At 53.4% G+C, this 57,671-nt stretch carries 46 protein-coding genes and 1 other annotated feature (2 of these 47 only partly in view); of the genes, 7 read left to right on the forward strand and 39 right to left on the reverse strand.

Annotation, left to right across the window (positions count from 1 at the left end; genetic code table 11):
- Positions 1 to 671, forward strand: partial view of a peroxide stress protein YaaA gene (gene yaaA, locus HVX72_RS17745; protein ID WP_181822012.1) — the 3' portion only. 103 nt of this gene lie to the left of the window's left edge; only the last 671 of its 774 coding nucleotides appear in the window; its start codon lies beyond the left edge, outside the window; it ends in the stop codon at positions 669 to 671.
- A 56-nt stretch (positions 672 to 727) separates the two neighbouring features.
- Here the strand turns inward: yaaA and thrC are convergent, their stop codons facing one another.
- The 6 genes from thrC to yjjY form a co-directional block, all read right to left on the reverse strand.
- The gene (thrC, locus tag HVX72_RS17750) at positions 728 to 2,014 is read right to left on the reverse strand and encodes a threonine synthase (RefSeq protein WP_181822013.1); all 1,287 of its coding nucleotides are present in this window, start codon (positions 2,012 to 2,014) and stop codon (positions 728 to 730) included.
- A gap of 3 nt (positions 2,015 to 2,017) precedes the next feature.
- On the reverse strand, positions 2,018 to 2,947 hold the full coding sequence (gene thrB, locus HVX72_RS17755) for a homoserine kinase (protein ID WP_181822014.1): 930 nt from the start codon (positions 2,945 to 2,947) through the stop codon (positions 2,018 to 2,020).
- 1 nt (position 2,948) lies between these two features.
- A complete protein-coding gene (gene thrA, locus HVX72_RS17760) occupies positions 2,949 to 5,411 on the reverse strand; it encodes a bifunctional aspartate kinase/homoserine dehydrogenase I (protein ID WP_042290336.1) in 2,463 nt (820 codons plus the stop codon).
- A 25-nt stretch (positions 5,412 to 5,436) separates the two neighbouring features.
- Positions 5,437 to 5,557: a sequence feature (Thr leader region), on the reverse strand.
- Positions 5,493 to 5,558 carry a thr operon leader peptide gene (thrL, locus tag HVX72_RS17765; RefSeq protein WP_001386572.1) on the reverse strand — a complete coding sequence of 22 codons (66 nt, stop codon included), beginning with the start codon at positions 5,556 to 5,558 and terminating at the stop codon, positions 5,493 to 5,495. (Overlaps the previous feature by 65 nt.)
- A 331-nt stretch (positions 5,559 to 5,889) precedes the next feature.
- Positions 5,890 to 6,576: a tRNA/rRNA methyltransferase gene (locus HVX72_RS17770; protein ID WP_181822015.1), complete on the reverse strand. Its 687-nt coding sequence runs from the start codon at positions 6,574 to 6,576 to the stop codon at positions 5,890 to 5,892.
- A 398-nt stretch (positions 6,577 to 6,974) separates the two neighbouring features.
- Positions 6,975 to 7,115: a protein YjjY gene (yjjY, locus tag HVX72_RS17775; RefSeq protein ID WP_001541509.1), complete on the reverse strand. Its 141-nt coding sequence runs from the start codon at positions 7,113 to 7,115 to the stop codon at positions 6,975 to 6,977.
- 95 nt (positions 7,116 to 7,210) lie between these two features.
- Between yjjY and arcA the strand changes: the two genes are divergently transcribed.
- Positions 7,211 to 7,927 (forward strand): two-component system response regulator ArcA, encoded by a 717-nt coding sequence (arcA, locus tag HVX72_RS17780; protein WP_001194359.1) that lies wholly within the window; start codon positions 7,211 to 7,213, stop codon positions 7,925 to 7,927.
- 68 nt (positions 7,928 to 7,995) lie between these two features.
- Here the strand turns inward: arcA and creD are convergent, their stop codons facing one another.
- Genes creD through creA form a run of 4 tightly spaced genes read right to left on the reverse strand, consistent with a single transcriptional unit; the run spans position 7,996 to position 12,010 of the window.
- Positions 7,996 to 9,351, reverse strand: a complete 1,356-nt coding sequence (gene creD / locus HVX72_RS17785; protein ID WP_181822016.1) for a cell envelope integrity protein CreD — start codon at positions 9,349 to 9,351, stop codon at positions 7,996 to 7,998.
- A 59-nt stretch (positions 9,352 to 9,410) separates the two neighbouring features.
- Positions 9,411 to 10,835 carry a two-component system sensor histidine kinase CreC gene (gene creC / locus HVX72_RS17790; protein WP_181822017.1) on the reverse strand — a complete coding sequence of 475 codons (1,425 nt, stop codon included), beginning with the start codon at positions 10,833 to 10,835 and terminating at the stop codon, positions 9,411 to 9,413.
- The gene (creB, locus tag HVX72_RS17795; protein WP_042290262.1) at positions 10,835 to 11,524 is read right to left on the reverse strand and encodes a two-component system response regulator CreB; all 690 of its coding nucleotides are present in this window, start codon (positions 11,522 to 11,524) and stop codon (positions 10,835 to 10,837) included. Before creB ends, creC begins: the two co-directional genes overlap by 1 nt.
- Positions 11,525 to 11,536: 12 nt before the next feature.
- The gene (gene creA / locus HVX72_RS17800) at positions 11,537 to 12,010 is read right to left on the reverse strand and encodes a protein CreA (RefSeq protein WP_042290339.1); all 474 of its coding nucleotides are present in this window, start codon (positions 12,008 to 12,010) and stop codon (positions 11,537 to 11,539) included.
- 211 nt (positions 12,011 to 12,221) lie between these two features.
- Between creA and robA the strand changes: the two genes are divergently transcribed.
- Complete coding sequence (gene robA, locus HVX72_RS17805) at positions 12,222 to 13,091, forward strand: MDR efflux pump AcrAB transcriptional activator RobA (protein ID WP_060570772.1); 870 nt, start codon at positions 12,222 to 12,224, stop codon at positions 13,089 to 13,091.
- On the opposite strand, the gene gpmB is transcribed toward robA, so the two are convergent.
- The gene (gpmB, locus tag HVX72_RS17810; protein WP_181822018.1) at positions 13,088 to 13,735 is read right to left on the reverse strand and encodes a 2,3-diphosphoglycerate-dependent phosphoglycerate mutase GpmB; all 648 of its coding nucleotides are present in this window, start codon (positions 13,733 to 13,735) and stop codon (positions 13,088 to 13,090) included. The two genes, robA and gpmB, sit on opposite strands and share 4 nt — an antisense overlap.
- Before the next feature lie 70 nt (positions 13,736 to 13,805).
- Here gpmB and yjjX point away from each other — a divergent pair, with 70 nt between their 5' ends.
- On the forward strand, positions 13,806 to 14,318 hold the full coding sequence (gene yjjX, locus HVX72_RS17815) for an inosine/xanthosine triphosphatase (protein WP_042290268.1): 513 nt from the start codon (positions 13,806 to 13,808) through the stop codon (positions 14,316 to 14,318).
- A 16-nt stretch (positions 14,319 to 14,334) separates the two neighbouring features.
- On the opposite strand, the gene trpR is transcribed toward yjjX, so the two are convergent.
- Both trpR and sltY read right to left on the reverse strand, forming a co-directional pair.
- On the reverse strand, positions 14,335 to 14,661 hold the full coding sequence (gene trpR, locus HVX72_RS17820) for a trp operon repressor (RefSeq protein ID WP_042290272.1): 327 nt from the start codon (positions 14,659 to 14,661) through the stop codon (positions 14,335 to 14,337).
- Positions 14,662 to 14,717: 56 nt separating this feature from the next.
- Positions 14,718 to 16,655 carry a murein transglycosylase gene (sltY, locus tag HVX72_RS17825; RefSeq protein WP_181822019.1) on the reverse strand — a complete coding sequence of 646 codons (1,938 nt, stop codon included), beginning with the start codon at positions 16,653 to 16,655 and terminating at the stop codon, positions 14,718 to 14,720.
- Between the two features lie 212 nt (positions 16,656 to 16,867).
- On the opposite strand from sltY, the gene ettA reads away from it, so the two are divergent.
- Positions 16,868 to 18,535, forward strand: a complete 1,668-nt coding sequence (gene ettA, locus HVX72_RS17830; protein ID WP_042290279.1) for an energy-dependent translational throttle protein EttA — start codon at positions 16,868 to 16,870, stop codon at positions 18,533 to 18,535.
- 51 nt (positions 18,536 to 18,586) lie between these two features.
- On the opposite strand, the gene HVX72_RS17835 is transcribed toward ettA, so the two are convergent.
- The 8 genes from HVX72_RS17835 to HVX72_RS17870 form a co-directional block, all read right to left on the reverse strand.
- The gene (locus HVX72_RS17835; protein WP_181822020.1) at positions 18,587 to 19,330 is read right to left on the reverse strand and encodes an oxidative stress defense protein; all 744 of its coding nucleotides are present in this window, start codon (positions 19,328 to 19,330) and stop codon (positions 18,587 to 18,589) included.
- A 93-nt stretch (positions 19,331 to 19,423) separates the two neighbouring features.
- Positions 19,424 to 20,059, reverse strand: coding sequence for an arginine exporter ArgO (gene argO, locus HVX72_RS17840; protein WP_060570776.1), 636 nt, complete (start codon positions 20,057 to 20,059; stop codon positions 19,424 to 19,426).
- Positions 20,060 to 20,248: 189 nt separating this feature from the next.
- A complete protein-coding gene (locus tag HVX72_RS17845) occupies positions 20,249 to 21,109 on the reverse strand; it encodes a small-conductance mechanosensitive channel MscS (RefSeq protein ID WP_042290286.1) in 861 nt (286 codons plus the stop codon).
- A gap of 121 nt (positions 21,110 to 21,230) precedes the next feature.
- Positions 21,231 to 22,169 (reverse strand): HTH-type transcriptional activator AllS, encoded by a 939-nt coding sequence (gene allS, locus HVX72_RS17850; RefSeq protein WP_181822021.1) that lies wholly within the window; start codon positions 22,167 to 22,169, stop codon positions 21,231 to 21,233.
- Positions 22,126 to 22,953 carry a DUF2877 domain-containing protein gene (locus tag HVX72_RS17855; RefSeq protein ID WP_181822022.1) on the reverse strand — a complete coding sequence of 276 codons (828 nt, stop codon included), beginning with the start codon at positions 22,951 to 22,953 and terminating at the stop codon, positions 22,126 to 22,128. The genes allS and HVX72_RS17855 overlap by 44 nt, the downstream gene beginning before the upstream one ends.
- Positions 22,954 to 23,052: 99 nt before the next feature.
- Entirely contained in the window at positions 23,053 to 24,315 is a 1,263-nt protein-coding gene (locus HVX72_RS17860) for a DUF1116 domain-containing protein (protein WP_181822023.1), read from the reverse strand.
- A 16-nt stretch (positions 24,316 to 24,331) separates the two neighbouring features.
- Positions 24,332 to 25,993: an acyl-CoA synthetase FdrA gene (locus HVX72_RS17865; RefSeq protein ID WP_181822024.1), complete on the reverse strand. Its 1,662-nt coding sequence runs from the start codon at positions 25,991 to 25,993 to the stop codon at positions 24,332 to 24,334.
- A gap of 12 nt (positions 25,994 to 26,005) precedes the next feature.
- Complete coding sequence (locus HVX72_RS17870; RefSeq protein WP_060570779.1) at positions 26,006 to 27,229, reverse strand: MFS transporter; 1,224 nt, start codon at positions 27,227 to 27,229, stop codon at positions 26,006 to 26,008.
- Between the two features lie 304 nt (positions 27,230 to 27,533).
- On the opposite strand from HVX72_RS17870, the gene HVX72_RS17875 reads away from it, so the two are divergent.
- Positions 27,534 to 28,439 (forward strand): carbamate kinase, encoded by a 906-nt coding sequence (locus tag HVX72_RS17875; RefSeq protein ID WP_181822025.1) that lies wholly within the window; start codon positions 27,534 to 27,536, stop codon positions 28,437 to 28,439.
- 122 nt (positions 28,440 to 28,561) lie between these two features.
- Here the strand turns inward: HVX72_RS17875 and fbaA are convergent, their stop codons facing one another.
- The 17 genes from fbaA to tkt form a co-directional block, all read right to left on the reverse strand.
- The gene (fbaA, locus tag HVX72_RS17880) at positions 28,562 to 29,641 is read right to left on the reverse strand and encodes a class II fructose-bisphosphate aldolase (RefSeq protein WP_042290302.1); all 1,080 of its coding nucleotides are present in this window, start codon (positions 29,639 to 29,641) and stop codon (positions 28,562 to 28,564) included.
- 96 nt (positions 29,642 to 29,737) lie between these two features.
- A complete protein-coding gene (gene pgk / locus HVX72_RS17885; protein ID WP_042290304.1) occupies positions 29,738 to 30,901 on the reverse strand; it encodes a phosphoglycerate kinase in 1,164 nt (387 codons plus the stop codon).
- 48 nt (positions 30,902 to 30,949) lie between these two features.
- Positions 30,950 to 31,969, reverse strand: a complete 1,020-nt coding sequence (epd, locus tag HVX72_RS17890; protein ID WP_042290307.1) for an erythrose-4-phosphate dehydrogenase — start codon at positions 31,967 to 31,969, stop codon at positions 30,950 to 30,952.
- Between the two features lie 303 nt (positions 31,970 to 32,272).
- Positions 32,273 to 32,983, reverse strand: a complete 711-nt coding sequence (locus tag HVX72_RS17895) for a nucleoside/nucleotide kinase family protein (RefSeq protein WP_181822026.1) — start codon at positions 32,981 to 32,983, stop codon at positions 32,273 to 32,275.
- A complete protein-coding gene (locus HVX72_RS17900; protein WP_042290313.1) occupies positions 32,980 to 33,489 on the reverse strand; it encodes an MltR family transcriptional regulator in 510 nt (169 codons plus the stop codon). The genes HVX72_RS17895 and HVX72_RS17900 overlap by 4 nt, the downstream gene beginning before the upstream one ends.
- 15 nt (positions 33,490 to 33,504) lie before the next feature.
- A complete protein-coding gene (gene glpX / locus HVX72_RS17905; protein WP_181822027.1) occupies positions 33,505 to 34,476 on the reverse strand; it encodes a class II fructose-bisphosphatase in 972 nt (323 codons plus the stop codon).
- Positions 34,473 to 35,750, reverse strand: a complete 1,278-nt coding sequence (locus HVX72_RS17910) for a zinc-binding dehydrogenase (RefSeq protein ID WP_181822028.1) — start codon at positions 35,748 to 35,750, stop codon at positions 34,473 to 34,475. Before HVX72_RS17910 ends, glpX begins: the two co-directional genes overlap by 4 nt.
- Before the next feature lie 23 nt (positions 35,751 to 35,773).
- Positions 35,774 to 37,153 carry a PTS mannitol transporter subunit IICB gene (locus tag HVX72_RS17915; protein WP_181822029.1) on the reverse strand — a complete coding sequence of 460 codons (1,380 nt, stop codon included), beginning with the start codon at positions 37,151 to 37,153 and terminating at the stop codon, positions 35,774 to 35,776.
- Between the two features lie 27 nt (positions 37,154 to 37,180).
- On the reverse strand, positions 37,181 to 37,624 hold the full coding sequence (cmtB, locus tag HVX72_RS17920) for a PTS mannitol transporter subunit IIA (RefSeq protein WP_042290323.1): 444 nt from the start codon (positions 37,622 to 37,624) through the stop codon (positions 37,181 to 37,183).
- Positions 37,625 to 38,004: 380 nt separating this feature from the next.
- Positions 38,005 to 39,408, reverse strand: a complete 1,404-nt coding sequence (locus HVX72_RS22260) for a hypothetical protein (RefSeq protein WP_233459144.1) — start codon at positions 39,406 to 39,408, stop codon at positions 38,005 to 38,007.
- A gap of 78 nt (positions 39,409 to 39,486) precedes the next feature.
- Positions 39,487 to 46,743: a hemagglutinin repeat-containing protein gene (locus tag HVX72_RS17925; protein ID WP_233459143.1), complete on the reverse strand. Its 7,257-nt coding sequence runs from the start codon at positions 46,741 to 46,743 to the stop codon at positions 39,487 to 39,489.
- A 14-nt stretch (positions 46,744 to 46,757) separates the two neighbouring features.
- Positions 46,758 to 48,494, reverse strand: coding sequence for a ShlB/FhaC/HecB family hemolysin secretion/activation protein (locus HVX72_RS17930; protein WP_181823287.1), 1,737 nt, complete (start codon positions 48,492 to 48,494; stop codon positions 46,758 to 46,760).
- 24 nt (positions 48,495 to 48,518) lie between these two features.
- Positions 48,519 to 49,523: a fimbrial protein gene (locus tag HVX72_RS17935; protein ID WP_181822030.1), complete on the reverse strand. Its 1,005-nt coding sequence runs from the start codon at positions 49,521 to 49,523 to the stop codon at positions 48,519 to 48,521.
- Positions 49,520 to 51,967 (reverse strand): fimbria/pilus outer membrane usher protein, encoded by a 2,448-nt coding sequence (locus HVX72_RS17940; RefSeq protein WP_233459142.1) that lies wholly within the window; start codon positions 51,965 to 51,967, stop codon positions 49,520 to 49,522. The genes HVX72_RS17935 and HVX72_RS17940 overlap by 4 nt, the downstream gene beginning before the upstream one ends.
- A gap of 175 nt (positions 51,968 to 52,142) precedes the next feature.
- Positions 52,143 to 52,880, reverse strand: a complete 738-nt coding sequence (locus HVX72_RS17945) for a fimbria/pilus periplasmic chaperone (protein ID WP_181822032.1) — start codon at positions 52,878 to 52,880, stop codon at positions 52,143 to 52,145.
- 78 nt (positions 52,881 to 52,958) lie between these two features.
- Positions 52,959 to 53,525 carry a fimbrial protein gene (locus HVX72_RS17950; protein ID WP_042290365.1) on the reverse strand — a complete coding sequence of 189 codons (567 nt, stop codon included), beginning with the start codon at positions 53,523 to 53,525 and terminating at the stop codon, positions 52,959 to 52,961.
- A gap of 414 nt (positions 53,526 to 53,939) precedes the next feature.
- Positions 53,940 to 55,934, reverse strand: coding sequence for a transketolase (gene tkt / locus HVX72_RS17955; RefSeq protein ID WP_060570789.1), 1,995 nt, complete (start codon positions 55,932 to 55,934; stop codon positions 53,940 to 53,942).
- Between the two features lie 279 nt (positions 55,935 to 56,213).
- Here tkt and HVX72_RS17960 point away from each other — a divergent pair, with 279 nt between their 5' ends.
- Positions 56,214 to 56,972: a M48 family metallopeptidase gene (locus tag HVX72_RS17960; protein ID WP_181822033.1), complete on the forward strand. Its 759-nt coding sequence runs from the start codon at positions 56,214 to 56,216 to the stop codon at positions 56,970 to 56,972.
- 68 nt (positions 56,973 to 57,040) lie between these two features.
- On the opposite strand, the gene speB is transcribed toward HVX72_RS17960, so the two are convergent.
- Positions 57,041 to 57,671, reverse strand: partial view of an agmatinase gene (gene speB / locus HVX72_RS17965; RefSeq protein ID WP_042290372.1) — the 3' portion only. Its footprint extends 290 nt past the window's final position; 631 of the gene's 921 nt are visible here — the last part of the coding sequence; its start codon lies off the right edge, out of view; the stop codon is at positions 57,041 to 57,043.

Consider the following 57,671-nt stretch of genomic DNA (forward strand, 5'->3'; position numbering starts at 1 on the left):
TTCATGAGGCGCGCAAGCTGTCGGCGCCGCAAATCGGCAAGCTGATGGGCATCAGCGATAAACTTGCCGATCTGAATGCCACCCGCTTTCATGACTGGCAGCCCGACTTTACGCCGGAAAACGCCCGCCAGGCTATTCTCGCCTTTAAGGGCGATGTATATACCGGTTTGCAGGCGGAAACCTTCAGCGACGCGGATTTCGAGTTCGCCCAGCAACATTTACGTATGCTGTCAGGGTTATACGGCGTCCTGCGCCCATTGGATCTGATGCAGCCGTACCGTCTGGAAATGGGGATTCGTCTGCAAAACGCCAGAGGGAAAGACCTGTATCAGTTTTGGGGCGACGTGATTACCAACAAGCTAAACGACGCGCTGGCGGCACAGGGAGACCGGGTGATTATCAATCTGGCGTCGGACGAATACTTTAAATCGGTGAAACCGCAGAAATTGAATGCTGAATTAATCAAGCCGGTGTTTCTTGATGAGAAGATCGGCAAGTTTAAGGTGATCAGCTTCTACGCCAAAAAAGCGCGCGGCCTGATGAGCCGGTACATTATTGAAAATCGTCTGACGAAACCGGAACAATTGACCGGTTTTAATCGTGAAGGCTATTTCTTTGATGAAGCCGCATCGGGGGATGGCGAATTGGTGTTTAAGCGCTACGAGCAGTAATGGGCGATGGTCTGATGGCGGCACGCCGCCATCAGACATTGCAGATACAGCCGCGATTATCCCCGGCTCATCATCAGCTTACGCAGAGCGGCGAAATCCGCCGGAAGCGAATGGGAAAGCAGCGGCAGATCGGCCCTTTCCGCCAGCGCTTTCGGCAGATCCAACGTTTCGCCCAGGATCGCTTCCACGCTCTCTTTAAATTTCGCCGGATGCGCCGTACCGAGAAACAGACCGTACTCGCCCGGATTCAGGCGATCGCGCAGGGCGCGGTACGCTACCGCCGCGTGCGGCTCCGAGGTATATCCCTTCGCTTTGAGCTCACGCAGGGTCTCTTTGGTGGTTTCATCATCCACTGCGGCATAGCCCAGCTCATTCAGACGCCAGATCTTACGACGGAACAGCTCCTCCACGCGCGGCCAGTTGTTCGGCTGGCTGACATCCATGGCGTTCGACAAAGTCGCCTGCGTCGCTTTCGGCGCCCATTTGCCCTCCTGCAGGAATCTCGGTACGGTATCATTGACGTTGGTCGCCGCGATAAAGCGCTTCACCGGCAGGCCAAGCGACTTCGCCAACAGGCCCGCCGTCAGATCGCCAAAGTTTCCGCTCGGTACAGAGATGACCAACTGATTGCGCGCGTCTTGCGGCAACTGCGCGACGGCTTCAAAGTAATAACAAATCTGCGCCAGCAGACGGCTGATATTGATCGAGTTCGCCGAGTTCAGCCCCAGCGCGACTTTCAGTTCCTCATCATCGAACGCCTGCTTCACCAGCGCCTGACAAGCATCGAAATCGCCATCAATCGCCACGGTTTCAATGTTGCCGCCGAGGGTGCAGAACAGTGTTTCCTGTAGCGGGCTGATCTTGCCGCGCGGATACAGAATAACGACGCGCACGTTCGGCAGACCGTAAAACGCATGGGCCACGGCAGCGCCAGTATCACCTGATGTCGCCGTCAGAATGGTCACCGGCTTGTCACCGCTGATTTGGGTCAGCATCTGCGCCATAAACCGGCCGCCGAAATCCTTAAACGCCAACGTTGGGCCGTGGAACAGCTCCAGACAGCCGACGTCGCCTTCAACCTGTGTGACCGGCGCCGGGAAGGCAAACGCGGCGCGCACGCGCTCTTCAAGGATCGCCTGCGGGATCTCATCGCCAATAAAAGCGGAAAGAATCTTCGCGCTCCGGCTGACGAAATCCTGGTTCAGCATGTCATCGACTTCTGTCAGGCTAAATTCCGGCAGGTCGTGCGGAAAAAACAGCCCCTGATTTTTGCCCAGCCCCTGCGTGACGGCCTGCGCGAAGTTAACCTGTTCGTTATGATCTTTAAGATTGTAGAGTTTCATTAATTATCCCAATACCCGTGCGCCTGCCGTGTCCAGCCGGCAAATATGAACAAAGCCTTCCTGATTTTGCAGATAGTTTTTCTCAAGCCAGTCTGCCACCCGCTGTGCGGTATCCGGCTTATCGCACAGCGCGAACAGCGTCGGCCCTGATCCGGAAATCCCGCTCGCCAGCGCGCCGATTTCCGCCACCGCCTGACGCGCCTGGCTGAAGCCCGGCAGTAAACGCTCGCGGTACGGTTCGGCAATCACGTCCTTCATCAGTTTTGCCGCCAGCCCTGGCTGACGGGAATAACAGGCATGAATAAATCCGGCCAGATGACGCCCGTGGGCGATGCAGTCCTGACGACGATATTGCGCAGGCAAAATCGCGCGCGCTTCCGCCGTAGAGACCTTAATGCCCGGATAAGCCAGCACCCACAGCCATTCATCAAAGCCTGGCACCTGCTGGCTGATAATGCCGTTTTCTTCAATCATCAGCTGCATGCCGCCGAGAAAACACGGCGCCACATTATCGTAATGAATACTGCCTGAGATACGGCCTTCCAGCTCGCCCATGATCGCCAGCAGCCGGGTATCGTTCAGCGGCTTTCCGCAGTGCGCGTTCATCGCCACCAGCGCCGCCACCACAGAACAGGCGCTGGACCCTAAACCGGAGCCAATCGGCATATTCTTTTCCAGGGTCATCGCCACCGGGATCGGTTTACCCAACTCCTGGCAGAAACGCTCCCAGCATTGATACACAATGTTTTCGCGTGGCTCTGTCGGCAGTTTGTCGGCGAAATGGCCGCGATTTTGCAGACTGAAGCTTTCCGCCGCGTCAACCGTTACCACGTCGCCTAACAGTGAACCATCAACCGGCGTTACGGCCGCCCCGAGCACATCGAAGCCAACGCTCATATTGGCGCTGGAAGCCGGGGCATACACTTTAACCATCTTAGACTCCTAACTTCCATGAGAGGGTGCGCAGCAGGTCGGCAAATACCCCTGCCGCCGTCACGTCGTTACCAGCGCCGTAACCACGTAGCACCAGCGGCAGCGGCTGGTAATAGTGGCTGTAGAAGGCCAGCGCGTTTTCGCCGTTTTTCACTTTATATAACGGATCGTTGCCATCCACTTCAGCAATTTTCACCCTGCACACGCCGTCTTCTTCGATATTGCCAACATAGCGTAAGACGTTGCCCGCATCACGCGCTTTTGCCACTCGTGCGGCAAAGGCGTCATCCAGTTGCGGCAGGTTCGCCATAAACGCCGCGACATCGCCGGAATCGTCAAATGTTTCCGGAAGGACTGGCTCAATTACGATGTCAGACAGCTCCAGCTCACGCCCGGTTTCACGGGCGAGGATCAGCAGCTTGCGCGCAACGTCCATCCCGGACAGATCGTCACGCGGATCCGGCTCGGTATAGCCCATTTCGCGCGCCATTTTGGTGGCGTCCGAAAGGCTCATCCCTTCGTCCAGCTTACCGAAAATAAACGACAGCGAACCAGACAGGATGCCGGAAAATTTTTGCAGTTCGTCACCCGCGTTGAGCAGGTTTTGCAGGTTCTCGATTACCGGCAAACCCGCGCCGACGTTAGTGTCGTAAAGGAATTTACGCCGTGACTTCGCCGCCGCGAAACGCAACTGGTGGTAGTAATCCATCGACGAGGTATTCGCCTTTTTGTTCGGCGTAACGACGTGGAAACCTTCACGCAGGAAGTCTGCATACTGATCCGCCACCGCCTGGCTGGAGGTGCAGTCGACAATCACCGGGTTCAGCAGATGGTAGTCTTTCACCAGCCGAATTAAGCGTCCCAGGTTAAACGGCTCTTTCGCTTCCGCCAGCGCCGCCTGCCAGTTTTCCAGGTTCAGGCCGTGTACGTTAGTCAACATTGCCCTGGAGTTCGCTACGCCGCAGACGCGCAGATCGATATGCTTGTTCTTAAGCCAGGTTTGCTGTCGCTTAAGCTGCTCCAGCAGTGCGCCGCCGACGCCGCCGACGCCGATGACAAATACTTCAATCACCTGGTCGGTATTGAACAGCATCTGATGGGTCACACGGACGCCCGTAGTGACATCGTCATTGTTCACAACAACCGAAATGGAACGTTCGGAAGACCCTTGAGCGATTGCGACAATATTGATATTGGCGCGAGCCAGCGCGGCGAAGAATTTAGCGGAGATCCCGCGCAGCGTGCGCATGCCATCTCCCACGACCGAAATGATCGCCAGACGTTCTGTGACTGCCAGCGGTTCCAGCAGCCCTTCTTTCAGTTCAAGATAGAACTCGTCCTGCAACGCGCGCTGGGCGCGGGCGCAGTCTGCCTGCGGCACACAGAAGCTGATGCTGTATTCCGATGATGACTGGGTGATCAGCACCACCGAGATCCCGGCGCGTGACATAACCGCGAAAACGCGCGCCGCCATCCCCACCATGCCTTTCATTCCAGGGCCGGAGACGTTGAACATCGCCATATTGTTGAGATTAGAAATACCTTTCACCGGCAGGTCGTCTTCGTCACGGCTTGCGCCAATGAGCGTGCCCGGCGCCTGCGGGTTACCGGTGTTTTTAATCAGGCAAGGGATCTGGAACTGGGCGATTGGTGTGATGGTACGGGGGTGAAGGACTTTCGCGCCGAAGTAGGAGAGCTCCATCGCTTCCTGATACGACATCGACTTCAGCAGCCTGGCATCCGGTACCTGCCGCGGATCGCAGGTATACACGCCGTCAACGTCAGTCCAGATCTCGCAGCAGTCGGCGCGTAAGCAGGCGGCCAGTACTGCGGCAGAGTAATCGGAACCATTGCGGCCCAGCACCACCAGCTCCCCTTTCTCGTTCCCGGCGGTGAAACCGGCCATCAGAATCATGTGATCGGCCGGAATGCGTCCGGCGGCGATACGACGCGTCGATTCGGCAATATCAACGGTAGATTCGAGGTAGTGACCGACAGCCAGCAATTTCTCGACGGGATCGATAACGGTCACGTTGTGGCCGCGAGCTTCCAGCAGGCCCGCCATGATGGCAATTGACATTTTTTCGCCACGGCAGATAAGCGCAGCGTTGATGCTGTCCGGGCACTGGCCGAGCAGGCTGATCCCATGCAGTACATGTTTAATCTGGGCAAACTCTTGCTCAACGAACGCTTTCAACTTCGCCACCGGGAAGCCCGGTTGCGCCTCAGCGAGCCCAGTCAGAAGTTCGGCAAAAATACGTTCGGCATCGCTGATATTGGGCAAAGCGTCCTGGCCGCCGATAGTCTTTTCAATCATGGCCACCAGATGGTTCGTTATTTTCGCCGGGGCAGAAAGTACGGTCGCTACCTGCCCCTGCCTGGCATTGCTCTCCAGAATATCGGCAACCCGCAGAAAACGTTCTGCATTTGCCACTGATGTACCGCCGAACTTCAACACTCGCATGGTTGTTACCTCGTTACCTTTGGTCGAAAAAAAAGCCCGCACTGTTCAGGTGCGGGCTTTTTTCTGTGTTTCCTGTACGCGTCAGCCCGCACCGTTACCTGTGGTAATGGTGATGGTGGTGGTAATGGTGGTGCTGATGCGTTTCATAGATGTTGTGTGCTCTGTCATTTTTATCTGTCTGTGCTTGTCTATACCCTGAATACGTCGAGTTGCACGAAGGCGGCAAATGAACAATGTCCGATGAGCCTGGCTAAGCGATTTCGCTGGGCGACCGCTGAGAGCACACCTGCAACGTGAAGTATGACGGGTATATATTGGTTAAAGTATCTGATGACCTAAGTCAATAAATAATTGATTTACTCACCTTACGAAACTTGTTCATGTGCTGCTGCCGTCAGGTTTACTTTTAACCGATAAACCAGGTTAGCCCCTCTTGTTTTCAGCAAAAATAACCACAATACAGATAATTAACAAACAATTATTCTGTGATATTTTTTTCGATATCATGCACCAGTCGATGCAGCATGGCGGTGTCTCGCTGACCTAAAAGTCCCAAACGCTGTTGTAACCAGTCGACCAGCTTTTGGTCATCTGCGACATCTAAGGTCATCAGCAATTGCATGAGGCGGGAACGTAACGCCTGTAACTGAAATTCATCAGATACGTCGATATTTTTAGCCGGTTGTTGCATTAAACCTGCTAATTGATAGCAATAAACCATGACGGCCTGCCCAAGATTCAGGGAGGGATAATCCGCCACCATTGGCACGCCGGTCAGCACGTCCGCCAGCGCCAGCTCCTCATTGGTTAAGCCGGAATCTTCACGGCCAAACACTAGCGCAGCATGATTCATCCAGCCTGCTTTTTCGTCCAGCAACGGCACCAGTTCTGCCGGCGTGGCGTAGTAATGGAATTTCGCCCGGCTGCGGGCGGTCGTGGCGATGGTAAAATCGACATCCTGAATCGCGTCAGCAAGCGTGGGAAAAACAGCAATATTATCAATAATATCGCCGGAACCATGCGCGACCCAGCGCGTTGCTGGCTCCAGATGCTCCTGGCTGTCCACAATACGCAACTGGCTGAATCCCATTGTTTTCATCGCGCGTGCCGCCGCGCCGATATTTTCCGCTCTCGCCGGGGCAACAAGGATAATTGTGATACGCATTTAGCTACTCTTTAGATATGCCCGCGCAGAATAACGTGACCAATGTCAACTTATTACGCAGAGCGAATTTACAAAATTTTAACGAAAAAAGCTGAAAAACCGTTTCACCGTCAATAAAAGACGCTAAACTATTTCCTGACTTTACTAACATTTTTTATGTTAACAGAAACAGTATATCCTGCTGTTTATCTAAGACAATTTGATTTAAAATGAAACGCATTCATCGGATTCATTGCGTTAATTAGTTTTCCTGTGCAACTAGTTGGATTATTGCAAATTTGTGATGAACGCTAGCATTTGGATACGATGATTTCATCAAACTGTTAACGTGCTACAATTGAACTTGATATATGTCAACGAAGCGTAGTTTTATTGGGTGTCCGGTACGTCTTAGCCTGTTATGTTGCTGTTAAAATGGTTAGGATGACAGCCGTTTTTGACACTGTCGGGTCCAGAGGGAAAGTACCCACGACCAAGCTAATGATGTTGTTGACGTTGATGGAAAGTGCATCAAGAACGCAATTACGTACTTTAGTCATGTTACGCCGATCATGTTAATTTGCGACATGCATCAGGCAGGTCAGGGACTTTTGTACTTCCTGTTTCGATTTAGTTGGCAATTTAGGTATCAAACATGCAGACCCCGCACATTCTTATCGTTGAAGACGAGTTGGTAACACGCAACACGTTGAAAAGTATTTTCGAAGCGGAAGGCTATGATGTATTCGAAGCGACAGATGGCGCGGAAATGCATCAGATCCTCTCTGAATATGACATCAACCTGGTGATCATGGATATCAACCTGCCAGGGAAAAACGGCCTTCTGCTGGCGCGTGAACTGCGCGAACAGGCGAACGTTGCGCTGATGTTCCTGACGGGCCGCGATAACGAAGTCGACAAAATCCTCGGCCTCGAAATCGGTGCGGACGATTACATCACCAAACCGTTTAACCCGCGCGAACTGACTATCCGTGCCCGTAACCTGCTGTCCCGTACCATGAACCTGGGTACTGTCAGCGAAGAACGTCGTAGCGTAGAAAGCTATAAGTTCAACGGTTGGGAACTGGACATCAACAGCCGTTCTCTGATCGGCCCTGATGGCGAGCAGTACAAACTGCCGCGCAGCGAGTTCCGCGCGATGCTGCACTTCTGTGAGAATCCAGGCAAGATCCAGTCTCGCGCAGAACTGCTGAAAAAAATGACCGGTCGCGAGCTGAAGCCGCATGATCGTACCGTTGACGTGACCATCCGCCGTATTCGTAAGCATTTCGAATCCACGCCGGATACCCCTGAAATCATCGCCACCATTCACGGTGAAGGTTACCGTTTCTGCGGCGATCTGCAGGACTAAGCGGGTTACCACCGTCATTGAAAAACGGCGCTTTGTGCGCCGTTTTTTATACCGGGAAGAAAAACACTTTATTTCCAGAGACGCAATGCGTCGTCCTGATTATCTGGCGTCACCGGCGGCACAGGCTTTGCACGGGAAAACGTATACCAGTCCAGATGGCGTGTCAGGAACATCACCCCGCCAAGCGCCAAAAGCAGTACCGCCGTCCCCAACAGCAGCGCGCTATCCTCGGAGCGCAGCAGCACCCACATCACCCCATCAAGCAACAGTAAAGCCAGCGTGAAAACGATACTGATACGCCAGCCTTTCAACACCGCCTGCAAATAGACGCCATTCATCATCGCCCCGACCAGACTCGCCGCTATCCACGCTGGCGTAAAGCCAATGTGTTCGGACAGCGCCAACAGCAGCAGGTAAAACATGACCAACGAAAGCCCCACCAGCAGATACTGCATGGGATGAAGCCGTTTTCCGGTCAGCGTTTCGAAGACAAAGAACGCCATGAACGTGAGACTGATCAGCAAAAGCGCATATTTTGTCGCTCTGTCCGTTAACTGATATTGATCGGCGGGTGTCGCAACGGCGACGCTGAACGAAGGCAAACGGTACCAACCGTCTTTTTGCGTAGCGACAAACTCTTCGCCGAGATTGTTGGCAAACCAGCTGCTTTGCCACTGGGCCTGAAACCCGGACGGGCTGATTTCACGTTTACCCGGCAGGAAATCACCGAGGAAATTCGGATGCGGCCAGTTGCTGGTGAGCGTCATTTCACTGCTGCGCCCGATGGGCACCACTGAAAAAGAGCCGGTTCCGCTTAAGTTTAGCGACATCGCCAGGTTCAGGTCGCGCGTCGCCCACTGTTCATCCGGCAGGGGAATGTGGATCCCCGCCCCGCTCCCGGTTAACCCCGTCCCCGGCTCGACGGCGAGTGGGATGCCATTGACCGTCGGCGCTTTCACTGCGCCAATCCCCCGCGCGTCGCCGACGCCCATCACAATAAACGGTTTCCCCAGGCTAATCGAGGGCTTGTTCAGCGCATTCAGGCGCGCAACATCAAACTTCGCGTTGATCGCCAGGTCGGTATGCCAGACCTGCCCCTGATAAATGCCTACCTTGCGTGCTTCGACATTCTGATTGCCTTCCACCATCAGCGACTCCGGTAGCCAGAAGTGGATAAAACTGCGGGTGCGCTCTACTTTTTTGTCATCTTCCATCACCGTGTACAGTTCGCTGACGGGTACTGCAATCAATGGCCCCACCACTTTTTGCGGGCCGCTGGTGCTCTGCCGAATGGCATCCTCCACCGTATCGCGGTAATCAGCGCGTTCAACAATAATCTGCCGGACCATCATCAGCGGGATCAGCAGTAACACGATCGCGCCACCTAAGGTGACGACTTTCCAGAACAGGGGGGATTTCAACATAGCGTTCTCCTTTTGCAATACCCGCAAGAGTAAGTCCGCTATGTGGGGAGATGTTGAAGTTATGTGAAGTGACGGTGAAGTGTGAACGAGGCCTCCACACCGCCTTGCGGACGGTTACGCAGTTCAACATTCCCTTTTAACAAACGCGCGACCTCGCTGACGAACGCCAGACCCAGGCCACTGCTTTTATGCCCGTTTTCGCGCGGCAGCGAATAAAACCGCTCGAAGATACGCGGCAGCGCAAAGTCCGGGATCCCCGTCCCGGTATCGGTAACCGTCAGCGTGACCCGATCAGCCTGCGCCCGCGCGCTCAGGGTAATGGTTCCCCCCTCGGGAGTAAAATCAATGGCGTTATCGAGCAAATTGCCCAGCGCCTGCTCCAGCAAAGCGGGCTCCGCCGCAACGGTCAATGTCGATGGCATTATCTCCAGTGCGATCTTCTTTGTGGCGAGCTGGATGGCGCGCGCCTCGCTGACGTGCGTAAACAGCGCGTCAACCGCCACCGGCGAGAGTGTAATTTCCTGACGGTTCTCCAGCCGCGCCTGGCGCAGCAGCGTTTCTACCAGCACCTGCATTCGCGCATTCTGGCTGAGAATGTTGTCGGTGAAACGCTGCACGATGTCCGGAGGCGGGCCTTCGCGCAGGATTTCCGCCGCGCCGCGGATCGCCGCCAGCGGACTTTTTAGCTCATGGGTTAACGCGTAGACATACTGTTCGATGTAATTCTTCCCTTCCAGCTTCAGACGCATACTCTCCAGCGCCTGCGCCAGCTTGCGCAACTCACTGCTTCCCAACGCCGGCAGCGGCATTGGCTGATTTTCCGTCACCGAATCCGCATAGCGTGTCAGGCGGGCGATCGAGCGGTTAATCCACCAGACCATACCCGCGCCAATCACCAACGCAATACCGAGCAGGATCGCGCTCGCCCAGAGGATCCGCCGTTCACTGCGTTTAATGACTGGCGCCATCGCCGCATTTGGCTTACCCACGCTCAGTACGCCAATGATTTTACCGCCGTCCAGCACCGGCGCCGCGACATACATAACCGAACTTTCCGGGTCCGCGGGATCCTGTGGGGTACTGCGCGCGCCGTATTGTCCGCGCAGGGTTAACCAGACGTCGTTCCAGCGCGAATAGTCTTGCCCAACGGCCTTATTCGCAGAGTCGAACACCACTTTGCCCTGCGCATCGGTCATGTAGACGTGGTACTCGTTACGCACTTTATAGATACCGCTGATATTGGCGCGAAAGGGGCGATCGTGCAGCAGCGTGAACGCCTGCGCCAGCTGGCCGCGCGCCGGATCGCCAGACAGAAGATCGTCGCGCGCCAGCGCCGCCAACAGCGTCGCGGTGTCAATCAACGTTCCCTCGGTTGCGCGTCGGACGCCCGGTTTGATTTCCTGCACGAAAATCGACAGTACAAACCAGGCGGCAACAGCGACAATCAGGAAGTAACCGAGCAGCAGACGCATGCCAATGCGCATCAGAGGCTCCTCAGGCTGTAGCCCATCCCGCGATGCGTATTGATAGGCGAAAGATCCGGATTAATCGCGCGTAATTTAGCGCGCAGGGTTTTGATATGCGTATCGACCGTGCGGTCAAAAGTATCCTGCGCATCGGCCCAAACGATATCCATCAGTTGCTGGCGCGAGTAAACCCGGCCGGGTGACTGTAGCAACGTTTTCAGCAGTAAAAACTCATAGCGCGTGAGCGTCAGCGGCGTGCCAAACCACGCAATCCCGGCGGCCAGTTCATTCAGTTCAAAATGACCAATAGTGACGACGGGAGATGGCGTGGAGAATTTTTTCACCCGGCGTAGCAGCGTTCGCACCCGGGCGCACACTTCCCGCGGCGAGAAAGGTTTCGCCACATAGTCATCCGCGCCGATTTCCAGGCCTAACAGGCGATCGACTTCATCACTGCGCGCCGTCAGAAAGAGAACCGGTAAGGCCGGATACCGTTCCAGCAGGCGTCGGCACAGTTCAAAGCCGCTGATATCCGGTAGGCCGACGTCAAGAATCGCGACATCCGGACAACGCTGCCGCGATTTTTCCAGCGCGGGCAAGCCGCGCTCAAAGGCTTCAACGCGAAAACCTTCCTGCTGGAGCATGTAAATCAGGGTATCCGCAATGCCCTGTTCATCTTCCACCAGCCAGACCGAAACCTGCTGCATAATGCTTCCTTGTTACTGTCGCCACGGCATGATCGGCACCGCGCTAATGGCGTTTTTTGGCGACCCATCGACCACCTTGTCCGAGTAGGCCAGATACGCCAACGCGTTGCGTTTGGCGTCATAAAAGCGCACAACCTGTAAAGACTTGAAGACCAGAGAAGTGCGTTTTTTAAATACCACTTCGCCCTGCGCTTTGCCGTTTTTGATTCTTTCGCCAAGCTCAATCGGCCCCACCTGCTGACAGGATATCGCCGCGTCGGAGGTATCTTCGGCCAGCCCTAACCCGCCTTTAATTCCCCCGGTTTTGGCGCGACTGACGTAGCAGGTCACATTTTTCACGTCGGGATCGTCAAAGGCCTCCACGACAATTTTATGATCCGGGCCAAATATTTTGAATACCGTATCGACAGAACCAATCTGCTCGGCCTGCGCCGTTTGCCCCAACAGCAGCAGAAGTGAGGAAAGTACTAAGCTCTTATATTTCATATTGTTACCATTATTAAACATTACGCTGCGTAATTATTCGGCATTGTAGAATAAACTGTTTGTAGATCACAGGATTACAATAATCCCGCGTTAATAAGTCCGGAAAAAGCATTTATACGCAAAAAAAACACTGAATGCTAAAACAGCAAAAAATGCTATTATCCAGGTACCTGATGTCAGGTGCTCGTAGTTGAAAGGATGAGGAAATTTTATGGATCAGGCCGGCATTATTCGCGACCTTTTAGTCTGGCTGGAAGGTCACCTGGACCAACCTCTGTCGCTTGACAATGTGGCGGCAAAAGCAGGGTATTCCAAGTGGCATCTGCAAAGAATGTTTAAGGACGTCACGGGCCACGCCATTGGCGCGTACATCCGCGCGCGGCGTTTGTCGAAATCCGCTGTGGCCCTTCGCCTGACGGCGCGACCGATCCTGGATATTGCCCTGCAATACCGCTTCGACTCTCAACAAACGTTCACCCGCGCCTTTAAAAAACAGTTTTCCCAGACGCCTGCGCTGTACCGCCGTTCGCCGGAATGGAGCGCGTTCGGTATTCGCCCGCCTTTGCGCCTGGGCGAGTTTGCCCTACCTGAGCATAAATTCGTCACTCTGGAAGACACGCAGCTGGTTGGCGTCACCCAAAGTTATTCCTGCTCGCTTGAGCAAATTTCTGACTTCCGCCATGAAATGCGCGTCCAGTTCTGGCGCGATTTCCTCGGCCACGCCCCAGCGATTCCCCCGGTGCTGTACGGCCTGAACGAAACGCGTCCGAGCCTGGAAAAAGACGACGAGCAGGAGGTGTTTTATACCACCGCGCTCACGCCTGAGCAGGCGAACGGCTACGTGCAGTCGGCACAGCCAGTGCAGTTACACGGCGGCGAGTATGTGATGTTTACCTATGAAGGTCTGGGTACTGGCGTTCAGGAATTTATTCTGACAGTTTACGGCACCTGTATGCCGATGCTGAATCTGACGCGCCGCAAAGGTCAGGATATCGAGCGGTACTACCCGGCCGAAGATGCCAAAGCCGGTGACCGCCCCATCAATCTGCGCTGCGAATTCCTGATTCCGATTCGCCGTTAACGCTGCAGTTCATCCAGCGCAGGGGCGTCCAGATGTGACACGTCCCCTGCCGTTTCCACGACCCAGCCCGGCGCCAGCCACAGGCTTTCCTGATAATCCACCCGCGAAATCGAACAGTTGCGCAGACGCAGGCGACGCTCCGCCCAGGCGGGCAGACCGAGAATGGTGCTCACCAGGCAACCCAGCGCAATACCGTGACTCACCAGCAGTGGACGGCTCCCCTGCGGCAGCTCAAGGCACGATGCGAGCGCGGCATTCACCCGGATGCCCAGTTCCTGCATCGATTCGCCATCCGGGATACGTCCATCCACCGTCCCGTTGACCAACTGGCGACGCCAGTTTTCTTCTTCTTCGGTCAGGGAATCAATATGACGTTTTTCCAGCACGCCCATGTCCAGTTCGCGCAGCCGGGCGTCAAAGCGGATATCGCAGCCACATGCCTGGGCGATAATTTCTGCGGTGCGGCGGGTGCGCCCTAAATCGCTACTGATAATGTGGGTGATGCCGAGGGTTTTCGCGCGCTCACCGACCTGCATGGCCTGCTGTTCACCTTTAGCGGTCAGTGGACTGTCTGACTGGCCTTGAATGCGTCGCTCGGCGTTCCACTGCGTTTCACCGTGGCGAACAAGGTATACCTGTAACATGCTTTTTTTCCGTTATATACTCAAAATAATTTGAGCAGACTGCGATAAATTTTTTAAACCGAGCTTAATTATGCACCATGTCGTCTCAGCAACAACCAATCCTGCCAAAATTCAGGCAATTCTAAAGGCATTTGAGGAGATCTTCGGCGAAGGATCCTGCCATATCGAGTCCGTTGCCGTCGAGAGCGGCGTGCCGGAACAACCCTTCGGAAGTGCTGAAACGCGTGCTGGCGCACGAAATCGAGTAGACAATGCGCGTCGCGCGCGGCCAGACGCCGACTTCTGGGTGGCGATTGAAGCGGGTATTGATGACGACGCCACCTTTAGCTGGGTCGTGATTGATAACGGCAGCCAGCGCGGTGAAGCGCGTTCCGCTACGCTGCCCCTGCCTGCCGCGATCCTCGAAAAAGTGCGTCAGGGAGAAGCGCTCGGTCCGGTGATGTCGCTTTATACCGGCATCGATGAAATAGGCCGAAAAGAAGGCGCAATTGGTGTGTTTACCGCCGGCAAACTGACCCGCGCCAGCGTCTATCATCAGGCGGTGATTCTGGCGCTCAGCCCGTTTCACAACGCAGTGTATTGATAGTCTCTGGGCCGGTTCAGGCGTCTTTCAGCAGCACCTGCTCCAGCCACTGGCGCAGTTCGACCGGAGCGGATTTCAGGCTGTTTGAGCCGCGGGTGATCGTCGCAATGCCCGCTCCCAGCTCGTTTTTCAGTTCACGCTGGCTCATCTCGCCGCGTAAAAGTTCTTCAATAATTCGCACGCGGGTGCCCAGCGCTTCGCGCTCGTCCGGCGTCAGCATCAGCTGCAGCAGCGGCAGATGCAAATCTTCTGTATAAGACTGGCGGAGCAACTCCACAAAACGAAGCCACTCCTGATGACGTTGTTCGGCCATCGCCGATGAATAAGGGGAATGCTGGGTCATGTTATGCCGCCATTTGTACTCTTACACGAGTACAAATCATAACATAACCCGTCTGATTAATAACGTCTCTGCCACTCAGAATCGCTCATCAGCGTCTCTTTCTGCCCCATGAAATGGCGGTAGTACGCATCGTAAGCCAGCACGTTCTTCACGTAACCGCGGGTTTCCGAAAACGGAATGCTTTCGACAAACGCCACGGCATCAATACGTCCGGCGCTGTTGCCAAGCCAGGTCCGCACGCGGCCCGGTCCGGCATTGTAAGCTGCCGAAGCGAAGATGCGGTTATTGCCAAACTGCTCGTACACATACTGGAGATAGTGCGTGCCAATATTGATATTGGTTTCCGGTTCGAGCAACTGGCTCTGGCTGTTGTAGCCGGGAATCGAGAACATCTTCACCGTATGCGTCGCCGTGCCCGGCATGATCTGCATCAGACCACTGGCGCCCACCGGCGATTTCACCTTCGGGTTCCAGGCGCTTTCCTGGCGCGCTATCGCCATCGCATAGCTCTGCGGGATGTCTTTACCACGGGTATAGCGGGAAAACAGATCGTTGTAAGCCAGCGGGAAACGTTCTTCCAGATGATCCCACAGCTTGCCGGCGATCGTCGCCTGCACGCTCAGATCCCACCAGTGATTGTTGAAGGCGTAGCGTGCCAGCTGCGCCTGTTCGGTTTTGCTCCGACTGGTTACCAGATTCGCCCACTCGCTGCGCGCCGTGTTATCCAGATTCCAGTACATCAGCTCGCGCACCCGCGCCATTTCGGGTCCACGGGTCAGGTCGTTGTCGACATTCGCCGGGGCTTTGTCGATTTTCAGAACATACTCTTCCCCCAGACGTTGGGCGGCCACCATCGGGTAGAAGCCACGCTGCTGCATCAGCGCATGGAGGATCTCTTTGGCTTCAGCTTCACGCCCACGCTCCAGCAGTAAATCCGCCTGCCAGTAGCGCCACTCATCTTTCTCTTTCGCGTCCATCGGCAGCCGCGCAAGCCAGGTATTCAGCCCGCGACGATCGCCGGTTCCCAGCGCCATCCGCACACGCCGCTCCACAAGCGTAGTGGACTGCGAGCGCATGATCGCATCGTCGCGCCATTTTGCCTGCTCGTCAGTGACGTCATTCCCCATCAGTCGCCAGGCGACGATGTCACGCAGTTCCTGGGTTTGTGCTTCATTAAGCTGCTGCGCCTGGGCCAGCGACGGGATCATCAGCCGCGCGTTCTCGGCGTCCTGGCGAGCGACGCTGGCAAAGGCGACGGCAGCCATCTGACGGGTGAAATCCGTCGCGCCGGTGGTACGGGCGAAGGTCAGTACAGTATTGGGATCGTTAGCCAGCGAGATAATGGATGAGGCGATAGTCTGGTAGTCAGCGGGCATCTGCCCCGCCAGTACCGTCACCAGCCCGGTATTGCCCGCTTTCATCGCCAGGCGGATCCGCTCCAGGTAAGCCAGCGGATCCTGGGTTCCCGATGCGCGCCAGACGCTGAACAATTTGTCGCAGGCGTTCGGCTGGCTTTTTCCCGTCAGCCAGAGTTCTTTCGCCCCCTGCCAGGCCTCTTCCGTTTGCCCGGTGCTCCACCTGGCGTAATAGTAATTACACTGAGCTTCAGTGGTTCTCGGTTTATCAGGGCTGAAGGCTAACAGCCCGCGCCAGTCTTCACGTCGCGCCAGTTCATTGACAAAGCGCGACTGCAGCGTGCGGGCCGGGGGCAGCGTTGGGTTGGCGCGCACAAAACGGGTCACCGTGATGGTCGGCTGGTTCATGAGATCGTCTGTAATCTGGCGGTATTCCAGGTAGGGGTACAGCGGATAATTCTTCAGGCCCGGCATCATCTGTTCCACCACGTCCATTTGCCGGTTATCCCAGGCCTGCTTAATCTGCGCATAACGGATACGCTGTTCGTCCAGGGAGTCGGCTCGCGCCGCCTGGCTTACCGCAAGCAGGCATACGCTGGCGGCAATAAAACGCCAGGTGAATGATTTGGCTTTGTCCACAAGCTCGTCCTCTGTTTGTCATTATTTCTGTGCAGCATCATGCCGCCTGATGGTTTTATGCTAACCAGTCATTGCCGTTTACGCCACGTCACGAACACTTTTTTACTTTTACTGAGAGTACGATCTGCTGGCTGGGCTTAGGGAGGGAAAAAGGCTACACTTCGCCTTTAACTACGATTACTCATCACGACAGAGAAAGAGGCGAGTCCAAAGTGGCCCAATTCGTTTATACCATGCATCGTGTCGGCAAAGTTGTTCCGCCGAAACGTCACATTCTTAAGAACATCTCTCTGAGCTTCTTCCCCGGAGCAAAAATCGGCGTGCTGGGTCTTAACGGCGCCGGTAAGTCCACTCTGCTACGCATCATGGCGGGCATTGATACCGACATTGAGGGTGAAGCACGCCCGCAGCCGGGCATTAAAATCGGCTATCTACCGCAGGAACCGCAGTTGAATCCTGAGCATACCGTCCGTGAATCCATCGAAGAAGCCGTGGCCGAAGTGGTCGGCGCGCTGAAACGTCTGGACGAAGTGTATGCGCTGTATGCCGATCCGGATGCCGACTTTGACAAACTGGCCGCTGAACAGGGCAAGCTGGAAGAGATTATCCAGGCGCATGACGGGCATAACCTGAACGTCCAACTGGAACGCGCCGCAGACGCCCTGCGCCTGCCGGATTGGGACGCCAAAGTCGCGAACCTTTCCGGTGGTGAACGCCGCCGCGTCGCGCTGTGCCGCCTGCTGCTGGAAAAACCAGACATGCTGCTGCTCGACGAACCGACAAACCACCTGGACGCCGAGTCCGTAGCCTGGCTGGAGCGCTTCCTGCACGACTTTGAAGGCACCGTGGTGGCGATTACCCACGACCGTTACTTCCTCGATAACGTCGCGGGCTGGATCCTTGAGCTGGACCGCGGTGAAGGTATTCCGTGGGAAGGCAACTACTCCTCCTGGCTGGAGCAGAAAGATCAGCGTCTGGCGCAGGAAGCCTCTCAGGAAGCGGCCCGTCGCAAGTCAATTGAGAAAGAGCTGGAGTGGGTGCGTCAGGGCGCGAAAGGCCGTCAGTCTAAGGGCAAAGCCCGTCTTGCGCGCTTTGAAGAGCTGAACAATACCGAATACCAGAAACGTAACGAAACCAACGAACTGTTCATTCCACCGGGACCGCGCCTGGGCGATAAGGTCGTGGAAGTGAGCAACCTGCGTAAATCCTACGGCGATCGCGTCCTGATCGACGATCTGAGCTTCTCCGTACCGAAAGGCGCTATTGTCGGGATCATCGGTCCGAACGGCGCGGGGAAATCCACCCTGTTCCGCATGATGTCCGGTCAGGAACAGCCTGACAGCGGCACCATCACGCTGGGTGAAACCGTCAAGCTGGCGTCCGTTGACCAGTTCCGTGACGCAATGGATAACAGCAAAACCGTGTGGGAAGAAGTGTCCGGCGGACTGGATATCATGCGTATCGGCAACACCGAGATGCCAAGCCGCGCCTACGTAGGTCGCTTTAACTTCAAGGGCGTCGATCAGGGCAAACGCGTGGGCGAACTGTCCGGCGGTGAGCGCGGTCGTCTGCACCTGGCGAAGCTGCTGCAGGTTGGCGGCAACATGCTGCTGCTCGATGAACCGACCAACGACCTGGACATCGAAACCCTGCGTGCATTAGAAAACGCCCTGCTGGAGTTCCCGGGCTGCGCCATGGTTATCTCGCACGACCGTTGGTTCCTGGACCGTATCGCGACCCATATTCTGGATTATCAGGATGAAGGGAAAGTGGAGTTCTTCGAAGGGAACTTCACCGAATACGAAGAGTATAAGAAACGCACGCTGGGCGCCGATGCGCTGGAGCCGAAGCGTATCAAGTACAAACGTATTGCGAAGTAATCAGTCAGTGTGCCGGATAAGACGCCGCAAGGCCTTATCCGGCTACAGGGATTAGTGCGCTTTCGCCGCCGTTGCCTGCTGTTGTCCTGCCGCAGGTTCCAGTTGGAACACCACATCAACCTGATCGTCAAACTGAATGGTCGCCTGCTCGTAGGTTTCCTGCGCGGAAGCCGGCGCCGCATCGGCTTTCATCATCCGTACCATCGGGCTTGGCTGATAGTTTGATACATGGTAACGCACGCTGTAAACCGGCCCCAGCTTGCTGTTAAAGCCTCCCGCCAGCGCCTGCGCCTGATGGATCGCATCGTCAATCGCCGCTTTACGCGCTTTATCTTTATATGCATTCGGCTGCGCCACGCCTAACGACACGGAGCGAATTTCGTTCAGTCCCGCTTTCAACGCGCCATCCAGCAGCGAGTTAAGTTTGTCTAACTGACGCAAAGTGACTTCCACGGTACGCACCGCACGGTAGCCTTTCAGAATGCTTTTGCCGTTCTGATAGTCGTAGTCGGGCTGGGTACGCAAATTGGCGGAACTGATGTCTTTTTTCGCAATCTGGTTTTGCTCCAGGAAAGAGAGATACTGCGCAACACGCTCATCGGCCTGCTTCTTCGCCGTCGCCGCGTCTTTCGCCGCCACGTTAACCTCGATGGCCAGAGTGGCGATATCAGGCACTGCATCCACGCTTGCCGTTCCGGAAGTCACGATGTGCGGTCCGTCAGGCAATTCGCTCGCCTGCGCCGACAGTGCACTTAAACCAACTAATGCCGCCAGGGCCATCACTTTGAACTTCACAGTCGTTCCTCCTTGTTACGTAGGTTGCCCTGGGTTTCAGGGCGCATGCAGGCAAGCTTAGCGCGAAACGCCCCAATGTCCATCAGACAACGCTTAGATGAACAAAGCGTGCACGTGTGCGACCCCTTCCTTTGCTAACTGGAAAGCGATAAACCACATTATCAGACCGACCAACGTGTTGATAATTCGCTGCGCTTTCGCCGTACGCAGACGCGGCGCGAGCCACGCCGCCAGCAATGCGAGACCAAAGAACCATAAGAAGGAAGCGCTAACGGTGCCAAGCGCGAACCAACGTTTTGGCTCTACCGCCAGCTGACCGCCGAGGCTGCCCAACACCACAAAGGTATCCAGATACACATGCGGATTCAGCCAGGTTACCGCCAGCATTGTGGCGATGATTTTCCAGCGCCCCTGTTTCATCACCTCCGCGCTGGCCAGCGCCAGATTGCTGCTCATGGCCGTCCTTAAGGCGCCAAAGCCATACCACAGCAGGAAGGCCACACCGCCCCAGGTCACCAGCGCCAGCAGCCATGGCGACTGCATCAGCAGCGCGCTTCCGCCGAAGATCCCGGCACAAATCAGCAGCAGATCGCTCACCGCGCACAGGAACGCAATCATGATGTGGTACTGGCGGCGAATCCCCTGATTCATGACAAAAGCATTTTGCGGGCCCAGGGGTAAGATCATGGCCGCACCCAGAGCAAGCCCTTGAAAATAATACGATATCACGTCAAATATTCCTGAAGAAAGTCGCTATGGCGAAACTATAGCGCGGGAAGATTATTAGCGATAATTGAAAATTTTAATCGGGTATAAGAAAGAGTAATAGCAAGTGGGGAAATTGCCGAATGGCGGCTAACGCCGGCGCCGGCCTGGAGACTGACAGGCCCGGTAAGCGTTAGCGCCACCGGGCACGTTTTACTCTGCCGTGTGTTCTTTTACACGTTTAAAATTAACGTCCATTTGCGGATACGGGAAGCTGATACCCGCGGCGTCAAACTCGCGCTTAATCCGCTCCAGTACGTCCCAGTAAACATTTTGCAGGTCGCCGCTTTTACTCCACACGCGCACCACAAAATTAATCGAGGACGCGCCCAGTTCGTTCAGTCGCACCGTCATTTCGCGGTCTTTCAGAATGCGCTCATCGGATTCGATAATCCCGGTCAGGATTTTCTTCACCTGATCGATATCCGAATCGTAAGCCACGCCAATAATAAATTCATTCCGGCGGACCGGCTCGCGGGAGAAGTTAATAATATTGCCCGCGATGATTTTGCCGTTCGGGATCACCACGATTTTGCCGTCGATGGTGCGCATAGTGGTAGAGAAAATCTGCACGTTCAGCACTGTCCCCGCCACGCCGCCAAGATCGACATATTCACCCGCACGGAATGGACGGAACATCACCAGCAGCACGCCTGCGGCAAGGTTTGACAACGAGCCCTGCAGCGCCAGACCGACAGCTAAACCGGCGGCGCCGAGAACGGCGATAACCGAGGCGGTTTGTACGCCAACGCGCCCCAGCGCAGCAATCAGCGTGAAGGCGATAATGCCATAACGCACCAGCGCAGAGAGGAAGTCGGCAACGGTGGCGTCAATATGGCGCGCCAGCATCAGACGGTTTACCGTGTTCGAGACGATACGCGCCACAATCATCCCGATGATGATAATGGCGATAGCCGCAACGATGTTGACGGCATAGCTCAGCAGCAACGCCTGATTACGGACCAGCCAGGTCCCCGCGCCGTTGATGCTGTCGACAACATTCAAATCTTCCATTCGATGTTCCTTGGTCATGACAAAAAAGAGCAAATGAGATCAATCTCACGAAATAACCTCTTAAAGGTAAACAAAAACAAGTCAATATTCCATTTTCGTTACGTTCTTGTTTGAGGGAAGGCTACTTCTGGCGCTCTGCGGGGCGATCGACCATACGTAAATAGCCCCCAACCAGGGGCTGACGCTGTTTAAAAATATTGGCGATTTCGCTGACCACCTTTCCACTACCCGCATTTTTCCACGCCAGAGAAAGCGGAGAGGGCTGGCGAGGATTTGCGGCGGATCGCGCCACCAGCGCTCCGGACTCCACGTACGGGCGGCATAAACGTTCAGGCAGAAAACCGACGCCCAGTCCGCTTAAATGACAGGCCAGCTTGGTGCTGAGATCCGGCACTTTGATCTCTTTTTGCCCGCTTAACAGCCAGGCCACGCGCCGGGTGAGCGTCCGCGAGGTGTCTTCAATATTGATAGCCGGGTAGCGCCGCAGCACATCATCCGATAATACCGCCGCCGGATGGCTGGCTAACGGATGTTGCTGCGCCACCACAAACTGCCAGGTGATATCCCCCAGCGGCAACAGCGAAATGTTGTTCGACAACGACTCAGAGCCAGTGACGCCAATCGCCAGTTGATAGTCGTCATACAGCAGCGAGTCCCAGACGCCCATATAGACCTGACGGGAAATCTGGAAGCGGGTAAAGGGAAAGTGTTGATGCAGCCAGGTCAGCAAATCGGCAGTGGTTTGCGGTTGATAAAGGAGATTATTGATGACGATATTGACCTGCCGCTCTACGCCCGCGTTAATTTGCTGCAACTCATCGGGCATCGCATCAAGCCAGTTAAGCCACTGGCGACAATGTTCCAGCAAATGCTGACCCGCCAGCGTCAGGCTGACAGAACGCGTGGTGCGCAAAAACAACTGTGTTCCCACCTGCTCTTCCAGCGTTTTAATGCGATAGCTGATCGCTGCTGGCGTTTTATGCAGCGAGCTGGCCGCACGGGAAAAACTCTCCGTTTCAGCAACGCGAATAAAGGTGCGAATGGTTTCCTGATCGAGCATGTTTACCCCTTAAATCAACGGCCTGTAACCAGCGCTGCGCAATGGCTATCCCTAACATCATGTCGGCGCCAGAGGTGTGTCCCGTCGCCAGCAACCGACCAATCGCACGCTGTGGCGAACGCCCGGACTGTAAACGACGCATAACCCGCAGTACGGGGGTAGAAAATTCCCCTACCCTGGCGCTGTTCAGATAGCTACAGCTTACCGAAGTTGTCAGCGAAGCGAGTTGATCGTTCGGGGGTAAAAAAAGCCGAACCGGCAGCGCGACGGCGTGAAAAACCGCCAACATGCCGGTTAACATATCATCTCCGCTGGGCGTTAACCCCGGCCCACAGCCAATCAGCCAGCGCCAGTCAGGCGCAACACCGGCCTGCCAGCGCGACAGCTGCGCGGCTATTTGCGGGAAAACAGACAGTGACGCGACGGCGCGATTAAGCGGGCCGCCAAGACCGGTTGGCGAGGTAAAAGGTGAGAGATCCGCTGGCTGTAAGCTCCCGGGCGTCAGGCGCAGCGTCAGTTGCCGCAGTGGTCGTAGGGTCAGTCTCCGTCCATAAAGCTGTGCGTCCCGCTTGATCATTGTTGCATGCTGCGCGCACCGGGAGAAGACATCATCAGCCAGCAAGACGCCCGACGGCCCCATGCCTTTACCGTAGCGATACAATGTCAGCAGTTCGCCTCCGGCATGGATGAAATTGATCGCCTGCGAAAAACGGCTATGCAGCAGCCATTCGCCGTCAGGAAGTCGATTAAGCCCGGCACTGGCCAGCGCATTGAAGGTGACCATAACTTTGCTCCGCTATGCCGGATGGCGGCTACGCCTTGTCCGGCCTCCAACAGCGTTGCCATGCAGGCCCGGTAAGCACTGCGCCACCGGGCCATGACACTACGCGGTGATGTGATGTGCTTCCGCCAGCGCTTCCAGCGCTTTTTCAAAACAGAGCAGCGGCGCACGTACAGTGCCCGCGCCGACCTGACCAATCCCCGCCTCACGGTGCGCAATCCCGGTATTGATCAGCGGCGTAATCCCCGTTTCCACCACCCGACGAATATCCAACCCCAGACACGCGCCTTTGAAATCCCAGGATGGGATCTGGAACAGCGGGTTGTGATCCAGATAAATTTCCGCCATCTCTTCAGAGATTTCCAGCGCCGCGCCCATACCGCCCGCGCCGACAAAGCGCGTCACGCCGGGGGCGGCAATCATCGCAGCGCCGCCAATGCCCAGCGTTTCGGTAATGGCGCTGTCGCCGATATCCGGATTGGCGTCAGACTGGCTGTAGCCGGTAAAAAACAAGCCCTGCGGCGTGTTCACCGGCGCAGTAAACCACCGGTCACCCGTGCCGCTAACGCGAATGCCAAATTCGCGACCATTACGCGTCATCGCCGTGACAACGGAACCGGCCTTAATCTCTGCTGCCGCGTCCATGACCGCTTTGCTGTAAGCCATCGCCAGATTAAGAAAGAACTGATCGGTGACGCTGAGGAACTGCATCACGTCGACAATCCCGGCTTTTGGTCGGTCCAGTCCGGCGATCGCCGGTGACAACGTGCGAAGCAGCAGCGAAGAAGCGGCGATATTGCGCTGATGGAATTCGTCGCCCATGGTGATCGCCTGAGCCATCAACGCGGTCAGATCAACGCCGTTTTCCATGCGTGATAACGCCTCCTGCAGCACTGGCGCCAGCGTATCGCGCATCCAGCGAAGGCGGGTCTGGACGTCATCGCCGTAAGCGCCAAAGCGCATCACTTTACCGATCCCTTCGTTCAGATTGCAGTACGACTGATTGCCGTGTACCGTGTCGCGCACCACCAGGACGGGCATATTTGCAGAGGTGATCCCTCCCATCGGCCCGACCGCGCCAACGTGATGACAGGGAATGAATGCCACTTCGCCCTTGTTTAACAGCGCCAGCGCCTCTGCTTCACTGGCCGCCCATCCTTCAAACAGCGACGCGCCAATACACGCGCCACGCATCGGGCCGGTCATCTCTTCCCAGGCGATCGGTGGCCCCGCGTGAAGCAGTTTTCGGCCTGTCGCCAGCGTCTCTATGACCTCTTTCGCCGGACGGACGGCAATCCAGTGCGGGCGAGCAGCTTTAATGCGTTCAATAATGGCGTCGTTGGCCTGAGCAATAGATGAATACATATCGGTACCTCTGAAATTAATGTAACTGCTTGAGTAAACTGGCGAGACGGGCGTTGCCACCGGCAACGGGCGCCCACTGATAATGCACAACCGGCGTGCCGCTGCTTTGCAGATCCAGTGCGAAGCTGCGTAGCCCGGCGTTAATCACCTGAATGCCGTCCAGCAGAGCGCTATGACGGGTTGCAGAACCGACGTCCTGATGGCGCGTCAGGCTAACGGCAAGCAAAACGGCTTCTTCGAGGGTTTCCACCACCGCGATACCGGCAGCGCGCAAGATGTCGGTTTGAGCACTACGTCCCTGCGGATCGCCGTCGGTACCGGTCAGGGTGGCAATGGTGACCAAAGGCGCGTCGCGTTTCGCGCGGACTTGCTCAACGGCCTCAACAACCGCGCCAGCCGGGTCAGCACAGGCGCCATAGCCCAACACCACGTCCAGTAGCAGCACGCCGACCTCCGGCATTGCGGCCAGTTTTTTGATCTCAATACTGCGGGTGGTCGGGTCGATCATGGGATGTGGCCGGCCCAGGGTGTAGCTGTCATCGCCAAGATCGACAATGCGATGCCCTTCGGCTTCCAGCATGACGCCATCGGCGTGCGTTTCGCTCACCGGGACGCCAAGCCCGGCAGACAGCAACATTGCGGCCTCTGCGGCAAGGGTGCCGCCGGCATACAGACCATAAATGGTTTTGCCCACCACCGCGGGCTGGCTGACGCGCTGTTGCGCAACGCGCATCAACAGCACCGCCAACTGCGCGGCATCTGACAGCGAATTTGCCAACCAGACGTTTCCTTCCCTGCGCCGTTCCGGCTTACTGCCGAGAAACAGCGCAACCACCGGTTTTCCAACCTTCTGCATCGCAGTAATAATGCGTGTTCTGACCTGCGGCGACGGCGGCTTGGAGACAAAAGCGATGACTCGTGTGGCGTCGTCACCAGCCAGCATCTCAAGAGCGGTTAAGGCGCTGATCCCGCCGACTTCCGCGCTGAGATCGCGCCCCCCCAGACCAATGGCGTGGCTGATCCCCTGATGGCGCAGCGCAATCTGCGACGTCACTTCCTGAATACCGGTGCCGGACGCGCCAATAACCCCGATTCCGCCTTCCGGCAGGACGTTGGCAAACGCCAGCGGACTACCGGCAATCATCGCCGTCCCGCAGTCCGGTCCCATCACGATCAGCCCACGCTCGCGCGCCAGCGTTTTCAGTTCGACCTCCTGCGCCAACGGCACGTTGTCCGAAAACAGCATAACGTTCTTACCTGCCAGCAGCCCTTCTCTGGCAACTGACGCCGCGTACTCTCCGGCAACGGAAACCAGCAGCAGATTGGCCTGCGGCAGCTTCTGGCAGGCGCTTTCCCAACGGCGCGCTTTCAGCAATTGTTGCGAACTGCCTGACGCGTTAGCGATCGCGCTGAGTTCTTTTTCCAGTTGCTCACGAACGAGGTCAAGGATCCCCGGACGCGCCTCCTGAGTTCGCACCGCCACGCAAATATCGTTTGGCGTGGCCTCGGCAAAATCGTCGTGCCAGAAACCGGTGGAGTCCAGCATGGCTTTATTGGCTGGCGTTCCCATCATGACCGATACCTGATCCACTTCCGGCCGTTCGCTCAATTTGCGGGAAATAATCATCAGGCTGACCGAGTCCTGAAAACTTCCCTTTTTAATAAAGGCGTAAATCATTACCGCTACCTCTTATGTGCGTTTTTCTTTCAAAAACAGCATGGCAATCAGACCAATGCCCAACAGAATGGCTGAAACATAAAAACTGGAGGCCAGGCTACCGGTAATATCGCGCGCGGCCCCGGCAATAATCGGTGCAAGGATCGATGAACTCATGCCGATAAAATTAAATAAGCCAAACGCGGTGCTGTAATTATTTTCATCGACGCTGTCAGCAACCAGTGCCACCAGTACCGGATCCAGCGCCAGTTTGCCGACAAGGCCGTAAACGCACAGTGCGATCACTACCCCGGTCATATTGGGCATCCAGATAATTGACAGCATGCTGATAATCGCAACCGGCACGAGGAACATAATTAACGGTTTGCGCTTACCTAATTTGTCAGACAGGCTGGAGAATAACAGCGCGCCAGGAATTGAAATCCACGCCACCAGCGACGAAATAAAACCCGTTTCGCTACCGGCGATACCACGTTCACTTTGCAGATAATACGGAAGCCAGGTCAGGATAACGAAGAATCCAAACAGGCTGCAAAACACCATAATATACGTCAACAGCAGATTACGGTTTTTCAGCAGGTCGCTGAATTTGCCTTTTTTAGCCTGTTTGCCATCGGTATCGGCGGTGCGTTTTTTCTCTTTGACCAAAAACCAGATCGCCAGGCCAACCAACACCGAGGGGATTGCCATCGCATAAAACGGCATCCGCCATGAATATCCCTGATCGTACACCAGCCAGCTCGACGTCATCAGCCCCAGCGCAATACCAAACGCCATGCCGCTGTTGATAATGGCGCTCCCCAGTGAGCGGTATTTTTTCGGGATCTGCTCGGAAGATAAGCCATACTGCGGACCATAATAGGTGCCTTCTCCGGCGCCTGTTACCACGCGGGCAAACAGCAAGGTGTACCAGCTTTTCGCCCAGCCGGTAACGGCCGTAAAAACGCCAAACAGAATAAATCCGGGCACCAGCACTTTTTTCTTGCCGATTTTGTCACCGAGAATACCGGCCGGAACCTGTAATAACGCATAAGAAAAATAGAACACCGAGTTGAGAATACCTAATTGCGTTCCGCTCAGGCCAAACTCTTTTTCCAGCTCGCCCATAACCGGATTCAATATTGTCCGGTCGGCATACATAAAAATCCATCCCAGCCAGAACAGGAAAATAGTGACCCACCAGGCCGGTATTCCTTTTTTATTTGTGACATCAGTCACTTCACATGAACCAGACATAAACTGTCTCCCGGTATTAAATTCCCCAAACGATGAGGATTGATGTTTAAACTGTCATTACCTTATCGGGCAAATCCCCCTTTTCTTTTGAACAAAGTCACACAAAACTCATTGTTATAAATTCCTGGGGACTGGCGACTTAATTATTAAAAAATATCTAATAATCATTTTTAAAGGATTTTAAATAAACACGTGACGCATTAATCAGATATTTTTTGGGGTAACAGCTTTGTCGACGCAATCACAATATCCGTTCTCAATACCGCTATTTTTGCCGCGAGATAATTTATTTATTGAGGCTAAAATGAAAAAGAAACTGGTTATTGCTCTGGGCGGCAATGCGCTTTTGCAGCGCGGAGAGGTTTTGAGCGCGGAGAATCAGCAGCGGAGCATTGAGCTTTTTGCACAAACCGTGACAAGCCTGGCGCGTGACTATCAGCTGGTGATTGTTCATGGCAACGGACCGCAGGTGGGTTTACTGGCGCTGCAAAATGCGGCGTACACCGGCTCTCCCGCCTGGCCGCTGGATATTCTGGTGGCTGAAAGCCAGGGCATGATCGGCGTCGCTATTGCCCAGGCATTAACGCAATGTGCAGGCGGAACGCCCGTGACGACGCTGATGACGCGCGTGGAAGTCGATCCTGATGACGCAGCGTTCGCCACGCCCGGCAAATACATTGGGCCGGTATATCCTCCCGAACAGCAGACCGATCTGGAGAAGCGTTATGGCTGGACGATAAAAGCCGACGGTCAGCACATTCGTCGGGTTGTACCTTCCCCAGCGCCAAAAAACATTGTCGACGGTGATGCTATTCAAACGCTGCTGGCGGCAGGCCATACGGTAATCTGCTGCGGCGGAGGCGGCGTCCCGGTTGTGGCGCAGGGGGATAGCTATCGGGGAACCGAAGCGGTGATCGACAAAGATTTAACGGCAGCGGTGCTGGCATGTACTCTCGACGCCGATCATTTGCTGATCCTCACCGATGCCGACGCGGTGTATGAGCACTGGGGCACGCCGCAAGCGCGGGCATTGCGTCACGTCACGCCAGAGGAACTGGCTCCCTTCGCTGCGCCGGACGGCGCGATGGGCCCGAAAGCCGCCGCCGTGATCCAGTTTGTCAAGCAGAGCGGGAATGCGGCCTTTATTGGCGCGCTCAAAGATGCGCCGCAGATCCTGGCTGGCGAAAAAGGAACCTGCGTGACGCGATAATGTCTGTGTGCAGGATGCACGCTATCACCTCACGGGACGGATGAGGTGATAGCCCCCTCCGGCTGACGGACAAAAAAATGGCTTCCCGAAGGAAGCCATTTCAACAATCTGCGAGGCTGAAATTACAGAACGTCTACCGCGTTCAGTTCTTTGAAAGCCTGTTCCAGACGGGTGATCATGGAAGTCTGGCCTGCACGCAGCCATACGCGCGGATCGTAGTATTTCTTGTTCGGCTGATCTTCGCCTTTCGGGTTACCCAGCTGACCCTGCAGATACGCTTCGTTATCTTTGTAGTACTTCAGAACACCTTCCCAGGTTGCCCATTGGGTATCGGTATCGATGTTCATTTTGATAACACCGTAGCTTACGGAATCTTTGATTTCCTGAGCAGTAGAACCGGAACCGCCGTGGAAAACGAAGTTCAGGCTGTTGTGCGGCAGGTTGTGTTTCTTAGAAACGTATTCCTGAGAGTCGCGCAGGATGGTCGGGGTCAGAACCACGTTACCCGGCTTGTAAACGCCGTGTACGTTACCGAAGGAAGCCGCGATGGTGAAACGCGGGCTGATTTTGCTCAGTTCGGTGTACGCGTAATCAACGTCTTCCGGCTGGGTATACAGAGCGGAAGCGTCCATGTGGCTGTTATCCACGCCGTCTTCTTCGCCGCCGGTGCAGCCCAGTTCGATTTCCAGGGTCATGCCGATTTTGGACATGCGCGCCAGGTATTTGGAGCAGATTTCGATGTTCTCTTCCAGAGACTCTTCAGACAGGTCGATCATGTGAGACGAGAACAGCGGTTTACCGGTCTCCGCGAAGTGTTTCTCACCCGCGTCCAGCAGACCGTCGATCCACGGCAGCAGTTTCTTCGCGCAGTGGTCGGTGTGCAGAATAACCGGAACACCGTAGTGTTCAGCCATCTGGTGAACGTGATGCGCACCGGAGATCGCACCCAGGATAGCAGCGCCCTGAGGAACGTCAGTTTTTACGCCTTTGCCCGCGATGAAAGAAGCGCCACCGTTGGAGAACTGAACGATAACCGGCGCTTTCACTTTTGCAGCGGTTTCCAGAACGGCGTTGATGGAGTCGGTGCCGACGCAGTTTACTGCTGGCAGAGCAAAGTTGTTTTCTTTAGCTACCTGGAAAACTTTCTGTACGTCATCGCCAGTGATAACGCCAGGTTTTACGAAATCAAAAATTTTAGACATGTTGCGAGTCCTGTTTCTGTATCTTCGACCGTTAAAACGGGGGAGCGGGCCTTTCAGCGCGCTGAAAAACAGGCGGGTTTCCCCGCCTGAACAAATTTACTGCTTCGCGCGCTCCTCGAGCATCGCTACGGCTGGCAGAACTTTGCCTTCCACGAATTCGAGGAATGCGCCGCCGCCAGTGGAGATGTAGGAGATTTTGTCTGCAATACCGAACAGATCGATAGCCGCCAGGGTGTCACCGCCGCCTGCGATAGAGAACGCTTCGCTGTCTGCAATAGCGTTAGCCACGATTTCAGTCCCTTTACGGAAGTTCGGGAATTCAAATACGCCGACCGGACCGTTCCACAGAATGGTTTTCGCATTCTTCAGGATCTCAGCCAGTTGCTGTGCAGACGCGTCGCCGATGTCCAGGATCTGCTCGTCTTCTTTCACGTCAGAGACAGATTTCAGCGTAGCCGCGGCGGTTTCGGAGAACTCGGTGGCAACGCGAACGTCAGTCGGCACCGGGATATCACAGGTGGTCAGCAGACGTTTTGCTTCGTCAACCAGGTCAGCTTCGTACAGGGATTTCCCTACGCTGTGGCCCTGAGCGGCAACGAAGGTGTTGGCGATACCGCCGCCCACGATCAGCTGGTCAGCGATTTTGGACAGGGAGTCCAGTACCGTCAGTTTGGTAGAGACTTTAGAACCGCCGACGATAGCGACCATCGGACGAGCCGGTTCTTTCAACGCTTTACCCAGCGCGTCCAGTTCAGCCGCCAGCAGCGGGCCGGCACAGGCTACGTCAGCAAATTTGCCGATACCGTGAGTAGACGCCTGCGCACGGTGAGCCGTACCAAATGCGTCCATGACGAACACGTCGCACAGCGCCGCGTATTTTTTGGACAGCGCTTCGTCGTCTTTCTTCTCGCCTTTGTTAAAGCGAACGTTTTCCAGAACCACCAGCTCACCGGCCGCCACTTCAACGCCGTCCAGGTAATCTTTAACCAGACGAACCGGGTTGGACAGTTTGTCTTTCAGGTAGTTAACAACCGGCAGCAGAGAGAATTCTTCGTTGTACTCGCCTTCGGTAGGACGACCCAGGTGGGAAGTGACCATCACTTTCGCACCCTGTTTCAGCGCCAGTTCGATAGTCGGCAGGGAAGCACGGATACGCGCGTCGCTGGTTACTTTCCCTTCTTTAACTGGCACGTTCAGATCCGCACGGATGAAAACGCGTTTACCAGCAAGATCCAGATCGGTCATCTTGATTACAGACATGGTGAATCCTCTCGTTGATTCTTAAAGTTTTGCAAGCGCTTACGCGCTTTACCTGAAACCAATAGCGGCCATGGCTAACGTGGTGTCGAGCATTCTGTTAGCAAAGCCCCATTCATTATCGCACCAGACCAGCGTCTTTATCAGGTGCCCACCACTGACTCGCGTTTGTGTGCCATCGACGATGGCGCTGTGCGGGTCATGGTTAAAATCTACTGAGACCAACGGTAATTCCGTATAGTCAACTATATCATGAAATGCACCTTGTGCCGCTTTTTGCAGCAACTGGTTGACTTCATTGGCTTTTACCGGTTTCTTCACCGTGACGCTTAAGTCGATTGCCGTGACGTTTATCGTAGGAACACGCACCGCAATGGCCTCAAAACGATCGTTAAACTGCGGAAAAATACGGGTAATGCCTGCCGCCAGTTTGGTATCGACCGGAATGATCGACTGACTCGCCGCACGCGTACGCCGCAGGTCAGGATGGTATGCATCGATAACCTGCTGATCGTGCATGGCGGAGTGTATTGTGGTCACCGTACCAGACTCGATGCCATAGGCATCATCTAATAATTTGATGACGGGAATGATGCAGTTCGTCGTGCAGGACGCGTTTGACACAATGCGGTCTTGTGCCCGCAGGCGATCCTGATTGACGCCAAACACAACGGTGGCGTCGAGATCGTGGCTGCCAGGATGTGAAAAGAGCACTTTCTTCGCGCCTGCGGCGATATGCGCTTCGCCGTGTTCGCGGCTGCCGTATACGCCCGTGCAGTCGAGGACAATATCAACGCCCAATTCACGCCAGGGCAACGCGGCAAGCGAAGGCTGATGCAGGATGCGGATCGAATCGTCGCCGACAATGAGCTGCTCGCGCTCATGGCGAACGTCCCATGCAAAACGTCCATGGCTGGTGTCATATTTCAACAAATGCGCCATGCCTGCGGCATCCGCCAGTTCGTTGATGGCCACCACGGTGATTTCCGCCCGACGTCCGGATTCGTATAAAGCACGAACCACGTTACGTCCGATGCGACCGAAGCCATTAATCGCTACGCGTACGGTCATAGATCTCCTGCAAGGCTATCCTGATTCAGATGTGGCTGACAGAGTAATCCAGCGCATCGTTCAGGGAAACCTTACCTGTCGCAAACTGCGACTGATTGATTATTTGTCGAACATTTAATCGACTGAAACGCTTCAGCTAGAATAAGCGAAACGAGGAATAAAAGGAATGATTGTCCAGTTGATTAAGCCAGCTATATGACTTACATCACATTTCACGCCCCTGGTTCGCAGAAATTATTCCACCCAGGAGTAATAGCGGTTGCCCCGGCGCCGATTCCAGGAATCGTACGCCAGGCGGTCCTCTTAGCAGAGCCGATACTCACCTGTCGGCGTCATGATTAACGTAAGGTCGGCCGGTCGACTGTTTTGCAGAACCCGACGCACGTTCGGCCCATCAGTGCGTTCATAGAATGCTTCGGCATCACCCTGAGACGATCCTCCCGCCAGTTTACGGGCGATCAGGCGCGATCGAAGCGCCTCTTCCGGTGCGCGTATAAAGATCGAATAATCGCAAAACTCCGCCAGCGCCTGCCAACGCGGTTCCTTCAGCAAAAGCCAGTTTCCTTCAACAATCACCAACGGCGCGGTTACCGGGATGGCATTTTCAACCGGCTCATGGGTTTGCCGATCGTACTGCGGCCAGGCGCCTTCCGCTTCCCTGATCTGACGCAGATTGCGCGCCAGTTTATCAACGTCAAAGGTGTCCGGCGCGCCTTTACTGGCTCGCAAGTTATGCGCCTCCAGCCACGCGTTGTAATGATGAAAGCCATCCATCGGCAGAGTCTGGATCGTTGGCAGACTGGCGTCCTGTTGACAGAGATACTCCCAAAATGTGGTTAGCGTGGATTTGCCGGTCCCGGGAGGGGCGCAGAGAAAAATAAGGGTTCGTTGTCCAGTATGCGCAGCGTTTATTTTCGCCAGCTGTCGCAACAGGGGTTTATGGACGATTTCAATTTCATCGTCGTGGTAATGCGCGGTAACGTCCAGCCCATTAACCGTCAGTCCGATTTTCACGGCGTTAATTCCTTTAAAATTGTCGTTACCGCCAGCGTCATCGCCGTCTTGATCATGCCGGTAAAGCGAACCTCGGACCAGGTGGCGAAGTCGGCAAACTTCATCGACTCAAGCGCGCCATATAAGGTTGCATTACGGGTAATACTGTTTACGTTACTGACGAAATCCCAGGTGATGTCATCCGTAAAGCCCGGGATCGTGTCCTGTTCCTTAAGGTAGCGATAAAACTGGGAAAAATGGGTGATGTCGGCATACAGCCATTTTTCCATTTTTCCCAACGCATAAATCAGGCGTAACGCAACGTCGATATCATCAAGCGGCCCACTCTGCGCGAGTAACGGCTTCACTGCATACTCCACGATCTCTTCATCATTATCGACAAACAGCGACGGCAGAAAGCGTTTAATGCCCTGAAGCAAAATGTCATGTGCCGTCGTCATAAACGAAAGTAAATTGGTCTGAGCGTCCAGTTGCTCAAGCACATCGTCTTCTGTCAGCGTCGTCATTTGTGTCCCGATAAATCACCATGAATGCAGAGAGTCTATTATATTACACGTTCGATCCGCGCCGCCGATCAGTAAAGTTTGCGTGCGCACACCCTTCGCAACCTGTTGGATCCCCTTCAGAAGGTCTCCCCCCGTCACGCCCGTTGCACTAAAGAGAATGTCATTTCCCTTTACTAACGTGTCGATCGCATAGACGCGGTTAATCTCGACGCCCATCTCCGCACAGCGTTGTCGTTCACGGACAGCGATCACGCGATTATCTGCGGTATCGCCTTTCGCTTCACAAAAGTCGATCAGCTCTGCCTGCATATCGCCCCCGAGCGCTTTTACCGCACAGGCGGAAATCACCCCTTCCGGCGCACCGCCGAGCGTATACATCAGGTCATACGGATTGTCCTGCAGACAGGTCAGAACGCTGGCCGCCACATCGCCATCGGGCAGGGCAAAAACCTTTACGCCGAGCTGTGTTGCCTCGGCAATCGCCGGATGAAGCCGGGGTTTGTCCAGCGTGACCATGCGCAAGCGATCCAGCGGTTTTCCCAGCGCCGCCGCCACATTGCGTAAATTGTCGGCTAACGGAAGCGCCAGATCGATCGCGCCTTTTGCCTGGGCATTAACAACCAACTTTTTCATATACATGTCAGGTGCGTGAAGCAAACTGCCGCGCGGGGCGAAAGCCATGACCGCCAGCGCATTGCTCTGCCCCATTGCGACCATACGGGTTCCTTCAATAGGATCGACAGCGATATCCACCTCCGGCCCGCTGCCTGTTCCGACCTCCTCACCGATCCATAACATCGGCGCACAATCGATTTCCCCCTCGCCAATGACAATTCTTCCACGGATAGCCACCTCGTTCAGAGCCTGTCGCATCGCGCTGACCGCGAGACCATCGATCCGGTTTTTGTCGCCGCATCCGGTTTGCGGCCAGGCTGCCAGCGCCGCCCGTTCCGTTGTGCGAAATAGCGGCCATGTCAGAGAGATCATGCAGCAGCCTCCCCTACGTCCACGCCAAATTGCGCCAGCAGGAATCTCTCAGCCTTTTCGTTCCAGATACCGTGCGTCTCTTCAACCAGACGCGCCAGTTCACGAAACAACGGATCGGTTTTGCCTTTTTCCGCGAAATCAGCGATCGCCGTCAGCGGCATCGTGACGCCGTTATAAATCAGCTTTTTGCCGCCCGGAATATCGGGAAGATTGAGGACCGTATCCGGCACCGCATCCAGCCCGCCGATATGGGTGACCATAAAAGACGGTTGCAGTTGTCCCGTAGCGCTTAATGCAATCGCCTCTTTCATATCGTCGGTGGAACCGCCGGATGTTCCAACCACGTGAGTACTGTTGTAATGCACGTTGTAAAAGTTGAACGGCACCCTGAAGCGACTGTCCGTCGGCCCGGCAAAAAAGTTCAGGCAACCGTCTTCCGCGAGAAGCGCATCCGCCAGTTCGACAAGGGCCGGAACAGCAGCATAGACAAATACGTCATCAAAACCGCTACCGTCCGTGAGTTCGCGAAGCATGGCTGCGGGTTCTTTTATTCCGGCGGTATTCACATAAATAAGCTCGATGCCTTTACTGGCCGCGTGCTCAACCGATAGCAAGCGGCTGGCCTGGGCCAGTCGCGTTTCATCGATATCCACCACCACGACTCGCGACGGCTGGATCCCGCCATTAATGGCATAGTCAATGGCGCCTATCCCCATCGGCCCGGCACAGGCTAATAGCGCGATGTTGCCGCCGGGTTTAATGCCCATCCGGTGCTCGTAAACGTAAGGCGTAGTGTGATAATTGGCGTTATAAGCGCCAATTATGCAGCACATCGGTTCCGCCAGCGATGCGGCGGCGAAATAAGAGCCGTGATAGGGTAAAACGCAGCCCAACTTAATCGCGATCTCCGGGATAATCATATACGTCGCATTACCGCCAAAATATTCATAGCTGTATCCGGCAGAATAACCACTCGGCAAGCCCATTGCGGGTTGTAAAACGAAGCGCTCGCCCTTTTTATATTTATCGGTTAGATTTTTCCCGACTTCGACAATGATCCCGGCACATTCATGACCGGTAATCACCGGATGATTCTCCAGATCATCTGGCACACGTTTATGTTCGCTGCCTAATGTTGCCGCTTTCCAGGTAGACAAACAGACGCTGTCAGAAATAACGCTGACTAATAATTCATTATCCGTAATGTCAGGTAGTTCAAATTCACGGATACGGACATCCCGCTTGCCATAGATGGCTGCCACTTTCGTTTTCATATTTACTCCAGAAACCAGAAATATTACTTCGTCGTAAGGTGATGAAATAAATCGTCGAGCAACGGGTCACCAATATAGTTTTTAATCAGAACGACGGGTTTGTCGCTAACCCGTTTAACGCGCCCCTCCAGGCTGGCATGCGTCACGATAATATCGGCATCCTCGGGAACATTTTCGATCGCATAATGTTTGACATCGACCGTTAATCCCGCTTTTTCCAGGCGTTTACGAAACGTCGTTGCTCCCATCGCGCTCGACCCCATTCCCGCATCGCAAACAAATGCTATTCGTTTCACATCACGGTAAGAGAATTTACCCTCCTGCTTCATTGCCTTGACGGCTTTCGTGGAATCACTAAAGGTATCTTCACTTTCGCCAGCGCTATTTTTTTCCATTTTTAATATGAAAGAGGTCACCACAAAGGTCACCAGCGTTCCCGCCGTAACACCGGCAATCGTCGCCAGGAAAGCCCCCTTCGGCGTCAGCGCCAGGTAAGCGAAAATCGACCCAGGGCTCGGCCCGGCGACCAGCCCGCCGCCTAATACATTAAAGACCCACGTTCCGCTCATCCCGCCCGCAATCATGCCGATCAGCGTCAACGGTTTCATCAGCACATACGGGAAATACAGTTCATGGATACCGCCCAGGAAATGGATGATCATGGCGCCGGGTGCAGACTTCTTCGCCATCCCTTTACCAAACAAGGTGAACGCAAGCAGTAAACCCAGACCCGGACCCGGGTTAGACGCCACCATAAAGAAAATGGATTTTCCTGTCTCCGAGGCTTGCTGCATACCCAGTGGATAATAAACGCCCTGGTCAATCGCATTGTTTAAAAAAAGGATTTTTGCTGGTTCATTAATTAACGACAGTAGCGGCAGGTAGCCCGCATGTACCAACGATTCAATACACTCCTTCACAAAGTTATTGGCAACCAGTACCGCCGGGCCAATGACCTCAAACCCCAGCAGACACAAGATCATCCCGGCGATACCCAGGGAGAAGTTATTAATCACCATTTCAAAACCGGCAGGAATGCGCCTGTCCAGCAGTCGGTCAATATATTTAATCACCAGCCCGCCTAGCGGTCCCATGATCATTGAACCGAGGAACATTGGGATATCCGCGCCAATAATGACGCCAATCGTACCAATGCCTCCCATCACCGCTCCCCGTTTGCCCCCCACCAGATGTCCACCGGTCGAACCAATCATCACCGGCAGTAAATAGGTAATCATCGGGCCGACAATTTTGGCGAAATGTTCATTCGGCAACCATCCGGTTGGAATAAATAATGCGGTTATAAAGCCCCAGGCAATAAAGGCGCCGATATTCGGGATGACCATTGCAGTCAAAAACCCGCCAAAAGCCTGGACCTTAGCACGAGCAGACTTGTGTTCCATATTAATATCCTGTCAAGGAGAGAATAATTATGCGTGAGCGATAATATCCGCTAACTGTTTTTCTGACTTTGCCGCTAACAGCGCGTTTATCGTTTGTTCTTCACATAACAGCTCGCTTAATGCCTGGATAGCTTCAATATGTGAATCGGCATTTGCTGCCGATAAACCGATTAATAACCTGATACCTTCTTCACCTTCACTGAACTGCACTTCCTGTTTGAGTAACGTTAACGACATTCCTGTTTTTAACGCTCCACACTCTGGTCGCGCATGAGGCATAGCCACGCCGGGGGCCAGAATATAATAGGGGCCGTTGCTGAGAGTCGAATCTTTAATAGCCTGAATATAATTTGAATTAATATAATGATGAGTCAGCAGGGAAGACATGCAAAAATCAATGGCCTGCTGCCAATTTTCTACCGATGACTTTATCGAGATAGATGCTTCAGGAAAATAATCAATCAACCGCATACGTAATCCTTATTTTATTTTTAGGGTACAATGTTGCGCTGAAAATAAAATACGCGCGCGATAAAATGAAAGCAACAGGGGTCAACGTCAGGGCGAAAAAGAAGCGCGTTTGATAAAAACAAATAAAAACAATGAGATAAAAACAAAAAATTAAAAAGCAACCGTAATTACGTGATATGAACTGCATTTTTTGAATATGAATTAATATTCATTTTGCAATGGTGATCACAAATATGCTATTGCCATCATTAAAAAACCATCCATTTCCCTGAAGCCGTTACGCATTAATCGCGCAAAAAAAAGGCCATCTGTAAATACAGACGGCCTAAGGGGGTAATGTGTAAATTCCCGCCAGACGATATGGCGGGGAAAGGGACGACTTAGCTCAAGAGCGAGTGATCAAATTGAATGATGACAGTTGCGTAGGCGTCGATGGTGGTTTCACGCATCAGAGGTACCCAGCGCGGCATGTCGCTCTGGCGCGTAACGCCGGACATGCTCATGTCGCCATTCCACTGCTTGTGTTCCGGCGTTTTCGGCATGTCCATACCCGTCTGACCGGTTGCAGACCCAGGAGAAAGCTTCACGTCACTGCCATCACCAGAAGACGGCGCCACGCCGTTGGTCATGTCACCGTTCGCCTGCTTGTGCTCCGGCGTTTTCGGCATGTCCATCCCGGTCTGACCGGTAGACGATCCCGGGGACAGCTTCGCGCTGTCACCGTTGCCGGAAGACGGTGCCACGCCGTTGGTCATGTCACCGTTCCACTGCTTGTGCTCCGGCGTTTTCGGCATGTCCATCCCGGTCTGACCGGTAGACGATCCCGGGGACAGCTTCGCACTGTCGCCGTTGCCGGAAGACGGCGCCACGCCGTTGGTCATGTCACCGTTCGCCTGCTTGTGCTCCGGTGTTTTCGGCATGTCCATACCGGTCTGACCGGTAGACGATCCCGGTGATAGCTTCGCGCTGTCGCCGTTGCCGGAAGACGGCGCCACGCCGTTGGTCATGTCACCGTTCCACTGCTTGTGCTCCGGTGTTTTCGGCATGTCCATACCGGTCTGACCGGTAGACGATCCCGGTGATAGCTTCGCGCTGTCGCCGTTGCCGGAAGATGGCGCCACGCCGTTGGTCATGTCACCGTTCCACTGCTTGTGCTTCGGCGTCTTCGGCGTGTCCATTCCGGTTTTGCCGGTTGCGGAACCTGGAGACAGCGTCGGGTAGTTCGTATTCGGAACAGGCCATTTCTTAGTCGGCGTCGTAGTATCAGCCGCGGCTGGCGTCGGCGTGGTGTCCGATTTCGTTTCGCTGTCTGCCGGTTTCGGCGCCGGTTTCAGATCGTCTGCCTTCTGCGGCGTGACGGCCGGAACGTCTTCACTGTGCGCGGTCTGCGACGGCGTGGTGTCCGTCTTCGTTTCGCTGTCTGCCGGTTTCGGCGCCGGTTTCAGATCCTCTGACTTCTGCGGCGTGACGGCCGGAACGTCTTCACTGTGCGCGGTCTGCGACGGCGTGGTGTCCGTCTTCGTTTCGCTGTCTGCCGGTTTCGGCGCCGGTTTCAGATCCTCTGACTTCTGCGGCGTGACGGCCGGAACGTCTTCGCTACGCGGCGGTTTGCCCGGAGTGAAATCTGTCTTTTTCTCGCCGGTGCTACCGTTGCCTTTGTTCTTAGGCGCATCTGGCGTATCAAGGTCATAGCTGCCTTTATTTTTCTTACCGATGCCCGGATCGGCCAGCGTAAAGGAGATATTGTTGCCCGCTTCCTTCTCATCACGCGTGACGACAGACATTTCGTCTTTATTGGTATTGATCTCGCCGGTCGTGCCTTTACTGGTGATATCACCAACGGAAATGGTCGATTTTTGCGTTTAATCACGATGAATTTCATCAACCGTATCAACATAAAGGTTTGCCGATGGCACGCCGCCTTTCTTGCCCGGCACGCCACCGATACCCACACCACCGCCACCGTACAGACCATCCTGTTCCACACTGTCTTCGAGGGTCCGGGCGTTAATGTCGCCAGCCACATTCACGGAGCCGGTACCCTCTTCAGAGACAATATTCGCCCCTGTCATGTTCAGGTCGCCGCCGGTTTTCACATTCACTTCGCCATTCGTGTGAATGCCGGATTGTTTTGCCGTGGTCGCTGCGTCATGCGCCTCGGAGCCACCACCCGCGTTTACCGCAGCGGTAGGCGTAACCCCTTTACCCGATACGGCGACACCCACCGACGCTCCCCAGTTCTGTCGGGCATTTTCGGTATGAACCGTATCCTGGACGGAGGTAATATCCAGATCCCCTGCCACGTCGACATCCGCGGTATTGGCCTCGATATTTGCCCCGGTCATGGACATATCGCCGCCGGTTTTGATCTTCACGTTATCGGCGGTAATAGTGCTGTTGGTGTAGGTGGTTGAATCACCGGAACCATTTTCTTTATTACCGCTGTAGTCAACGGACGCACCGCCGCTGATTCCGGTCAGATCCACACCAACGCCTGCCGTGACCCCTCCAGAATGTTCTTCGCTGGAGTTGGAATAGCTGGAAGTCGATTTCGCCGCATTCATCGACACGTCGCCACCGGCGTTAATTTCTACCTCCTCGCCCTTAATATCGACACCATTGAGGGTGGTGTCTTTTTTAGTATTGATAGAGATATTTTTCGCATTAATGTTGGTGATATTTTCCGATGTCGTTTCGGTAGTGGATGTCGATTTCTTCGAACCGCCGCCAATCGTTATGGACGCGCCCGCAATATCGTTAAGTAACAAATTCGACGCATCGCCAAGCACTTCTGCGGCTGTGGTCCCCGCATTAAGCTCCTGGCCATCCTGCGATTTCTCGACCAGGTTACCGGCTTTATCGGCAGAATCGGCAAGGGTACTGTGCGCTTCGCCAGAAATACCAAAATTCATCTCTTTATGCGTGGTGGTGGTCTTCTCTTCATCGAGGTATTTAGTGCTGGTGACATCTTCTGCATTAATACTCAGAGAGTCGCCCGCGCTCAGGTCAGCCCCACCGATATCCACGGTTTTATTGGCGTTGATCGATCCCGACTCGGCAAAACTGATTGAGGCATTCGTATTCTTTTTACTGTCAGTAACGGTAGAATCACTTTGAGAATTAAATTCGAGACTGAAACCCGCGGTATCGTTTACCGGCGCGCGTCCAGGCTTTTTACCGATAGCCGACGTATCGGATTGTGAACCGGCACTAACGTAATCGCCTGTCGTGGTTGTATTAGACCCACCCGACATCGTGCCATAATCCGTTTCCACAGTCTGACCACCACCGCTGACCCCAGCCCCCATACGGAATTCGCGGCTGGAGGTGTGCTCTTCCGAATGAGAGACATCCTCTGAGGTTTTAATCGTGACATTGTTTTCTGCCGAGATCGAGCCGGTCTGCGCAGAATAGGTGCCGCCTTCCATCACAACATCATTTTTAGCCTCAATGTTCATATTCCCGCCAGCCGACACATTACTGCCAATAGCGGTGCCCGTCGTGGTGGAGGTATCTGATAACGAGAAATTAAAGGCATTTTGCACATCGTTATCAATGGTGCGGGTCGCATCAATTTCATGCAGGTCGTTGAAGGTCACGTCCCCCTCTGTGGCCTTCATATTGACATCCTGACCCGCGGTAATATCTGACGCGTTTGAGGTGATTGATTTCGCTTCCATGCTGATGCTACCGCCAGCAGTCACGCCATCGTCGTAGGCATGAATAATCTGCTTGCCATCTTCACCCCGACCCACGCTTGCCGTCATGGTGATATCGCCATTTTCAGCGCTCATCGCAATATCACCGTCGGCACTGATAGCCGCGCCATTATTGTTGATATCGCCATTGGTGGTCGTCATGCTCATATCGCCACCCGCGGAAATACCGGAGTTCATACCGTTACTGACGTTATTAATATCGCCGTCAGAGACCAGCGTCATGTCGCCGCCAGACGAAATTGAGCCATTCATATTGTTGATTTCACTGGCATCAACGTTCATGTCATTACCAGCATGGATTGTCGCGCTGCCGCCGTTAACGTCGCCGCTTTCCATCTGACGCAGCGTTTCCGGGCAAAGATAAACAACCGGAACCAATACATCCACACCGTTTACATTTTGGTTAACAAACCAGACGATATCTTTATCCAGATTGTTACGCTGCTCCTGAGACAACGGTTCGCCAACCACCAGGCCAAGCTCGCTATCCTTCGCCGCTTCACCTGCGTTATCCATTAATGCCTGGACAAGCGCATCGCCCTCCAGGCCGTCGCGAATTGAGAAGAAGCTGCCAACCGAAGCGGAAATTTCGCGGCGAATCAGCTCAGAGGTAAAATAATTGTCGCCGATCACATTGACCGGTTGTTGCGGATCGTAACCCACCTGATCAAAGAAATAGTCCGATCCGGTATAACCGCTCTGGTCTATCATTGATGGACGGGTTTCAAAAATCGGCACGATATTATTAGCGGGTCCCGGATAATCCTCGCCATTTTTCGCCGCTTCTGTGGTTTTCTTGAAATCGGTGGAAATTTCAAACATTCCCGGGATCGAGATCATATCTTTGATGGTCGGCATGGGGCTGATACCCATGGACAGCTCATCAATAGTTTTGGTATTGACTTTAACATCATAGCCCGCAATAACGGTGTCAACGGTATAATCACCTACATCAATATCGCTGATATTGGCGTTGGCGTTAATCACCCCTGCCCCGGCAATACCATTATCCAGCACCCCACCATTCTGCGTGAAGTTGCCGCCAGCGGTAATTTCGCCTTTTTCCTGCGGCACATAATAGGTTTTATTGGCCTTCAGCCCTGCATTGTCTGATGCGGTTTGTTGCGCCCAAATATTACACAATTTGTTATAATTAGACGTTTGCCAGTTTTCGCCGAAAATTCGGATCATCATGCTGTTAAATAATGTTGATTGATTACCTAACATCACTACTGCGTTAAACCAGAGCTCTTTTTCCGCATCAGTGCCGCCCCCTTTTGAGTCAATTTTGTTTGCCGCACTGCCCCCGCCGAATTCAAAGTCAAGGAATTGATAAAGCGTATCGAATTCCCAGCTTGACTGGTGCTCTGATGCAAGCTCCCAGCGATAGGTAAGGGATCCTTGCTTGCTGAGCGGAAGTTGCAAGTAATCGTAAAGCGTGAGTTCGCCATAGCGCGGCGAGTTATAGACGTTACCTGTGATGGTGATATCTTTCGCCGCCTGTATCAGACCACCGGTATTAAACACATCGTGGGTATCGTAAATATCACGCTGGTTGATATTGATATTGCCACCTGCGCTGATCTCCGCCTGGTTTTCCAGCTGCAGGCCGGATGTGACGGTCGGCATATCTAACCCAATATGCGTAAAAGATTTCGTCAATGCATGTTCGATCGTCTCATACGATACAGTCGCAATCTGCGCACCAGTGACTGAAATTTCATCACCGCTGTAGGTGCTTTCATTGGTAATGACTTCAGCATCCAGATAAATATTTTTTTCTGACCGGATTATCCCCGCCTGGTTCCAGATTTCTTTCGCGATAATCGACAAATCACCCATGCTAAGCACGTTGCCGCCAACGGCATTGATAAACTGTCCGTTGCGCGCTTCAAGACTCAAATCGCCCATTGTCCACAGCAGACTTTGCGCGCCATTAGTCACATTCTTCGCATTAATATCTAAATCACCGCCGGTGACGATGGACATGTTATTGACGAAGTCGCCTTCGGCGTCCACGTTCATATCGCCGATGATTTCCAGCATGGCATTGTTCGTAAAATCACCCTGCGTCGAAATGTTTAGCTCACTTCCTGCCCGAATGTTTTTACTGAGATTGTCAAGGGTCAAACTGGCGTCGAGATCAAGAGACAAAATCCGCCCGGCTTCCAGAATACCAGAGGTATTATTCAGGCTGGCCAGTTTGAGCGTCAGATCGCGATCGGCAACAATAGACGAGTTGTCATCATTCGCCATAGCCCTGGCGTTGACGTTAATATCATAACCGGCGATAAGCGAATCAGCGCTGTTGTTAATATCACCGTTCGTCACGTTCAGCGTAGTGGTTCGGCCACCGACGATTACCGCCGAATTTGTGTTATTTAAAACCTGCGCAATATTCAGCGTCAGGTTATTATCAGACGAGACAATAGCGCCGCCATCATCATTCGTCAGATTATTAGCATCGATAGTCAGGTCGCCGCCCGCGACCAGAGTTGATGCGTATTCCCCCGTGCCGCCGCTGTTGGTCAAGGTATCCGCGGCGATAGTCAGCGTACCGTCAACCGCCTGAATCAAGGAACCTGACAGATTCGTCAGCAGACCGATCGCAGTGAGTACAGTATGCATACTTGCTGTAATCACGGCCTGGTCGGCGTTGGTCAGGGCATCCACATCTTCAATCGTCAGGTTACGCAAGGCCATTAACACATGGTCGCTCCCCTGGTTAATCAGGTTTCTGATATTACGGATAATCAGATCGGTTCCGGCCTGTACAACGCCTTCATTTTTAAGCGTATCGCCATTTTGCAGGGTGATCGCACTGTTGCTAAGGATGACAGCCTGGTTAGTCAGTTCCCGAACGCCGTCAAACGTCATATCGCCTGACGCCACAATGGAAGCGTCGGAAGCGTTATTCAGCGTATCAACGGAAGTTATGTTAAGCGCGCCACCTGCCTGAATCACCGCGCCACCGCTGTTGGTTAATGAATCAACATTGTTGATGGCAAGCTGCGTGCCACTGACCACCACCGCGCCATTCTGGTTTGAAATGTCGGACAGATGGCTGAGTGAAAGAGCGCCTTCGGCAATCAGCTGGGAATTATCGTTTTTAAGGGATTCAATATTCGACAATTGCAGGCTATCACCGCTGTAGATTGTCCCGGTATTGACGTTATTAAGCGTATCAATCTGATCGAGCAGGAGCGTCGTCGCCTGAATTGTCGATGCGTCATTCGTCAGCGTATTAATACCGGTAAGCGTAAGATCTTCCGTGGCTAAGATAACCCCATCCTGGGTATTCGACAGCGACGCAAGATTGGTCAACGAAACGGACTTGCCCTGGATCCAACCGGCATCGTCATTCACTACTGTCGTTACGTTTTCGCCATCCAGTGACAGTTTACCCGCCGCCAGGATTTCACCGCCGCTGGTGTTGGCGAGCTGCTTGCTCACCTTCAATTCCATATCGCCCGACGAACTGAGCGTACCGCCAGTATTGCTTAGCTTCGCGGTCTTCACCTGAACTTTCTGTTTAGCATTCACGGTGCCACGGTTTTCAAGAGTGGCATCTGCATCAGAAGTCGTTAGCGCGATACTGCGGCCTTCAATGGCGCCGGTATTTTTCAGCGACTTGCCTTTCGCAGTGACGGTAACGTCATTTTTATTGCTGATGATATTGCCGCTGTTGTCGATATCACCTTCAGCACTTACATCGATGGTTGCATCGTCGCTACTGATCGTACCGCTATTGATAAGGCTTCCGCGGCTGGCAAGCTGCATTTCCCCTTGCGTGACGCCGATTACCCCTTTGTTATTGAGGGCGCTGGCATTCATCACCAGTTTTTTATCGGCAAAGATTCGGCCGCTGTTATCCAGGTCGCCAACGGTGAGCGTCTGGGTGCCAGACGCATAGATCACGCCATTATTTTTCGCCGATCCGGAAGCGATAACGATATTGCCGCTGGCGTTAACAGCACCGCTGCTTTCAAACGCGCCAGTCAGATTAACCTGCAAAGTGCCTTTTTTCGCCAGTACAGAGCCGCCGTTATTGGTCATACTGCCAGCGGTAATCTGAATATCTCCGCTGTGGCTGATAACCTGAACATCCGATACCAGTGAGCTGAACGCGACTTCCTTGCCGTCCACCAGGACGACGAAGTCACCCTTTTTCAGCGTCACAACGCCATTGCTGATGATATTGCCATTTGCATCCAGCGCCTGGAGTTTGCCATTCAGCGTATATTGTCCGGCAACGTTGATCTGGATGGCTGGTACAGAGGTCGTCGCCGTCGCGTTGGTAATCAGCGAGGCGGCATTTTGCACCAGCGAACTGGCGTCAATACGGATCTTACCCGCAGAGGAAATCACATCGTTATTGAGGGTAACGCCAGCAAGCGCATTAAACACAATGTCATTTTGCGCTTCAACGCCCATCGCGCTATTGCTGGATTTGGTGGTCGCAATATTATTGCCGTTTAGCGTAATATTTTTATCGCTGTGCAGACTGGCCAGCGTGATATCCCCGTCGGCGCTAATCTCTAAATCACCGCTGGAAATAATACCACCTGCGTGGCGCACACCCGCGCCAGATTCGGTGCTGATTAACTGAATTTTACCGCCGTACATGGAACCCAGCGCGCTACCATCGATAGCAACAGCAGGCCCCTGCCCATCGCCCTGGCTACGAACGGTATGGCTACGGCTGGCAAGCTCATAGTCGTTCTGTCCGGCCAAAACCTTCAGGTCTGCCTTACCGGCGATTTCGCCTTCAAGCTGGGCGCTGCGGCTGACGATATCAAAATAGCTTAAGCCTTCAGTGTTAATACCCTGCCCGGTGACGGTGATGTTTCCCTTATCGACGGCAAGTTTATAAGTACCGTCCTGATTTGCCTGTACTTTACCGGTGCTGAGGGTCAGACTATTGGCGTTAATGGTCGTCGCGCCGTTGACGCTAATACCATTTTCGTTCGCAATAATAATGTCGGCTTTTTTACCGAAAACTTCCATCGTGCCATTAATATACGAGGCCTTCGCACCTGTGACTTCGCTGATAATCGCACTGGCTTCCTGCTGCAGTTGACCATTTTTAACCGCGTAACCTCCAATTTTGGTCACGCCTTCTTGCATGCTGTTATTAAAGACAACGCCTTTCTGGTCAACGTTAAATTCAGTGAATTTATTTAATGAAACGCCCTTCGCATTAGGGTTAGCGATATTAATCAACGGCGTGCCATTCGCCGTCTGGCCCATCGTGGGACCGTTTGATTGACGATTGTCCGGTGTGGTGGCTGCTTCAACGGCAGGCGATAAAATACTCGCCAATGACAGATATAATGGGCCAAGTTTTTTATGCAAGTTGCTGGCATTCAACTTCTCAGCTTTAACATTTTGTCGATTCATAATGTGTCCCTAAATTAAAAAGTAATTTCCGTTTTGTAATAGACAACTGCATCATCTACAGTCTGTTCATCCATTGAATCTGGTTTTCTGATGGGCCAACCTGCCATAACATAGGAGGAGAAATATTTACCGCTTGCTTTGATACCTACTGACGCGCCCATCATGAACTGCCCATCACACGCATCGACACCCTCGGGACAATTATCTTTAGTAAATCCGAGATCGTAGCCCATATAAGGCGTCAACTGATAAACACCAGCCACACCCACATCAAAAGGGAATTGCAGAGTATTTGCGATCCATGCTCCGCTATCGCTCATTACATTATCGTCTTTGAAGCCCCGAACCGTATATTCATCGCCAATTGTGACTTTTGCGTCACTCACCAGCACATCTGGCGAATACTGGAAGCCACTGTTTAATTCATACGTAACCCCCAGCCTTCCCACTTTATAAAGAGGGCGAGTCCAGCTGACAATGCCGTTATATTTAATATAATTGAGGTCAAAACCCTCCAGGTCCGGATCGCCTTTCCAGGCCGAACCAAACCATGGAACCCCAGCCGTTACGCCAATATCACCATAGACCCACCCCCCGCCCAGCGCGCCGACGTACGTCAGGCCAGAAGCAAGCGAGGTGTATTTTTTTGAACTGACATCGATTTGCGAATGTTCAATTCCATTGTAGTTATCACGGCGCTCAACTTTCATCCACGCGCTTGTTTTACCGGTTGCACCACGCATAAGCATACGGCTTATACGCAGTGACGCGCGTTCTGAGTTTCCATCTGATTCATAAATGTCGTACCCACCATCAATGCTTTTAGTGTATTGGGATTTATAGTAATTCGCATCAAATCCCCAGTATCCCAATGGGACACCATAGCTAAAAGACCAGGAGTCCTGTTTGTCATCCGGATTATTAAGGTTGTTCCAGGAGTAATAAGCATTAAAAATATCATTTAGCCCGGCAATATTTTTACCGGTAAAACTGCCATAGTATTGCTGCCAGCCCTCCGCCTGAGTGCCCGAGTTATTGAGACCTGCGGTGAGAGATACCGGAAATGATGGCTGATGCAGTAAATTGAGATCGGAATAGCCATTTATCACCGAGGGCTGAACATGAATATTGTCAGCATCCGATACGCGTAATAAATTTTCCACACTCTGGTCAATATCCTGCATATTGAGGACCTTCCCTTTGGCAAAGGGATAGGCGGTAAATAAACGCGTGTGTTCACGAAATGAAGGTTCTTGACCGTTCACTTTAAAATCGTTAATCTTTCCCCACAGTACACGAAGCGTTAACGAGCCGCTTTTAATATTGCCAGGTTCAATACTTATAAGGGTTGTAGCATAGCCACGAGCAATATAAAAATCCGTCAGTTCTTTGACCAACGAAAAAATTTCGGCTTTTCCCAGTTCCTTTCCCACATAGCGCTGAACGATTTCTTCTCGTTGCGGCGAGCTGTCGAACCGATCGTCATCCAGAATGACAATTTTATCGACTTTAAATTTCCACTGTGAATCAGCCGGCAGCCCGCCTTCTTCTTCGCTACCGCGCAGCGCTCTTTGTTTTTGCAAAAGCGCTTCTGTACGTTTCGCCTCTTCAATTAAAAACTGATTACTTTGTCTTTCGAGTCTGTCCAGTTCTTGCTTATTTTGCTGACCGGGAAGCATAGCGGCATGTGCCACTTGTAAAAGTGGCACAATTAAAACCATCTGTTTTAATAAAAATCGTGAATATATCATCACATCATTCCCTGATATTTATATTTAATTAATCATTGTGTATACAACAACGCCCACAACTTTTCCGGCTGTCAGCTGCGAATCGCGCTGGATGTCGGCCGGCACATATATTTGTGCCTGATAGGTATTGGTCCGCATTGATGTGACCGGGTACTCTTTAGCTTGTCCAAGCGTTAGCGCAGTAGAGCTGTAACGGCTTTTTTCATAAAGACGTATCGCAAAATTTTTCGCGTATCCCTCGCCTGTCTCAACACCCAGTACCCCTGTGAGAGAAGCGAACTGTGGGTTAATCACTGTGTCAAACTGCAGCTTGACGTTTGCGGGTTCGGGGCAGGTCACAGTAATAGTGAACTCTTTTTTATCCCCTTGCTTCGAATTATCTTTAACAAAATCAGCCAGACTATAGGTTCCCAGATCGATATAATTTGTTGATGGATAAAGAGTGCACGAATAGGGTTTAACTTTAATCGCCGTGCCAAAATTAATTGATAAAATGGATAATTTATCGCTGGAATCTGCTGTCGGAATAACCGAGGCCTCTGCAACGCTTCCTGCCGGAATATAACTCTCCCCAGCATTGAGCGTACCCGTCTGAACAAACTCGACCAGCACCGTGCTATTTTTTATCGAACATCCGGCAGCACACGTCACCGCAGCTCCTGAGTTACCGGGTAACCAGGCGTCAGCGGCTTGAGTAGGCCACTTCATGCGGATACCGATACCCGGAATTTCCGTGACATAGACATTATCGATCTGCGAGGTAATGTAATTGCGCGTATAAGAGGAATGCCAGGTTGACTGCGTAGCGCTATTACACTTATAGCTAATATCCGGCACCGAAAAGGTTTTACTCCAGAGTACAGTACCTGCAGCCCCCTTCTCTGCAGGCTTAAGTGTAATATCATCTGTGATATTCAGCATCGCCAACGGTGACGTTAATTCACAAAGCGCAGCATAAGCTTGATTACTACTGACCGAAAACAGTATGCCCGCCGCTAACATCAATAGCCCTGATAAAATCCGTTTCATTTTGTTAATTCTTCCTTTTCGCAATGAATATCGACAGCTTTAAAAGCGCTCTCTGATTCATCAGCATTATGTTCTTTTTCAGTCACGTCATAACTTGACCGGCACTGGAATGACTGCTTTTGTTTTTTCCATTTAATTAAAAGCGTATTTTTCCCTTTTTGCAGTGAAACCATAGCAAGACCATTCTGGCCAACCATGCCAATATTATCCCCCTCGCCATTGAGTATGGGCGCGCCAAAAGGAATAATCTCCCCCGTATTCAATACGAAATGGACAAAAGTTTGCTTATCCTTTTGCGCATCCATTTTTATGAGGACGGCTGCCCCGGCGGTAGGAACAATTGTACGGCGCGTATCATCGACTTCTACGTCAAAGCGAGTACCTTTAGGATCGGCGTACACTTCATTGTATCTGTAGGGTGACAGATAACTGATAATCCCATATCCATTATCTTTAATGATTGCATTCGAGTCCGGATACACATGCGATCCTTCAGCCCCTTTCGCTTCAACTATACCAATGGTATCGGCGAGCATTGGCACAAAGTTAACCCCGCCCTGATGCACTACCATTCCGCCGTTGAAGTTCACGCCTGCCATGAAACTGTCTCTGGACTGGCTGTAGGTCACGCCGCCGGAAGCGCTTTCTCCCGTATAGGACAGGTTCATACCGAAGTTGGTTTCTGGCTGGTTTGACTGGCTGAAGTAACCGCCAAAACCGAACTGCGAACGCTCGCCGGCAGAGCCATTTAGGGAGGTTCGGAAATTCGCGTCGTCGCTGTTATAGCTAAAGTTAGCGCCGAGGCGCACGTTTCTGTCGTACTGGTTGCCGAGCGGCAGACTGACGTTTAGGTAAACCGTGTCTTCACGTTCGCCATCTTCGCTATGCGTGCGACCAAAAGAGATACCCCAGGTCGTTCTGCCAAACTGGTTGTTATACCCAACGACAAAGTTGGACTTTTCATTCTGTCCTAACTCATCATTCCAGACGTTGCCAACAAATCCGCTCACATAAAAACTTCCCCAACCGGGAGGTAATGTCTGATTGATGTTGGCTTCAAGACGCTCGCGATAGCGTGATGGATAGTAATCCGTATCGCCCGTATCAAGGCTTCTTTTAAGGCTTATCGCATCGGACAAGGAGTAGTAATTTTTGCTCGAATAACGGTAGCCGACCAAACTGAAGTTGGTGCCGATATCCGGCAGGCTCTTCGCCAGACTTATCCGCAGACTCATATCGCAAAACGTACCGCAATCCTGAGTCTCCGGCTGCTCGTCGAAGTGAGTAAAAGACCGTGTTACATCAAGACCCAGCGCGCCGAGGCGGGTATTCACCGCTAAACCTGCCATTAATGAAGCGTAGTCGCCGTCGAAAGCGCTTTGCCCACCGAGATAACCCGTGAGGTTATTGAGCAGACCATATTGGATGGTCCCTTCCAGCAGTTGCGGATCCTCGGAAAGCCACGTGTCGCGGATCTCGCCGGCAGACACGGAGTAGCGTGAATAGCCTTCTCGCAGCAACTGCGGGACGCTGGAATACGGTACGGAGAAATGCGTTTCATCGCCATTGGTTTCCTTGACGGTGACCTCCAGGTCGCCGTTGTAACCGGTGGCATACAGATCGCTTATCACAAACTCGCCCGGTGGGACGACTTTTTCGAAAATCGTATTCCCCGCCTGCGTGATAGTAACCGTGGCGTTGCTGTTCGCAATCCCACGCACCACAGGCGCGTAATTACGCACGGAATCCGGTAACATCCGATCGTCCGTCGCCAGGCGCGCGCCCCGTAGCGCCGTGGTATCGAAAAAATCACCAGTGGTGTTGAGATCGCCCAACACAATTGTCGACTTCATCGGCGCAATGGCGCGTTCGGCATAAGCCTGAATATGTTGTATACCAGACTCACTCGTATCACTGCCGGACATCATGCTGTCATAGGTTGTAAAACGCCACGCCCCTAAAGACAACGAGTTGTGCATGTTACCGTAGAGGTAATTAGAGTTATCCTCCCCTGGTCGATAGCGCGCGCTGGTTGCGCTAAAGGTGTAGGAAGACATTAACGCAGGCACACCGTCATCCCATAATTCCGGACTGATATACCCTACCGGCGTATTTAACAGCATCGCCTGAGGAATGGTGACGTCAAGCTGTTCATCGTCCTGGTTGTATTTCACGGTAGCGCCAGGAATTAACGCCGGCAGGATAATGCAGTCTGCGTTCTTCCAGTTCTCCGGCAGCTTTGAGGTATCAACGTCAAAGCGGATGATCATTTCGGGTTTCAGGCAGGCGTTGACCCCCTGTTCGTTTTGCGCCGCAACGAATGTGATCATCCATGCGTCAATTTTTGTACGATTGCTGTAGACCTCCAGCTTATAGTCCCCGGGCAGGATTTTGTCTTTGCCGTCGAACTGCGTGAGGTCAATTCCGCTATCATAAAACTTCATAAACCCACGAGAAAAATTTATGGCCTGGCCTTCACTCGCCGCCGATGCGGAAAATGAGGACAGTACCGCAACAGCAACCCAGGTCGTCATAAGTCGCTTGATTTGATGTTGTGTTATATCTTTTTTAATAAAAGGGAACATGCAGCAACCATCCTGGCAACAATATCCTTAACGTTTAGAACGTATAAGTACGTTTGATATAAGCACCTAAATCGGTAATGTAGTTATATTTAAATACGCCTTTTCCCTGTACGGCATTAACCTGCGGAAAGTGGTAAGTCAGTTGGCTGTATGGCGCAAGTATCTGTCCTTCAACTTCACTCTCTTTACCCTGGGCATTGAGCAGCCAGGCGTTCGTCATACTGACGTAATAAGGCGATCTATTCGTACCCGTAACGGCATAGCCTTTCGCGGTTTTTTGTAATTCCCATGTTAAATTATCCGCCGCTTCCATCGGGTTTCCTTTCAAACCTGCCGGACGGTAGAAGAATTTAATCAGCGTCCTGAATGCCATTTTTATCTGATTCTTGTTCGCATCTTCAGGTAATTCAGGTGGGATATCTAATACGTTCAACCAGAGCATGGTTTCACGATCTTTAGGGTATTTATTAATGGCCTCGTCGGTCTGGAAGATACGGAATACTTTCCCTTTTTGGCTGTTAATCCGGGCTACCGGCGGGTTAATAAAGAAGGGTAGCTGCTCCTTCTCGGCACCGATGTTTTTCTCTGTGGTAGATAGCCACACTTGCGTTAACGTGGGCTGGGCCCCCACGTTGTTAATACGCACGCTTTGTTCTTTTTCTGCTGCATTAAGCACAACGCGCGTCGACATAATTTGAATCGTCGACATGGCCTGAAACGAGCAAGCCAGACTTAACACCGCCGCGATACCGACACTCAACTTCCTTATCATTCAACCTGCTCCTTCAGATGAATTTAATGGCGGATGTTCTCCGCCATTTGGCTAATACATGATTAATTTATTAGGGGATCACTGATATTTGATGGAATAAACCACTTCAGTACTGACCTCACCAGCGGTAGCCGCGCCGCCGGTAGCAACATACTGCGCCCAGTAGTCAAACTGCGCAGTATTACCGCTCACCGTTTTGGTGATCGCTGATTCGTTGGCCGTCGTCAGATTCAGAATCGCTTTATTAGCATCAAGCAAACCCACCTGCACTTTATTCGCGCCGCCGCTATCTGCAGCAACGGTGTTTTTCAGGTTACCGGTAGCATTGTCGATATTTGTACTTTGCGCGAGTTCAAAGAAGACGCTGGCAACCTTTCCGTTCGCACAGTTTGCGCCGCTGAGTTTAATAAAGAATGGTGTGTCCCCTGCACGCTCACCATCCGCCGCTAATGCCGTGATGCTGATGGGTGGCAGATGTACAGTAAAGTCCGGGGTCGTGGAGGTGCCGGTAGCATCGCCCCCCGTTATTGTACAGGTCGCATCGCTAATCGTCCCTTCAAAGGTAATTGTTCCATCTTCCGCAGCGGCAACATTCCCGGCACAAATGAGAACCGTCAGTAATGCACTTTTCGCAATATAATTCATACTATATCCATATATAAAATAATAGTGAAATGAGGATGTATTCTAGTTTTTTTTGCTTGTGTCAACTACATTCCGGTCCTAAATAAAATCCTAAAATGGACCAATATTTATTTTATGAATGGTTATTGGACTGTTTAAGTTTGAATACAGCTGATATATAAGGGATAATTACTTTTATTACTTGAATCAATATTTATTAAATAAATATATGGCACGTGCAGTGTCCAAATATGGAGTTGCTTTTTTTCAAGAAATTCATTGAGTAAAATAATTTTTTATGATGTTTTTTTGCGCGGGTAAGAGGAGAAAAAAGAGAAAAAAAATCCGGAAATGCGTGTCATTTCCGGATTCAGATTTTAGCGCGAATGAACTCGCGTTATGTTGCTATGCGGTCCATTTCAAGCGAGTACGCCATTATCGCAGCAGTTCTTTCGCTTTAGCCACCACGTTGTCCACGGTGAAGCCAAATTCTTCGAACAGTTGCTCAGCAGGCGCGGATTCGCCGAAGGTCGTCATGCCCACAATAGCGCCGTTGAGGCCTACGTATTTGAACCAGTAGTCAGCGATGCCGGCTTCAACTGCCACGCGTGCGGTAACGGCTTTTGGCAGTACCGCTTCACGATAGGCGGCATCCTGCTTGTCAAACGCGTCGGTAGACGGCATGGAGACCACACGCGCCTTCACGCCTTCTGCGGTCAGTTTGTCCCAGGCGGCCACCGCCAGCTCAACTTCTGAACCGGTAGCGATGAAGATCAGCTCAGGCTGACCAGCACAGTCTTTCAGCACGTAACCACCGCGCGCGATGTTCGCCAGTTGCTCTTCGGTACGTTCCTGCTGCGCCAGATTCTGACGGGAAAGAATCAGTGCGGTCGGACCGTCCTGACGCTCAACGCCGTATTTCCACGCCACGGCGGATTCCACCTGGTCGCACGGGCGCCATGTGCTCATGTTCGGGGTCACGCGCAGGGAAGCCACCTGTTCAACCGGCTGGTGAGTCGGACCGTCTTCACCCAGACCGATGGAGTCGTGGGTGTAAACCATCACCTGACGCTGTTTCATCAGCGCAGCCATACGCACCGCGTTACGGGCGTATTCGACAAACATCAGGAAGGTGGAGGTATACGGCAGGAAACCACCGTGCAGAGAGATACCGTTAGCGATAGCGGTCATACCGAATTCACGCACGCCGTAATGGATGTAGTTACCGGCAGTGTCTTCGTTGATCGGCTTAGAACCAGACCACAGGGTCAGGTTAGAAGGCGCCAGGTCAGCGGAGCCGCCGAGGAATTCAGGCAGCAGAGGACCAAAGGCTTCGATCGCATTCTGAGACGCTTTACGGCTGGCGATTTTAGACGGATTCGCCTGCAGCTTCGCGATAAACTCGTTCGCTTTCGCGTCGAAGTCAGCCGGCATTTCACCTTTCATACGGCGGGTGAATTCTGCCGCTTCCTGTGGGAAAGCCTTCGCGTAGGCAGCGAATTTCTCGTTCCAGGCCGACTCTTTTGCCTGGCCGGCTTCTTTCGCATCCCATTGAGCATAGATTTCAGACGGGATTTCAAACGGCGCGTATTTCCAGCCCAGTTGTTCGCGGGTCAGCGCGATTTCGGCATCGCCCAGCGGCGCACCGTGGGAGTCGTGGGTACCCGCTTTATTCGGAGAACCGAAACCAATGATGGTTTTGCACATCAGCAGGGACGGTTTGTCGGTGACAGCGCGCGCTTCTTCTACCGCACGTTTGATTGCGTCAGCGTCGTGACCGTCTACGCCGCGCACCACGTGCCAGCCGTAGGCTTCGAAACGCTTCGCGGTATCGTCAGTGAACCAGCCTTCAACGTGACCATCGATGGAGATCCCGTTGTCATCGTAGAACGCCACCAGTTTACCGAGTTTCAGGGTACCAGCCAGCGAGCAGACCTCGTGAGAGATGCCTTCCATCATACAGCCGTCGCCCATAAACGCATAGGTGTAATGGTTAACAATGTCATGACCCGGGCGGTTAAACTGGGCGGCCAGCGTTTTTTCCGCAATCGCCATGCCCACTGCGTTAGCAATACCCTGTCCCAGCGGGCCGGTCGTGGTTTCAACACCAGCGGTGTAGCCCACTTCCGGGTGGCCCGGGGTTTTGGAATGCAGCTGACGGAAGTTCTGCAGTTCAGACATTGGCAGATCGTAGCCAGTGAGGTGCAGCAGGCTGTAAATCAGCATGGAGCCGTGGCCGTTAGACAGCACAAAGCGGTCACGGTCAGCCCAGGACGGGTTGCTCGGGTTGTGGTTCAGGAAATCACGCCACAGGACTTCGGCAATGTCAGCCATACCCATAGGGGCGCCCGGGTGACCGGATTTGGCTTTCTGTACTGCGTCCATGCTCAGCGCACGAATAGCATTAGCAAGCTCTTTACGTGAGGACATTTTGACTCCAGATCGGATGATGAAGGCCATGCCCGTAACGACTTGACGACAGCGCGTTTTGGGCTACGCCGGAAAAAAGTGCGAACAATGTAACCCAAGCCGCCTGCCATGTACATGGAGCATCCTTTTGCCGCTTCAGAAATCTCCGGATCGTGCTCGCATGTTGCGCAATCTGCTCGCCCGCTTGTTGTTCTTTTCTTTATACTTAGTCATAAGCGCCGGTTCATCTGCTCAGGCGCACTTTTAGAACAATCCTCATTTCATGCGGAAGAAAAAAACATGAAGATTCGCGCTTTACTGCTTGCTATGGGCATGGCGACGGTGTTGACCGGCTGCCAGAATATGGACTCCAACGGACTGCTTTCATCGGGCGCCGAAGCGTTTCAGGCCTATAGCCTGAGCGATGCGCAGGTGAAAGCGCTAAGCGACCAGGCTTGCGCAGAGATGGACGGGAAAGCCACTCTCGCGCCTGCCAGCAGCGAGTACGCGAAGCGCCTGAGTAAAATCGCCGCCGCGCTGGGCGATAACATCAACGGACAGGCGGTTAACTATAAGGTTTACATGGCGAAAGACGTGAACGCTTTTGCTATGGCGAACGGCTGTATCCGCGTCTACAGCGGCCTGATGGACATGATGACGGATAACGAAGTGGAAGCGGTTATCGGTCACGAAATGGGTCACGTGGCGCTCGGCCACGTGAAGAAAGGGATGCAAGTTGCGCTGGGCACCAATGCCGTACGCACGGCGGCGGCATCCGCGGGCGGAATTGTCGGCAGTCTGTCCCAGTCACAGCTCGGGGATCTGGGTGAAAAACTGGTGAACTCGCAGTTCTCCCAGCGCCAGGAATCAGAAGCCGATGACTACTCTTACGACTTATTGCGCAAACGCGGCCTCAGTCCGGCGGGTCTGGCGACCAGCTTCGAGAAACTGGCGAAGCTGGAAGAAGGCCGTCAAAGCTCTATGTTTGACGATCACCCGGCATCGGCAGAACGTGCGCAGCATATTCGCGATCGCATGAAAGCGGACGGTATCAAGTAACGATTTTTCACCCCGGCAAAGCCGGTTATGACACGGGCAGCGCGCTGCCCGCTTTCAAAATGGCGAGATTACTCGCCTTTCTTCGCCGCCTGGATATAAAGCATCTCTAATGCCAGCGTCGCGGCAGCCAGTGCGGTAATTTCCGACTGGTCATAAGCTGGCGCGACTTCCACCACGTCCATACCGACGATATTCAGATCCTTCAGGCCACGAACCAGCTTAATGGCGCGATCGGAAGTCAGACCGCCAATAACCGGCGTACCGGTTCCCGGAGCAAACGCCGGATCCAGACAGTCGATGTCAAACGTCAGGTAAACCGGCATGTCGCCGACGATCTGCTTCACCTGCGCGAGGATATCGTCCACGCCGCGATCGTTGACCTGGCAGGCGTCCAGCACGGTAAAGCCGTTGTCTTTGTCAAACTCGGTACGAATACCGATCTGTACAGAATGATTCGGGTCGATCAAGCCTTCGTTCGGCGCGGTGTAGAACATGGTGCCATGGTCAAATTCACAGCCGTTCGCGTAGGTGTCGGTATGCGCATCAAAGTGCACCAGCGCCATTTTGCCGAAGTGCTTCGCGTGGGCGCGCAGCAGCGGCAGAGTCACGAAGTGGTCGCCACCGAAGGAGAGCATCCGCTTGCCGGCAGCCAGCAATTTCTCTGCGTGCGCCTGCAGCTTTTCGCTCATTTCACGAGCA

Origin of the sequence: Citrobacter sp. RHB21-C05 (genome assembly GCF_013889015.1) — a bacterium.
In the GTDB taxonomy this organism is placed as follows: domain Bacteria; phylum Pseudomonadota; class Gammaproteobacteria; order Enterobacterales; family Enterobacteriaceae; genus Citrobacter_A; species Citrobacter_A sedlakii.

What these genes read in the sequence shown, in the direction of transcription:
- creC (WP_181822017.1), bottom strand. Translation starts at nt 10,835, where the DNA reads ATGCGCATTGGCATGCGTCTGCTGCTCGGTTACTTCCTGATTGTCGCT.
- HVX72_RS17940 (WP_233459142.1), bottom strand. Translation starts at nt 51,967, where the DNA reads ATGAAGTTTTATGATAGCGGAATTGACCTCACGCAGTTCGACGGCAAA.
- HVX72_RS17845 (WP_042290286.1), bottom strand. Translation starts at nt 21,109, where the DNA reads ATGGAAGATTTGAATGTTGTCGACAGCATCAACGGCGCGGGGACCTGG.
- yjjX (WP_042290268.1), top strand. Translation starts at nt 13,806, where the DNA reads ATGCACCATGTCGTCTCAGCAACAACCAATCCTGCCAAAATTCAGGCA.
- HVX72_RS17860 (WP_181822023.1), bottom strand. Translation starts at nt 24,315, where the DNA reads ATGTATTCATCTATTGCTCAGGCCAACGACGCCATTATTGAACGCATT.
- HVX72_RS22260 (WP_233459144.1), bottom strand. Translation starts at nt 39,408, where the DNA reads ATGTCTGTCGTCACGCGTGATGAGAAGGAAGCGGGCAACAATATCTCC.
- HVX72_RS17865 (WP_181822024.1), bottom strand. Translation starts at nt 25,993, where the DNA reads ATGATTTACGCCTTTATTAAAAAGGGAAGTTTTCAGGACTCGGTCAGC.
- robA (WP_060570772.1), top strand. Translation starts at nt 12,222, where the DNA reads ATGGATCAGGCCGGCATTATTCGCGACCTTTTAGTCTGGCTGGAAGGT.
- creB (WP_042290262.1), bottom strand. Translation starts at nt 11,524, where the DNA reads ATGCAGCAGGTTTCGGTCTGGCTGGTGGAAGATGAACAGGGCATTGCG.
- glpX (WP_181822027.1), bottom strand. Translation starts at nt 34,476, where the DNA reads ATGATCTCTCTGACATGGCCGCTATTTCGCACAACGGAACGGGCGGCG.
- HVX72_RS17770 (WP_181822015.1), bottom strand. Translation starts at nt 6,576, where the DNA reads ATGCGTATCACAATTATCCTTGTTGCCCCGGCGAGAGCGGAAAATATC.
- pgk (WP_042290304.1), bottom strand. Translation starts at nt 30,901, where the DNA reads ATGTCTGTAATCAAGATGACCGATCTGGATCTTGCTGGTAAACGCGTT.
- HVX72_RS17960 (WP_181822033.1), top strand. Translation starts at nt 56,214, where the DNA reads ATGAAGATTCGCGCTTTACTGCTTGCTATGGGCATGGCGACGGTGTTG.
- tkt (WP_060570789.1), bottom strand. Translation starts at nt 55,934, where the DNA reads ATGTCCTCACGTAAAGAGCTTGCTAATGCTATTCGTGCGCTGAGCATG.
- gpmB (WP_181822018.1), bottom strand. Translation starts at nt 13,735, where the DNA reads ATGTTACAGGTATACCTTGTTCGCCACGGTGAAACGCAGTGGAACGCC.
- HVX72_RS17915 (WP_181822029.1), bottom strand. Translation starts at nt 37,153, where the DNA reads ATGGAACACAAGTCTGCTCGTGCTAAGGTCCAGGCTTTTGGCGGGTTT.
- creA (WP_042290339.1), bottom strand. Translation starts at nt 12,010, where the DNA reads ATGAAATATAAGAGCTTAGTACTTTCCTCACTTCTGCTGCTGTTGGGG.
- HVX72_RS17870 (WP_060570779.1), bottom strand. Translation starts at nt 27,229, where the DNA reads ATGTCTGGTTCATGTGAAGTGACTGATGTCACAAATAAAAAAGGAATA.
- HVX72_RS17900 (WP_042290313.1), bottom strand. Translation starts at nt 33,489, where the DNA reads ATGACGACGCTGACAGAAGACGATGTGCTTGAGCAACTGGACGCTCAG.
- arcA (WP_001194359.1), top strand. Translation starts at nt 7,211, where the DNA reads ATGCAGACCCCGCACATTCTTATCGTTGAAGACGAGTTGGTAACACGC.
- cmtB (WP_042290323.1), bottom strand. Translation starts at nt 37,624, where the DNA reads ATGCGGTTGATTGATTATTTTCCTGAAGCATCTATCTCGATAAAGTCA.
- trpR (WP_042290272.1), bottom strand. Translation starts at nt 14,661, where the DNA reads ATGACCCAGCATTCCCCTTATTCATCGGCGATGGCCGAACAACGTCAT.
- epd (WP_042290307.1), bottom strand. Translation starts at nt 31,969, where the DNA reads ATGACCGTACGCGTAGCGATTAATGGCTTCGGTCGCATCGGACGTAAC.
- HVX72_RS17925 (WP_233459143.1), bottom strand. Translation starts at nt 46,743, where the DNA reads ATGAATCGACAAAATGTTAAAGCTGAGAAGTTGAATGCCAGCAACTTG.
- HVX72_RS17945 (WP_181822032.1), bottom strand. Translation starts at nt 52,880, where the DNA reads ATGATAAGGAAGTTGAGTGTCGGTATCGCGGCGGTGTTAAGTCTGGCT.
- HVX72_RS17855 (WP_181822022.1), bottom strand. Translation starts at nt 22,953, where the DNA reads ATGGTCACCTTCAATGCGCTGGCCAGTGCCGGGCTTAATCGACTTCCT.
- HVX72_RS17930 (WP_181823287.1), bottom strand. Translation starts at nt 48,494, where the DNA reads ATGATATATTCACGATTTTTATTAAAACAGATGGTTTTAATTGTGCCA.
- HVX72_RS17910 (WP_181822028.1), bottom strand. Translation starts at nt 35,750, where the DNA reads ATGAAAACGAAAGTGGCAGCCATCTATGGCAAGCGGGATGTCCGTATC.
- fbaA (WP_042290302.1), bottom strand. Translation starts at nt 29,641, where the DNA reads ATGTCTAAAATTTTTGATTTCGTAAAACCTGGCGTTATCACTGGCGAT.
- allS (WP_181822021.1), bottom strand. Translation starts at nt 22,169, where the DNA reads ATGCTCGATCAGGAAACCATTCGCACCTTTATTCGCGTTGCTGAAACG.
- yjjY (WP_001541509.1), bottom strand. Translation starts at nt 7,115, where the DNA reads ATGACTAAAGTACGTAATTGCGTTCTTGATGCACTTTCCATCAACGTC.
- HVX72_RS17875 (WP_181822025.1), top strand. Translation starts at nt 27,534, where the DNA reads ATGAAAAAGAAACTGGTTATTGCTCTGGGCGGCAATGCGCTTTTGCAG.
- HVX72_RS17950 (WP_042290365.1), bottom strand. Translation starts at nt 53,525, where the DNA reads ATGAATTATATTGCGAAAAGTGCATTACTGACGGTTCTCATTTGTGCC.
- thrB (WP_181822014.1), bottom strand. Translation starts at nt 2,947, where the DNA reads ATGGTTAAAGTGTATGCCCCGGCTTCCAGCGCCAATATGAGCGTTGGC.
- creD (WP_181822016.1), bottom strand. Translation starts at nt 9,351, where the DNA reads ATGTTGAAATCCCCCCTGTTCTGGAAAGTCGTCACCTTAGGTGGCGCG.
- thrC (WP_181822013.1), bottom strand. Translation starts at nt 2,014, where the DNA reads ATGAAACTCTACAATCTTAAAGATCATAACGAACAGGTTAACTTCGCG.
- thrA (WP_042290336.1), bottom strand. Translation starts at nt 5,411, where the DNA reads ATGCGAGTGTTGAAGTTCGGCGGTACATCAGTGGCAAATGCAGAACGT.
- HVX72_RS17935 (WP_181822030.1), bottom strand. Translation starts at nt 49,523, where the DNA reads ATGAAACGGATTTTATCAGGGCTATTGATGTTAGCGGCGGGCATACTG.